The 42821-nt window shown below is 57.0% G+C and carries 43 protein-coding genes, 1 tRNA gene and 2 pseudogenes; 20 read left to right on the top strand and 26 right to left on the bottom strand.

The annotated features are described in order from the left end of the window. The 9 genes and pseudogenes from PMI29_RS28460 to PMI29_RS28495 all read left to right on the top strand — a co-directional run. Positions 1–339 (top strand): annotated as a pseudogene (locus PMI29_RS28460) (citrate-proton symporter); the annotation flags it as partial. Between the two features lie 444 nt (positions 340–783). Further along, on the top strand, positions 784–2199 hold the full coding sequence (locus PMI29_RS28465; RefSeq protein WP_007993414.1) for a tyrosine-type recombinase/integrase: 1416 nt from the start codon (positions 784–786) through the stop codon (positions 2197–2199). Between the two features lie 98 nt (positions 2200–2297). After that, positions 2298–3329 (top strand): hypothetical protein, encoded by a 1032-nt coding sequence (locus PMI29_RS28470; protein WP_007993413.1) that lies wholly within the window; start codon positions 2298–2300, stop codon positions 3327–3329. Positions 3330–3446: 117 nt separating this feature from the next. Beyond that, positions 3447–3653 carry an AlpA family transcriptional regulator gene (locus tag PMI29_RS28475; protein WP_007993412.1) on the top strand — a complete coding sequence of 69 codons (207 nt, stop codon included), beginning with the start codon at positions 3447–3449 and terminating at the stop codon, positions 3651–3653. Continuing rightward, positions 3653–3946: a hypothetical protein gene (locus PMI29_RS28480; protein WP_007993411.1), complete on the top strand. Its 294-nt coding sequence runs from the start codon at positions 3653–3655 to the stop codon at positions 3944–3946. Before PMI29_RS28475 ends, PMI29_RS28480 begins: the two co-directional genes overlap by 1 nt. After that, positions 3934–4806 carry a toprim domain-containing protein gene (locus PMI29_RS28485; protein WP_007993410.1) on the top strand — a complete coding sequence of 291 codons (873 nt, stop codon included), beginning with the start codon at positions 3934–3936 and terminating at the stop codon, positions 4804–4806. The genes PMI29_RS28480 and PMI29_RS28485 overlap by 13 nt, the downstream gene beginning before the upstream one ends. Next, positions 4803–6635 (top strand): DUF927 domain-containing protein, encoded by a 1833-nt coding sequence (locus PMI29_RS28490; RefSeq protein ID WP_007993409.1) that lies wholly within the window; start codon positions 4803–4805, stop codon positions 6633–6635. The genes PMI29_RS28485 and PMI29_RS28490 overlap by 4 nt, the downstream gene beginning before the upstream one ends. A 268-nt stretch (positions 6636–6903) precedes the next feature. Then, positions 6904–7233, top strand: a complete 330-nt coding sequence (locus tag PMI29_RS30690; protein ID WP_238541625.1) for a hypothetical protein — start codon at positions 6904–6906, stop codon at positions 7231–7233. 622 nt (positions 7234–7855) lie between these two features. Next, positions 7856–9535 carry an arylsulfatase gene (locus tag PMI29_RS28495; protein WP_007993406.1) on the top strand — a complete coding sequence of 560 codons (1680 nt, stop codon included), beginning with the start codon at positions 7856–7858 and terminating at the stop codon, positions 9533–9535. Positions 9536–9788: 253 nt separating this feature from the next. On the opposite strand, the gene PMI29_RS28500 is transcribed toward PMI29_RS28495, so the two are convergent. After that, entirely contained in the window at positions 9789–10652 is an 864-nt protein-coding gene (locus PMI29_RS28500; protein ID WP_007993405.1) for a hypothetical protein, read from the bottom strand. A 400-nt stretch (positions 10653–11052) separates the two neighbouring features. Here PMI29_RS28500 and PMI29_RS0129760 point away from each other — a divergent pair, with 400 nt between their 5' ends. After that, a complete protein-coding gene (locus PMI29_RS0129760) occupies positions 11053–11508 on the top strand; it encodes a hypothetical protein (protein ID WP_007993404.1) in 456 nt (151 codons plus the stop codon). A 178-nt stretch (positions 11509–11686) separates the two neighbouring features. Here PMI29_RS0129760 and PMI29_RS28505 read toward each other — a convergent pair whose 3' ends face one another. The 12 genes from PMI29_RS28505 to thrS form a co-directional block, all read right to left on the bottom strand. Beyond that, entirely contained in the window at positions 11687–14887 is a 3201-nt protein-coding gene (locus tag PMI29_RS28505) for a type I restriction endonuclease subunit R (protein WP_007993403.1), read from the bottom strand. Then, positions 14887–16308: a restriction endonuclease subunit S gene (locus PMI29_RS28510; RefSeq protein WP_007993402.1), complete on the bottom strand. Its 1422-nt coding sequence runs from the start codon at positions 16306–16308 to the stop codon at positions 14887–14889. The genes PMI29_RS28505 and PMI29_RS28510 overlap by 1 nt, the downstream gene beginning before the upstream one ends. Beyond that, entirely contained in the window at positions 16305–18284 is a 1980-nt protein-coding gene (locus tag PMI29_RS28515) for a type I restriction-modification system subunit M (protein ID WP_007993401.1), read from the bottom strand. The genes PMI29_RS28510 and PMI29_RS28515 overlap by 4 nt, the downstream gene beginning before the upstream one ends. A gap of 493 nt (positions 18285–18777) precedes the next feature. After that, positions 18778–18854 (bottom strand) — tRNA-Pro (locus tag PMI29_RS28520). An 89-nt stretch (positions 18855–18943) separates the two neighbouring features. Then, positions 18944–19300, bottom strand: coding sequence for a MerR family transcriptional regulator (locus tag PMI29_RS28525; RefSeq protein ID WP_003179985.1), 357 nt, complete (start codon positions 19298–19300; stop codon positions 18944–18946). Then, the gene (gene ihfA / locus PMI29_RS28530) at positions 19281–19583 is read right to left on the bottom strand and encodes an integration host factor subunit alpha (RefSeq protein ID WP_002553164.1); all 303 of its coding nucleotides are present in this window, start codon (positions 19581–19583) and stop codon (positions 19281–19283) included. The genes PMI29_RS28525 and ihfA overlap by 20 nt, the downstream gene beginning before the upstream one ends. A gap of 3 nt (positions 19584–19586) precedes the next feature. Next, a complete protein-coding gene (gene pheT, locus PMI29_RS28535; protein WP_007993398.1) occupies positions 19587–21965 on the bottom strand; it encodes a phenylalanine--tRNA ligase subunit beta in 2379 nt (792 codons plus the stop codon). Positions 21966–21991: 26 nt separating this feature from the next. After that, on the bottom strand, positions 21992–23008 hold the full coding sequence (gene pheS / locus PMI29_RS28540; RefSeq protein ID WP_007975711.1) for a phenylalanine--tRNA ligase subunit alpha: 1017 nt from the start codon (positions 23006–23008) through the stop codon (positions 21992–21994). Positions 23009–23117: 109 nt separating this feature from the next. Next, complete coding sequence (gene rplT / locus PMI29_RS28545) at positions 23118–23474, bottom strand: 50S ribosomal protein L20 (RefSeq protein WP_007905879.1); 357 nt, start codon at positions 23472–23474, stop codon at positions 23118–23120. 28 nt (positions 23475–23502) lie between these two features. Then, complete coding sequence (gene rpmI / locus PMI29_RS0129750) at positions 23503–23697, bottom strand: 50S ribosomal protein L35 (protein ID WP_002553160.1); 195 nt, start codon at positions 23695–23697, stop codon at positions 23503–23505. Positions 23698–23757: 60 nt separating this feature from the next. Continuing rightward, positions 23758–24309 (bottom strand): translation initiation factor IF-3, encoded by a 552-nt coding sequence (gene infC / locus PMI29_RS0129745; RefSeq protein WP_172435703.1) that lies wholly within the window; start codon positions 24307–24309, stop codon positions 23758–23760. Further along, entirely contained in the window at positions 24309–26231 is a 1923-nt protein-coding gene (thrS, locus tag PMI29_RS28550) for a threonine--tRNA ligase (RefSeq protein ID WP_007993396.1), read from the bottom strand. Before thrS ends, infC begins: the two co-directional genes overlap by 1 nt. A 383-nt stretch (positions 26232–26614) precedes the next feature. On the opposite strand from thrS, the gene PMI29_RS28555 reads away from it, so the two are divergent. Together PMI29_RS28555 and PMI29_RS28560 are read left to right on the top strand one after the other, a co-directional pair. Then, positions 26615–26914, top strand: coding sequence for a hypothetical protein (locus PMI29_RS28555; protein WP_007993394.1), 300 nt, complete (start codon positions 26615–26617; stop codon positions 26912–26914). Positions 26915–27206: 292 nt separating this feature from the next. Beyond that, positions 27207–27419, top strand: coding sequence for a cold-shock protein (locus PMI29_RS28560; protein ID WP_003179963.1), 213 nt, complete (start codon positions 27207–27209; stop codon positions 27417–27419). A gap of 70 nt (positions 27420–27489) precedes the next feature. On the opposite strand, the gene PMI29_RS28565 is transcribed toward PMI29_RS28560, so the two are convergent. Both PMI29_RS28565 and PMI29_RS28570 read right to left on the bottom strand, forming a co-directional pair. Further along, complete coding sequence (locus PMI29_RS28565; protein ID WP_007993392.1) at positions 27490–27810, bottom strand: I78 family peptidase inhibitor; 321 nt, start codon at positions 27808–27810, stop codon at positions 27490–27492. A 170-nt stretch (positions 27811–27980) separates the two neighbouring features. Then, on the bottom strand, positions 27981–28286 hold the full coding sequence (locus tag PMI29_RS28570; RefSeq protein WP_007993389.1) for a hypothetical protein: 306 nt from the start codon (positions 28284–28286) through the stop codon (positions 27981–27983). Between the two features lie 132 nt (positions 28287–28418). On the opposite strand from PMI29_RS28570, the gene PMI29_RS28575 reads away from it, so the two are divergent. Further along, complete coding sequence (locus PMI29_RS28575) at positions 28419–28631, top strand: hypothetical protein (RefSeq protein WP_007993387.1); 213 nt, start codon at positions 28419–28421, stop codon at positions 28629–28631. 33 nt (positions 28632–28664) lie between these two features. Here the strand turns inward: PMI29_RS28575 and PMI29_RS28580 are convergent, their stop codons facing one another. From PMI29_RS28580 to PMI29_RS28615, 8 genes are all read right to left on the bottom strand, one after another. Continuing rightward, complete coding sequence (locus PMI29_RS28580) at positions 28665–29642, bottom strand: nucleoside hydrolase (RefSeq protein ID WP_007993386.1); 978 nt, start codon at positions 29640–29642, stop codon at positions 28665–28667. Between the two features lie 94 nt (positions 29643–29736). Then, positions 29737–30141 (bottom strand): D-ribose pyranase, encoded by a 405-nt coding sequence (gene rbsD, locus PMI29_RS28585; protein ID WP_007993385.1) that lies wholly within the window; start codon positions 30139–30141, stop codon positions 29737–29739. Further along, positions 30138–31055 (bottom strand): ribokinase, encoded by a 918-nt coding sequence (gene rbsK, locus PMI29_RS28590; RefSeq protein WP_007993383.1) that lies wholly within the window; start codon positions 31053–31055, stop codon positions 30138–30140. Before rbsK ends, rbsD begins: the two co-directional genes overlap by 4 nt. 74 nt (positions 31056–31129) lie before the next feature. Next, positions 31130–32149 (bottom strand): LacI family DNA-binding transcriptional regulator, encoded by a 1020-nt coding sequence (locus PMI29_RS28595; RefSeq protein ID WP_007993381.1) that lies wholly within the window; start codon positions 32147–32149, stop codon positions 31130–31132. Positions 32150–32152: 3 nt separating this feature from the next. Beyond that, on the bottom strand, positions 32153–33130 hold the full coding sequence (locus tag PMI29_RS28600) for an ABC transporter permease (protein WP_007993379.1): 978 nt from the start codon (positions 33128–33130) through the stop codon (positions 32153–32155). Further along, entirely contained in the window at positions 33127–34680 is a 1554-nt protein-coding gene (locus PMI29_RS28605; protein WP_007993377.1) for a sugar ABC transporter ATP-binding protein, read from the bottom strand. Before PMI29_RS28605 ends, PMI29_RS28600 begins: the two co-directional genes overlap by 4 nt. A 55-nt stretch (positions 34681–34735) precedes the next feature. Continuing rightward, complete coding sequence (locus PMI29_RS28610; protein WP_007993376.1) at positions 34736–35692, bottom strand: sugar ABC transporter substrate-binding protein; 957 nt, start codon at positions 35690–35692, stop codon at positions 34736–34738. Positions 35693–35882: 190 nt separating this feature from the next. Continuing rightward, positions 35883–36344 carry a hypothetical protein gene (locus PMI29_RS28615; protein WP_007993374.1) on the bottom strand — a complete coding sequence of 154 codons (462 nt, stop codon included), beginning with the start codon at positions 36342–36344 and terminating at the stop codon, positions 35883–35885. A gap of 351 nt (positions 36345–36695) precedes the next feature. On the opposite strand from PMI29_RS28615, the gene PMI29_RS28620 reads away from it, so the two are divergent. The 3 genes from PMI29_RS28620 to PMI29_RS28630 all read left to right on the top strand — a co-directional run bounded on the left by PMI29_RS28620 (position 36696) and on the right by PMI29_RS28630 (position 38928). Beyond that, complete coding sequence (locus PMI29_RS28620; protein WP_007993372.1) at positions 36696–37784, top strand: asparaginase; 1089 nt, start codon at positions 36696–36698, stop codon at positions 37782–37784. Between the two features lie 180 nt (positions 37785–37964). Then, positions 37965–38234, top strand: coding sequence for a DUF1654 domain-containing protein (locus PMI29_RS28625; protein WP_050548055.1), 270 nt, complete (start codon positions 37965–37967; stop codon positions 38232–38234). Positions 38235–38238: 4 nt separating this feature from the next. Further along, a complete protein-coding gene (locus tag PMI29_RS28630; protein ID WP_007993369.1) occupies positions 38239–38928 on the top strand; it encodes an endonuclease in 690 nt (229 codons plus the stop codon). Positions 38929–39009: 81 nt separating this feature from the next. Here PMI29_RS28630 and PMI29_RS28635 read toward each other — a convergent pair whose 3' ends face one another. Further along, positions 39010–39375: a hypothetical protein gene (locus PMI29_RS28635; RefSeq protein WP_007993368.1), complete on the bottom strand. Its 366-nt coding sequence runs from the start codon at positions 39373–39375 to the stop codon at positions 39010–39012. A gap of 250 nt (positions 39376–39625) precedes the next feature. Here PMI29_RS28635 and csrA point away from each other — a divergent pair, with 250 nt between their 5' ends. Beyond that, on the top strand, positions 39626–39817 hold the full coding sequence (csrA, locus tag PMI29_RS28640; RefSeq protein WP_007975691.1) for a carbon storage regulator CsrA: 192 nt from the start codon (positions 39626–39628) through the stop codon (positions 39815–39817). Between the two features lie 185 nt (positions 39818–40002). Here the strand turns inward: csrA and PMI29_RS28645 are convergent, their stop codons facing one another. Beyond that, the gene (locus PMI29_RS28645) at positions 40003–40458 is read right to left on the bottom strand and encodes a DUF2214 family protein (protein WP_007993366.1); all 456 of its coding nucleotides are present in this window, start codon (positions 40456–40458) and stop codon (positions 40003–40005) included. Positions 40459–40661: 203 nt separating this feature from the next. Here PMI29_RS28645 and PMI29_RS28650 point away from each other — a divergent pair, with 203 nt between their 5' ends. Next, on the top strand, positions 40662–41414 hold the full coding sequence (locus tag PMI29_RS28650) for a carbonic anhydrase (protein ID WP_033051890.1): 753 nt from the start codon (positions 40662–40664) through the stop codon (positions 41412–41414). Positions 41415–41489: 75 nt separating this feature from the next. Here the strand turns inward: PMI29_RS28650 and PMI29_RS28655 are convergent, their stop codons facing one another. Then, positions 41490–41684: a hypothetical protein gene (locus tag PMI29_RS28655; protein ID WP_007993363.1), complete on the bottom strand. Its 195-nt coding sequence runs from the start codon at positions 41682–41684 to the stop codon at positions 41490–41492. Positions 41685–41935: 251 nt separating this feature from the next. On the opposite strand from PMI29_RS28655, the gene PMI29_RS28660 reads away from it, so the two are divergent. Both PMI29_RS28660 and PMI29_RS30685 read left to right on the top strand, forming a co-directional pair. Continuing rightward, a complete protein-coding gene (locus tag PMI29_RS28660; RefSeq protein WP_007993362.1) occupies positions 41936–42142 on the top strand; it encodes a hypothetical protein in 207 nt (68 codons plus the stop codon). A 534-nt stretch (positions 42143–42676) separates the two neighbouring features. Beyond that, positions 42677–42821 (top strand): annotated as a pseudogene (locus tag PMI29_RS30685) (DUF1254 domain-containing protein); the annotation flags it as partial.

The following is a 42821-nucleotide window of genomic DNA, read 5'->3' as shown; positions in this document are numbered from 1 at the left end:
CCCGCCATGCACTGGCTGGCAGAGGCGGCGAGTTTCGAACGACTGCTCGCCGTTTTGCTGTACTTCTCATTCTTCTTTGGCATTTACAACGGTGCCATGGTCGCGGCACTGACCGAAGTCATGCCACAGAACGTGCGGGTAGTCGGGTTTTCACTGGCCTTCAGTTTGGCCACCGCGGTGTTTGGCGGTTTTACCCCGGCAATCTCGACGCTGCTTGTACAGGCTACGGGCGACAAGGCATCACCTGCCTACTGGCTGATGTTCGCAGCGTTGTGCGGGTTCACGGCGACGACGATTCTGTATCGTCGGCAAAAAGCTTTGGCAGTCAGAACCGTTTAGTTCCTCGATCGCCGACGCTTACCACGCGTCGATCCACGGCGGGACCGAATTAGAGTGGCATGAGGTCGATTACTGTCTTTCGTCAAGATAATACTCGGCCTAAAGACCAATCTCCTCCGAAAGAGGTGAGGATTCCACCGAGAGCCAGTGGTTTTGTAGGGGTAAAAACGCCACAAAATAAAAAGGGGTCGCGAGATAAAATCTCGCAACCCCTTGAATTATATGGTCGGGACGGAGTGATTCGAACACTCGACCCCTAGCACCCCATGCCATTATAGATCGGATTCCACTGGACGTTAATAAAACCAAATAAATCCAGAGCACCCTAGTAAATACAACGCCTTCAGGCTAATCTACCGTCCAGTATCGCCCAGAACGCAGCAATACAAGCCGGCGTTTTCGGTGGGGTAAAAGTGGGGTAAAAAATACAAAGGCAGAAGGGGCATGGCAAAAATCCAAGTCAAACAACTGGAAGCGCTTACCGCTGATGATGGCGGCCTGACTCTGCGAGAAGATGGCGGAATTGTCGGGCGCGTTCGCGCCGGGCAACGGGGCATTACTGTTCTGTTTCGTTTTGAGTTCAAGTTGAATGGCGTCAAGCGCGACCAAGCATTAGGCTCTTGGCCCAAGAAAAGCCTTGCCAGCATCCGTGCCGAGCGCGACCGCCTGCGCGTTACAGTAGGCGAAGGAATCAACCCCACCGCCGCGAAGAAAGCCGCCAAGATCGAAAAACAGGCCGCTATCGAGGCGACCATTGCCGAAGCCAAGCGCCTGACTGCCGAGAACCTGACTGTGGCCGACTTGTTCGTCGAGTGGCTAAAAGATGGCGTGGCCCGCCAAGATGACAATGCAGAACTAACCCGCAGCTTCACCAAGGACGTGCTACCCAGCATCGGCCAAAAGTCTCTGCGCGCTCTTACCGAGAAAGATATTCTCGCCATGCTGCGTGCCGTACGCGAACGTGGCGTCAATCGGTATGTAGTCAGTCTGTTTGCCGATCTGAATCAGATGCTCGCATGGGGCGAGAAGCGCAAGCCTTGGCGCGGCTTGATGATCGACGGCAACCCTGCCGACCTGGTGAAAGTCAAGAAACTTCTAGACCACGACTATCAAGAAGAACGCGACCGCATTCTGACTGTCGATGAAATCAGGGAGCTGCGCGACATATTTGAGAGCATGGAGCGTGATTATGCCGCCCTGCCCCCAGGCCAGAAATATTCCGGAGTCCGTCCGCTGGAAAGGAAAGCACAGCTTGCACTGTGGATATGCTTGGGCACCCTCTGCCGTATCGGCGAACTACTCAAGGCTGAATGGCGCCACGTCGATCTAAGCAAGGGAACGTGGTTTTTGCCTGCCATGAACACCAAGGGGCACCGAGGAGCGCGCCAGGATCACCATGTTTTTCTGTCTACCTTCGCCCTGCGCCAACTCAAAGAACTACACACCCTGACGGGCAACACGCCATACCTGTTCCCCGCCACCAACCATACCGGCCACGTAGACCTAAAGAGCATCTCCAAGCGCGTAGGCGACCGGCAAGAACAGTTCAAGAAACGCAGTAAACCTCTATCCGGCCGGCGCCATGACAATACATTGGTGCTGAGCAAGGGCACCAATGGCGACTGGACACCGCATGACCTGCGCCGCACTGGCGCGACGATGATGCAGGAGCTAGGCGTTACGTTGGATATTATCGACCGCTGCCAGAATCACCTGTTGGGTGGCTCCAAGGTTCGCCGACACTATCTGCACCATGACTACGCCAAGGAAAAAACCGAAGCATGGCGACTGCTGGGCGAACGCATCGACGCAATATTGGCCGCTGACAACGTCGTGCCAATCAACCAAAAGCACGGATAAGATTTACCGGCTGGCCTAGGGGGAGCTTCCGACAAGCAGCCCCCACCTGCGAGACCAGCCACTTTATTCAGGATGGCGACGCCCGGGGAGGCGAAGATATGAGCAAGCTGATCAAGCTTAAGGAATGGTTGACGATCGAGGATACCGCCAAGCGGCTGTCCATTAGCGCAGGGGAGACTGTGAGCGAGGCCGATGTTTTGCGCCTTGTGCTAGAAGGCCATTTAACCGTTTCTGTGTATTTTGTGAACCGTACTGTTGCTCGTCGCGGAGAAATCGTTGCGTTCGACGACACAAATTGGACACTGGTTCCACCACTATTCAACACTCCAGGAGTGCGCGTGAGCGTAGACGACCACCCTCCCACGACTACTATGCCTTGGAAATTGCAAAAGCTTTTGCGCGAGAACCCCGAATTCGAAGAGCAGGGGCTTATGCCGCTCATGACCAGCCTCGCAGCCCGCACCGGCGAAGAGCAGTACATAAATCTTGAGGAAGATATCTTTCACATAGCGAGCGGGGTTTGGGACTTACCCTTAATGGGTAACGAATACCTGAGCGTTGAGGACGCTTATCAGCAGAAAACAAAGGGGCCATCTATAACCATTCAGGGGATTAATGGTGCCTTTATATGTGACGGTGCGCATGTATACCAGCTTCAGGAACGCGATGAGGAAAATCCCGATATGGCCGGTTCGCACGCCAGCTTCAAGTGGATATCCCAGCTCATTCACGGGAACAAAAAGAGCCGCGAAGAGGCCAAAAATCTCATTCAGAAGCATAACGAAGACCGAGAGCCCGTCGTGGATGAGAGTACACAGTATTACCCAGCCGGAGGGCTGCCCGACGATAGCGTGCTGGTTGTGCGAACCGGAGCACTTCGAGAGCTTGAGGAAAAACTGCTTGCTGATGATTTTCAACCAGATAAACCACTTCACTCGAGTGAACGAAAAAGCGCTGGCCAAATAATCGCCGCACTTTCCGCAATGGCCAAGCTCGATCTGTCTACCCCCTATGCCGCAGACGAAACCCTGAGAGCAGCCGCCGCGTCCAATGGCCTTGAATTACCCAGCAGCCCTGGAACAGTGGTGAAGTTCCTTAAAGATGCCGCCGCACGAGCGGGCAAAGCCTAACCCCTATTTACCCCAATGGGGTTTTGCCAACCCCCATTAGGGCACAAGCCACGTCACAACCTGTTGAATACCGCCATAAATCCACTGAGCGCCAGCTGGCGCGAAGGAGTTATGGCAATGGCCGCAATAGCAACCACCCCACCCCGCCGCATCATGCGCCTACCGGAAGTCGTCACCATGACCGGCTACGGGCGCAGCTCCATTTACAACTTTATGGATGCTGGAACCTTCCCCAAGTGCCGCCGCATTGGCCCACGCGCTGTCGGCTGGGACAGTCTGGAGGTTGAACAGTGGATCACTGATCGCCTGGAGGTCCGCGCATAATGGACAAAAAGATGCCCACCACTAAGGGCAAGCTCGGGAATGAATCGCGCACAAATAACCCCCGCAGCCACACCCAGCTCACCCGTTTGATCACTCGGATCAAGCTGGGGCCGATAGACACCATGCGCGAGCTGAATATCTGCCGCCCAAGCGCCCGTACTTCCAAGCTGCGCGCCATTGCCCCCCCAATCAAGCCCCCAAACCTGGCCAGCCTCTACCTGCTCACCCTATCACCGACCGGTGCTGACCTAGCGTTGCTGATCTGCTTGGAGGCGGCTTTATGGATTTCGTGATCCTGTTTCGTGACGCCATGCAATCCGTGCTCGGGCCACTTGATTGGCTACCGATACCAGACGGCGCCATCCACCGATTTCACGTGCCAGGCGACAATCCAGGTACCCGGAACGGCTGGTATGTGCTGTTTCTGGATGACATCGCCTGCGGCGTGTTCGGGAGTTGGAAAGCGGGAGGCTCGCAGACCTGGAGTAGCCGCAAGCCAGCCGATCATTTGGAGGCTCAGTTAGTCGCCCTGCGCATCGAGCAGGCCCGACGTCAGCGGGAAGCTGATCAGCACCAGCGCCAGCAGGTTGCCGCCGAATATGCCAACCGACTGTGGAGCAACGCCCGCAGCGCCGATCCCGAGCACCCCTATCTAGTGGCAAAAGGGGTGCGTTCTTATGCCCTGCATCAGGCCGGTGACGTGTTGCTGGTGCCGCTGAATCGTGACGACCGGCTGGTGAACCTGCAACGCATCTACCCGAACGGCGCCAAGCGCTTCTTGCGTGGAGGCATGGTCAAGGGTTGCTGCTCACTTATCGGCACGATTCAGCCTGGACAGCCGCTCTACATCTGCGAAGGCTGGGCAACCGGCGCAACGCTCCACGCCGAAACCGGCGCCACCGTGGCCTGCGCCATGAATGCCGGCAACCTGCTGGAAGTCGGCCAGCGCCTCCAGCGCCAGCACACAGACGCCGTGTTGATCGTAGCCGGCGACGACGACCGCATGACCGAAGGCAACCCCGGGCGCACTGCTGCCAACAAGGCGGCCGCCACCTTGGGCTGCGGATTGATCTTTCCGCCCTGGTGCGGCAGTGAGCCGCTGACCCTTTCTGACTTCAACGACCTGCGCCAATGGCAGGAGGCCAATCAATGACCCTGACAGATGAAAGTAATCTGGCCTTCGATTTTTCCGAGGGAACCGGGGGAACTGAAGGACCCGCCAGAAATGACGGGGCTTCCAGCGGTTCCCTCAGCGAAAAGGCAGAGGGGGCCAAGGGAACCGCGCTGGTGCCGGAGGCCATGCACCCGGAGATCGAGCGCCCCGCCTTTCGCGTCTATGACCATCCAGTCAAGACCCTATGCGGCACCTACTCGGCAGGCGTGTGGTGGCATGGCGCCAAGGAGGAAAAGGGCAAGCCGGTAAACTATGACAAGCGCGTCTGTTCGCCGCTGCACGTCGAGGCTGTCACCTCATGCGACGGGGGCGACTTCGGGCGCCTGCTGCGTTTTCGCAATACCTTGGGCGACTGGGGCGAATGGGCCATGCCCATGCAATTGCTCAAGGGCAGTGGGGAGGATATGCGCGGCGAGTTGCTGAACATGGGGGTGGAAATCGACCCCGACGCTTTCAAGCTGCTGAACCATTACATCCAGGGCCAGCACCCCAAGCGCCAAGTCATTGCGGCCACTGCCACCGGCTGGCATTCGCCTACCCTGTTCATTATGCCTCGGCAGAACATTGGTAAGGGCGAGGCCATCTATCAGAGCGAAGCGGCGAACTTTGATGACTTCCGCCAAGCCGGCACCCTAGAGGGCTGGCAAGCCGAGATCGGCACACGCTGCGCCGGCAATCCCTTGCTGATGTTGGCTGTCTGCGCGGCCTTGGCCGGAACGTTGCTGTATCACTTACAACGCCAAGGTGGTGGCTTCCATATCGTCGGGGACAGCTCCACCGGCAAGAGCAGCGCCATTCAGGCCGCCGCCTCGGTCTGGGGCCATGGCGAACAGTTTAAGCGTACCTGGCGCGCCACCGGCAACGGCCTGGAGGGGATCGCCGCCCAGCGCAATGACACACTGCTGGCCTTGGACGAGATAGGCGAGGCCGACCCGCGTGAAATTGGCGCAGTGGTTTACTCCCTGGCCAACGGCACCGGCAAGGCCAGAGCCGGGCGTACCGGAGCCGCACGGGCGACCCGGCGTTGGCGGGTAATGGTGTTTTCGTCCGGCGAGTTGGGACTGTCCGCGCACATGGCCGAGGGCGGAAAGCGCAGCCGGGCCGGACAGGAAATCCGCCTGCTGGACATACCGGCTCGCCGCACTTTTGGTGCCTGGGATGAGTTGCACGGGCTGCCGGGTGGCCGGGAATTTTCCGACGCCATTCAGCGCGCCAGCGTGACCCATTACGGGCACATCGGCCCGGCCTTTATCCACAAGCTGCTGGAGTGCGGTGAGGCCGACGATCTGCCCGCAGTGCTCGCCAAGCTGTGCGAGTCATACCCCAGCGACAGTGGTCAGGAAAGCCGCGCGGCTGAGCGGTTTGCCATTGTCGCTATGGCGGGAGAGCTGGCCATTGAGTGGGGATTGCTGCCAGCCCCGGCTGGCGCTGCCCGTGACGCCATGCTGGTGCTGTTTGATGCTTGGCGAAACAGCCGGGGGCAAGGCCAAGGCGAGGACGCGACAATCCGAGCCAGCTTGTGCGACTTCATCTCTCGCCACGGCGATGCGCTGTTCTCTGAGCTGGGCGGGGACACCATAGTCAGAGATCGCGCCGGCTGGTGGAAAAATGAGGGGGAGCGCCGCGTCTGGCTGTTTACCCCCGAAGGGCTGCGCCGAGCGGTGCCGGGCTTCGACGTGACGCGCATCCTGGACGCCGTGGACGCTGCCGGGTGGATCACCGAGCACAACACCGGCAAGCGTGCCAAACGGGTGAAGGTGGATGGGCGCAATCCATCGCTGTATCACCTCGCCCCACTGGAGGTGTGACATGGGTCGGCTCTTGGACTTAGCCAACCGCTTGGCCGGGGTAGCAGTTCCCCCGGTTCCCTCACTGAAATTTCAGAGGGAACGGCTACAACCCGCGCCTGTACTGGAGGTTCCCCGGGTTCCCTCGGCTCCCCCAGAAAAACACAAAGTCGAGAAGCCAGCGCAACCCGGCGCGAACGACCACCCAGCTCAGGGGCCATCCAAAGTAGAGGCAAGTCGATGGCTTGTTCATGTTGCTCGCCTGCTGGAATGCTCGCCGGGATATCTGTTGGAGCGGGGTTTTCTGACTGCTGATGACCTGGCCGAGCAGTGCGGCATCCACCCATGCTTTGCCGCCCGCCTGATCCGTAGCCATCCGGCATGGTCGCCACCAGTGCCATTGGCTAATCCAACAATTGAGCAGCACGACGCAGGGGAGCCGAAGCACATCTACCACAGCGCCGCCACGGCATCGTCTGAATGGCGCGAGGCCCGTGACCAGTACCACTGCCACCTGTTCGCCTGCCACGTCTGCTTTGCGCCGGCAGACCGTTACTGTGTAACGGGTGCCGAGTTACGCCAGCGGTATAACCAGACGCCAATGGAGCCAAGACCATGACCCAGAACATCGTAATCACCCCGGCCGCTATCGCATCAAGCCAGGCACCTGCTACCCGATTTGTTCATAAAGTGTTCGGGCCGAAGCTGCCGCCACAACTGTGCGCAAAGTGAGGGGAGATGTTAGCGCAGTCGACTGGCACCGGGCAGGCCTTGGGGAAATGCAAAAGGTACTCCCAAGACCCCACCCCCATTGCGGGTAAAACGTGGCCTAATGCTGGACTACATACGACTCGGCCTGGAGTGGTGGTGGCTGTTTAGTTGTCCGGCACCAAGGCGCGCCCATCGGGCGCTTGGGCGGATCGCTGGGCCACCTTGGGCAGGGGGCGTTGATTTGCTCTTGATGTCGAAAGCATCAAGAATGTGCCTTCCCCTCTAATCGCGTTGAGTACGTTTTGACGGGCAGAGAACGGCCATAAGCGGTCATCCGCTATCTCGTCCCGCAACCCAATCAAGACCAGCAGTTCCAAAGCGTTTTAGCCTGCTGTCTGCCCCTTGACGATGGCAATCCGCTGCTATGCTTATCCACCGTTACTGATACGAAGATAGCAATCCGCCTTGAGTCAAACTTCAATCGGCAGGGTGGGCAGCTTTCAATCAGCACTAGCGGGAGGATAGCGGTCATGACTATAAAAAGCGTGCAATGCTTCACCCTGGCTGTTGCATTGTCATCCGGCGTATTCGTTGTTCCGGGGCAAGCTCAGGACAAGAAACCTAATATTCTCGTCATCATGGGAGACGACGTCGGCTGGTTCAATATCGGCGCCTATCACCGAGGCATTATGTCCGGAAAGACGCCGAGCCTCGACAAGCTGGCGTCTGAGGGCATGATGTTCACCGACTATTATGCAGAGGCGAGTTGCACTGCGGGCCGGGCAAGTTTCATCACGGGTGAAATCCCATTGCGCACAGGCCTGACGACTGTTGGCCAGGCCGGCGCTGATGTAGGTATGCCGGACAAAGCGGCTACGATCGCCGCAGCCCTCAAAACCGAGGGCTACGCCACTGGTCAGTTCGGCAAGAATCATCTCGGCGATCTGAACAAATACCTACCTACCCTGCATGGCTTCGACGAGTTTTTCGGCTACTTGTATCACCTCGACGCTATGTCTGATCCCTATTGGTATTCGTTCCCGAATGACCAGGCATACCGCGACAAAGTCGGACCGCGCAATGTGCTGCATACCTATGCGACCGATACGGACGACCCGACCGAGCAGCCGCGCTGGGGTAAGATCGGCAAGCAGAAGATCGTGGACGAGGGGCCTCTGGCGCCATACCCAGACATGTCCAATGTGCCGAACATGCACGACACAACCCCAAAGGCCAAGTACGACATGGGGACGTTCGACGAAGTGCTGGTCAAGGCTTCGTGTGACTTCATGGGCAAAGCCAAGACAGACGGCAAACCGTTCTTCGTTTGGCACAACACGACGCGTATGCACGTCTGGACATTTCTGTCGCCCAAATACCAAGCCCTCATGAATAGCAAGACCAACTATGGGCTCGAAGAAGCCGGCATGGCGCAATTGGATGACAGCGTTGGTGCCATCCTGAAATGCGTGGAGGATGCAGGCGAGGCCGACAATACCATCGTCGTTTTCACCACCGACAATGGTGCGGAAGTGTTTACCTGGCCCGATGGTGGTATGACGCCGTTCAAGGGTACCAAAGGAACAGTGATGGAGGGTGGCTTCCGTGCACCGGCGATTATCCGTTGGCCCGGCAAGATCAAGCCCGGTACGGTCGAGAACGGCATCTATTCTGCTCTGGATTGGTTCCCCACGCTCGTGGCCGCAGCCGGTAATCCCAACATCACCGACCAGTTGCTCAAAGGCGTGAAACTGGGCCAGAACACCTACAAAAACCACCTCGACGGCTACAACCAGTTGGACTTGCTGCAAGGCAAAGGCCCGTCCGCACGCCATGAATTTTTCTACTTCGGCGGTCCTCAGTTAGGTGCAATCCGCATTGATGACTTTAAGTTCCAATTCTTCCAACAACCGCAGGGTTGGCCCGGTGCAAAGGTCACAACGGACATGCCGACCATGGTCAATCTTCGGCAGGACCCCTTCGAGCGGACACCATCAATCGGCGAGCAAAGCCTTAACGACCTAGGTGGGGGATACATGAATGACTTCTTTGCCCGCGAGTTCTGGAGGTTCGTCAGTGTTCAGCAAGAAGTCGGGAAACTGGCCCTCACGGCAGTCGACTACCCCCCGATGCAGGACCCGGCTTCCTTCAACCTTGAGGCCGTGAAAAAGCAGGTTGAAGCAATGATCAAGAACAAACCGGGCAACTAGGACACAGGATCAATGCGACGGGCGGCTTTGTCAGGCCGCCCGTTTGGGCAATGGGTTAATCCAATGCAATGCTGTACATTGATTTTTGAGCTGTCTCATCAGTGCCTTCTGTTTCGATTTCTCCCGACTGCCGTAGCGGGCTGACAGCCAGCGCCGACAGGCTGCTTTGGGTCGATTTCGGTCGGTCGTGACAGGCTGAAAGCGGCCAAGAGTGGCCAGTCGATCATGCCTGTCCAACCACTATTATTTAGATCTAGCAGATATGCCGGATGACATCCTGAAGCTTTGTGTATAGACCGGAGAGCGCATCATCATTGCTGAATTGCACAAAGCTAATCCACCGTACGGTATTGAGGTCACCGTTGGGACCAAATTGCGTCAGCAATCTGAAATGCAGCAATACGCCAACAGTCTTACCGTTCCTACCCTTGTGCCAGTACTGCGCAAGCGCATTTATCTGGAGCTGAGTTTCGCCATTCATTAGCTGATCGAGATGATGGGTATCCCAGACTGGCATCACCTTATCGCGCGGATTGATTATTTTGGAAAGGTCTAGCGCGATTAGCCCTCTAGCCATGGTGCTTTGGGCGCCTTCCAGCCTCCGTGTAAGCTGCTTGTTGGCATCTTTGATCGCTGCGTTTATGGAGTGAGAGAACATCGGTCTTTTGGCTTCGACGAAGAAGGTGTGATCGTTGTGCTTAAAGCACAGATCGGCATCCGTTCCATAGATAGGCATCATCTTCGCGTAGGCGAAAAGGGCGGTGAGATAAAGCTCGAAACCGATGTTCCTTGGCCGGTTAGATGAATTGGTTACAGACTCATCGGTGGGACTGAAGGGGCCTTTCAGAAAATGACGCATTGCATGCAAGTCGGTAGGATCGCTAATTTCTGATAGACCACGATGGATCGACACCAACTCTCGTATCTCCAGCAGCACCGTGCAAACCTGCTTTGCATACTCCTGGTCTTCAAGGTCATCCCAGCGATGGACTTCGAAACGATCGGCCACTTTGGTCAGTATCTTCCGGTACTCAGCGATTCTACCGCGCTCGATGGGAAATCCTACTGACGCAACCCAGTCCACTGCAGCGTTAAAGTCAAGGGCTAACTCTTTCATTGCGTGGAGCGTTACTTGACTTTGCATATCTGACCCGGCTGGCATCCGAAAGTATGACGCAATGATAACAGTGACCGACCGATTGCCGTCTAACGTAACAGACGACCACACTAGCGGCCCTTCTCCTCCTTCAGCTTTCGGCCAAAAGCCGATGGTCGCACCCCGCTAACGTCTGCTGACTCTTCCACCTGTTAAAACTCAGACTCCGCTTCGACGACCTTAGCGGTGGCGCAGCCGACAGTGTGTGACCGGCTGGTGTCTGTGCTGGATGGAGATCAATGGCCAGATGAAAGAGGGCAATACTTGCCGGTAGTGCCCCCCCACCCCAATTGGGGGGATAAGGCGGGAGAGTGGAGGCGCCGCCGCGTATGGCCGCGGCCTGGCCAGCGGGGGTAACTCCTTGGCGTTCGAGCTGATAGAGGCAAGCGGCCTAGGCCAGGTAACCGGGCCAGAGCACATCGGCCAGAACGTCGATAAATGGCAGATGAGCTTTATGAAGAAGATCGAGGCCGAGGCTGCGCGCTTGGGCGTGACCGATTTCTCCTTCGGCCGTGCCCAGAAGCTAGTCAACATCTACTTGAAAACGGTGCTGGTCTGCGGTGGCCACCACCAACACCCGAGCGTTGCCTTGCTCCATCCTCCACTGGACTTGGAACTGTTCAAAGGGTTACGCAGTTTCCTGTCGAAGAACCGCTCCGCGATGGGTAAGGCGCGTTCAGCATTCATCGCCGCGCAAAAGCGTAATCCGCGATGGACTAAGTTCTCTGAGGCTGACTACGTGGCGCACATAGATGCCATCAAGTTGCTGATGGCCGGCAAGCCGCTCTACCAGGTCGAGGAACACTGGGAGCTCTGAGCAGGTCAGAGGCTGGGGCGAGTTATAGCCAACTTGGAGCACTCCCGAGAGGCAGCTATGGGTCGATTGCTGCCCTTTGCGACGGGCAGCAAGCGACCCGTTGCAGCCGGTGACAACGGGCAGAAATCGACAAAAAACAGATGTCGGCGCGTATTTCGTAGATGCGATTTATATGGTTTCAGACATTGCGTAAGCCGGATTCATCGAGGGCGGCTACCGATTTCAGCATCTTCAAAATCACCAAGGCAAAAGCACGGCTCTTGGTCTCGTTATCCAGCACCTCCAGCGACAGCTTCTCGTGGTCGGTCATGGCATCCAGTACGGTGTCCAGAACGCGTTTGGGGAACAAGCCATGCATCACTTGATCCACCGAGTGGTTGTTCACCTGGGCCATCACATCTTCCTGGCGGCTGATGCGCTGGGCGATGCCGGTGAGGAACTGTAGCTGGTCGTCATCGCTCACCTCGGCACCGAAGATATCGTTTAGCGCCTCGATGATTTCCGACAAGCGCTTCTTCTCCGGGTCATGGGGCATGCCGCTGCCCACATCACTGCCGGGTTTAAGGGTATATTCGCCGTGTTCCTCGTTCAGGCGTAGCTGGTGTTCGGCGCGCTTGCTCAGGCGGTAATGGCTCAGTTGCAGCTCGCCCACGTCCACGTCATCTTGTTGCAGGCGATCTACGCGCAGCAGCGGGTGCAGATGCTTGGCGTATACGCAGAGTTGCTCCAGTTCACGGTCCTCGTAAGGCACAATCTGGGAGAGGAACTCGTACAGGCGCACGAAACTCTGCAGATTCTTGCGGAACAGGTCGAGTTGATCAATCTGCTCGCCTGCCTCTTTCAGCGCGTGCTCGGCTTTTTTCAGGCCGCTAGTGTCGCCGTTAGCTTCGGCTGTGCGCTTGAAGTTCAGCGCCTGTTGGCGCGACTCCACCGAGAAGGCGTAGCGCTTGGCAAAGCGCTCCTTTGCTGGAGTGCAGTAGTAGCTGAGCTTGCTAGCAGCCGCCTTGGGGTCGAAGAAGGCCATGGCGAACGCCTCGACCTCCTGCCAGTGATAGATTCCCTCTGTATCCAACTTCTTTTGCAGGTCATAAATGATCTGCGGGTCGGTTACATCGGTCAGCTCGGCTTTGGTGTAGTACGGCAGGAAGGCGTCAAGAATGTCCTGCGGCTCATTGAAGAAGTCGAGAATGAAGGTTTCCTTGCTGTCACCGAAAGTGCGGTTCAGCCTCGACAGGGTTTGCACGCAGTCCACGCCTTGCAGCTTCTTGTCCACGTACATGGCACACAGCTTGGGCTGATCGAAACCAGTCTGATACTTGTTGGCCGCGATCATCACGTTGAAGTCTTGGGTGTCGAATGCCACTGCTAGGTCGCGGCCACTCAAGCCGGGGTTGAGCAGGCTGCTGCTTTCCGTTACTTCTTCGGGGATCACCTCATCCGGTAGCACGCTGCCGGAGAACGCTACCAGCGGGTGCACATCGTTGTAACCCATCTGCTGTACATAGGCTCTCACCGCCAACTGGTAACGCACCGCTTCTTGGCGGCTGCTGGTGACCACCATGGCCTTGGCCTGGCCATTGAGCATATTGCGAATATTGGCGCGGAAGTGCTCGACGATCACCTCAACCTTTTGACTGATGTTGTATGGATGCAAACGCACCCAGCGCGCTAGCTTGATGCGCGCCTTCTTGCTGTCCACCTCGTCGTCTTCGCCATCCGGGTGGGCGATCTTCCAGGCGGTGTTGTAGGTGGTGTAGTTGCGCAGCACGTCAAGAATAAAACCCTCCTCGATAGCCTGGCGCATGGAATACAGATGAAACGCCTCCGGCTTGTTGCTGGAACTGGCCGGCAGCGTGCGGTCGGCCGGGCGACCGAACAGCTCCAGGGTCTTGGCTTTGGGCGTGGCGGTGAAGGCGTAGTAACTGATGCGCTCATTCGGTTGACGCGCCTGTACGGCTGCGTCCAAAAACTCTTCGGCGCTGACTTCCTCGGCGTCCAACGCATCGCTGCCTAGAATCTGTTTCAGCTTGCTGGCCGACGAGCCAGTTTGCGAGGAATGCGCCTCGTCAGCGATTACCGCATAACGCCCTGTAGCCAGCTTGGGGTACTTGTCTAGAGCATCGAACAACGCAGGAAATGTCTGGATGGTGACGATGATGATGCGCGTCTGTTCAGCCAGCGCCTCAGCCAATTGTTCGGACTTGCTCTGGTTGCCAACATCACGACTGATCGGTTTGACCACACCCTGGGCGTGCTCGAACTGGTAGATGGTGTTCTGCAACTGGCTATCCAGCACCGTGCGGTCCGTGACCACTATCACCGAGTTGAACAGGCGCTGGCCGGCGGCGTCGTACAGCGAGGCCAGTTGATGCGCAGTCCAGGCAATGGAGTTGGACTTGCCCGAGCCGGCGCTGTGCTGAATCAAGTAGCGCTTACCCGGCCCTTCGGCGCGGGTGGTGCTGATCAGCGTGTTGACCACTTCCCACTGGTGGTAACGCGGGAAGATCATCGTCTCCTTGGTAACCGGTGTGCCGTCGAAGTCTTCGCTGGTTTTTTTGTCCAAATGTAGAAAGCGCCCTAGTACCTTGAGCCAGGCATCGGGCTGCATCAGGCGTTGCCACAGGTAGCTGGTGACGTATTGGCTGTCGTCGGCAGGCATTGGGTTGCCAGCGCCGCCTTCCTCGCTGCCGAGGTTGAACGGCAGGAAAAAGGTGTCCTTGCCGGCCAGCTTAGTGCTCATTGCCACCTCGTTCTGGCCCACGGCAAAGTGCACCAGTGCGCCGCGTTTGAAGGTCAGCAGTGGCTCGGGCTTGCGTGTAAGTGGGTCTTTCACGGGGCGGTCGTAGCGGTACTGGCGCTTGGCGTTTTCCACCGACTGCTTGAATTCGCTTTTCAGTTCCAGGGTGGCGGTGGGTATGCCATTGACGAACAGCACCAGGTCCAGCCGTGGGTTGTAACTTTGCCCGTTGCTACCAGCCTCACGCGCATGCGGCGAGTAAGACACCTCTGGCACCACGCGCAGGCGGTTGCAATGGTAGCGCTTCAAGGTATCCGGGTTCATGCCGTGGTCGGGCTGGAAGCTGCACAGCTCGACTTTCACCGCCGGCAGCTTGAAACCATGGCGCAGCACATCCAACGTGCCGCTCTGTTCCAGCTCCCGCACTAGCTTCTGTATCAGCACCTCTTCAGGCGCAGTCGGGTTGGCCTTGGCGAACTTGTCCCAGCGCTCCGACCAGGCATCTTTGAAGTAGCCCAGCACATCTTCGGTATACAGCGCCGTGTGGCGATCGTAGCCGCTGGTCGTGCCGACGAGCCAGCCTTGGGCGGCCAAGGCATCGATAATGTCCTGCTGAAACTGAGCTTCCTTGCTGTCTGCCATTACAGGGCCTCTAGTGCGAATTCAGGGGATGGCGCGTTTGCCGGAGGCTGCCAACTGCGCACGTCAATTTTGCCGGTGACAGCGGCGGAGATTAGGGCGGAGCGGCGTTCTTGGAGAATATTGATCAGAATATCTGCTTCATTTCTCAGAGCGTCTGATTCACTAATTAATGAATCAATGCGTAGCATAATTTGCTGTCTTTCCCGCTCTGGCGGGACAGCAATATAAATATTTTTGAACTGATCCCAATAAAGCCGCAATCGGAAATCCGTAATGCCATATGAGTTTTTACGCATCTCTTCTATAGCGCAGCCAGTTCTTAGTAGTTGCTCTACATATCTGGATATATTCATTGATATTGGGCGAGCAACAACATAGGCGGGGCTGACAAGACCGTCGACCAAAACAGCACCGAACCCACCCTGCCAGGCTCTCATCATGTTGTATACAAGATCGCCATGACGAACTCGCTTGTATTTTTCACGGTCATCAATCCGAGTAATTTTTCTATCGGACTCCTCCTCCGTGAGTTCTCTATCAGAAACGCCGTAATGGATTGAAACACGTAAAACAGGGAGCTCAGCCAATCCTTTCTCTACGGCTTCAGAGTAAACAGCTCCGATTCTAAGAACACCCCAGTGTTCCGGCACCTCGCCTAGCCACTCCACGCCGGAATCTTTCATCTGCACTGTGGGGTCGAGACCTTTGGTGACGGCGTGGGAGATCACGGCCTGGCGCTTTTCCTTAAGCAGTTCGATCAGGCGCTGCTGCTCTTCGATCAACGCGTCGATGCGGGCGGTTTCGTGGTCGAGGAAACGGGCGATTTGGGTTAGCTCGAATCGAGGGGGCCAAGCAAGTGCGCATGAGCGAACTTGCTCCATTGATATATTCAAAATCGTCGTTTCTGGAACTGCCGACTCAATTTGACAGATAAACGACTGAGAGAGGATAAAGTACTTGGTGACAGCGGCTGCGATTGGGTTTCCCGACCTGATGATTCCTACTCGCTGATTTACAGCCAACGGTAAATCAGTAGCTATAATCTGTGCGAAATTCGAGATACTGCCAGAAAGCCCAATTAGCAAGTCGTCAACCTTGGCCATGGCTTTTATTGGAACGTTATTTTCAGCTACTTTTTTTATTGAATCAAAGCTGACTCGTCCTTCTTTCAGATCTGACATCCTTGTTACAGGTATTCCATCGTCAACAAACTGTTCTGCTGGAAATGGATACCCCGACTCAATATCTGAGACTCTACCGAGACGCGTAACGGACCAGTGCGCTGGCACCTCCCCTAGCCACTCAGTCCCGGAATCTTTGTAGGCAGGGTACGTCGGAAACGTACTCGGGCTTTCCATGCCCTTGCTCTGCGGACCAACGGCTGCGCCGTTGTTCAAATTTGCCCCCGACAATTTTGTCATGCCGACAGCCCCTCGATCATCTGCTTGATGCGGTCGGTGCAGGCTTTCAGGTCGCGATCGATCTCGACCAGCGCGCGCGGCGGCTGGAACACATAGAAGTGGCGGTTAAAGGGGATCTCGAAGCCGACGATACCAATCTCGCCGTCTTGGGCGTCGGTCTTGCTTTCGTCGATCCAGGCATCTGGTACATGGGGGATAACTTCGCGCTGGAAGTAATCATACACCGCCTCGCTCATCGGCACGTTTTCGTAATCGCGCAGGCCGGAATCTGCTTCCGGCTTGCCCTTGGTCATACAGATGTCTGCCTCGGGGTCCCGCTCGCTCAGGGCATTGAGCAAGGCTTTCAGTTCCGGCGCGCTGAGGCTGACGCTGTTGGCGGTTAGGTTTTTTTTCAGCAGTTTGGTGAACTGCTCGCGGTTGCGGTGCTGCTGGCTTGCGTCCATGGCTTGCAGGGCCGCCATTAGTTGCTGCTGAGCGGCGCTGTCGAGCTTTTGCAGGGCTTTTTCTTCCAGCACCTTGCCGAGACGTTCGGCGCTGGTTTGGAAGTTCAGGCGCAGCGGGCGCTCGACGGTGATGCGCCGGTAGCCAAAGGCGTCTATGGGGAAGATTTTGCTCTGCGCGGTGTGCTCGAAGCTGCCATACAGGCGCACCAGCTCGCTGATTTGATCTTCGGTGATGTACTGGCGTTTGCTGCCCAGCGACTTGCGCATTTTGGCGTAGTACTGGCTGCCGTCGATCAACTGCACTTTACCTTGGCGTACAGCTGCCTTGTGGTTGCTGAGTATCCACACATAGGTGGCAATACCGGTGTTATAGAACATGTCCGTCGGCAACGCGACAATGGCTTCTACCAGATCGTTCTGCAGCAAGTAGCGGCGAATCTCCGACTCGCCCGAGCCCGCGCCGCCGGTAAACAACGGAGAGCCGTTGAGGATGATGCCAATGCGCGACCCGCCGTCGCGCGGGTCGCGCATCTTGCTGACCAGATGCAGAAGGAACAGTAGCGAGCCGTCGGACACCCGTGGCAAGCCTGGGCCGAAGCGACCGTCGAAACCCTTGTGGCTGTGCTCGTCGGTGATTTGCTTCTGCACCTTCTTCCATTCCACGCCGAACGGCGGGTTGCTGAGCATAAAGTCGAAGTGCTTGTTGGCCAGTTGGTCGTTGGACAGCGTATTGCCGAGCTTGATGCTAGCCACGTCCTGGCCCTTGATCAGCATGTCTGCTTTGCAGATGGCATATGACTCGGGATTCAGCTCCTGGCCGTGCAGGGAGACGCTGACCTTTTCGCTGATGGACTGGATGTACTCATCACCTTCGGACAGAAAGCCACCCGTACCCGCCGTTGGGTCATAGATGGTAACGATGCTGTTGGGTGCGAGCTTGTGGTCCTGATCGGTGATCACCAGCGAGGTGGTGAGGTGCACGATGTCGCGCGGGGTGAAGTGCTCCCCTGCAGTTTCATTGGAGCTTTCCGCGAACTTGCGGATCAGCTCTTCGAAAATGATGCCCATGCCGAAGTTACTGATGCGTTCGGGGCTCAGGTCGGTGGCAGCAAACCGTTGCACAACCTGATAGAGCAGGTTAGCGCTGGCCAGCTGCTGAACAAAATCTTCAAAGTGGAAGTGCTCGAATATCTCGCGGGCGTCTTTGCTGAAGGCCTGCACATAGCTCATCAGGTCGGCCGGGGTCTGGGTATCTGACAGAGTGCCGAGTGTCAGCGACGAGGCGTTGAAGAACTGCAGGCCACCAGCTGCACGCAGCATATACATTTCACGTACGGTGTCTGGGCGGCCTTCCTGTGCGTAGAACTCGCGAATCACGGCATCCTTGGTCGGCGCCAGCACACACTCCATGCGCCGCAGCAGAGTGAATGGCAAGATGATGCGACCGTACTGAGACTGCTTGAAGTCACCGCGTAGCAGATCGGCAATCGACCAGAGAAAAGCGGCCGTCTGGGAATGATTTTCCGTATTCACGCAACAACTCCTTGGAGTAGGGGCAAAAGCGCAAGTCTAACACCCGAGGGTCGATCAGGAGCAGCCGCTGAGTGGGGGCCGCTATTGGCGGATTTATGCACAGGCAAGGGGCAGGTCGATTTGTGCCGGTCACGATCGATACTGAGCAGCCCGAGCTGACGATCAAGGTCGCCTACGAAACTAGGGGCGATTCACTGGTGCTGCTTGACAGAGGCCCTAGGGAGGGGGCGGGGCAAAAGTCTGGAGCCTTCGCTTCAAAGACCGTTCCGGAAAACTTTCTCGCATTAATTCGTAGAATTTTTGTCCATACAAGATATTTTGCCTACGCAGCAAGTCGGCGGTCTCGCTGGCTGAACTAGCAAGGAATCAATTAGACACCCACCCGCTGTACGTTCTGCTGGCGGGGCAATTTTTCAGTGGGGTAAAAGGTGGGGTAAATTCATAAATGAAAAAGGCCTGCGCTTTCGCTACAGACCTAAGTCATTGAAAAATATGGTCGGGACGGAGTGATTCGAACACTCGACCCCTAGCACCCCATGCTAGTGCGCTACCGGACTGCGCTACGCCCCGACTAGGCGTGAAACCTGTTCCTCATCTCGAGGAACGATCAAGAATATATCGCAAGCTTTTGAAAACTGGAAGTATTTAAAAGCAGGAATTTATTTCTTGAGTACCACCAGAACATCTTCGAGCTCGGCGATCATCTGGCGGATCATTTGCTTGTATTGGGTGGTGTCGTCTTTGGCTTCATCGCCGGACAAGCGCAGGCGCGCTCCGCCGATGGTGAACCCCTGATCGTAAAGAAGTGCGCGGATCTGCCGGATCATCAGCACGTCTTGGCGCTGATAATACCGGCGGTTTCCGCGGCGTTTGACAGGGTTGAGTTGAGGAAACTCCTGCTCCCAGTAGCGCAGCACGTGTGGTTTTACCGCACACAGCTCGCTGACTTCACCAATGGTGAAGTAGCGTTTGCCCGGGATGACGGGGAGCTCGTCGTTATGACTTGGTTCCAGCATAAGCCTCAACTCGGGCCTTCAACTTCTGCCCTGGACGAAAGGTGACCACACGGCGAGCCGTGATCGGGATTTCTTCCCCCGTTTTCGGATTGCGGCCAGGCCGCTGGCGTTTGTCCCGAAGGTCGAAATTGCCGAAACCGGACAATTTGACTTGTTCGTTGTCTTCAAGAGCGTGCCTGATTTCTTCAAAAAACAGTTCGACCAATTCCTTGGCCTCCCGTTTGTTCAGGCCCAGCTCTTCATACAGACGTTCCGCCATCTCAGCTTTCGTCAGAGCCCCCATACGTCACTTCCTTAACGTGGCGTTCAACCTTTGTTCGAGCGAGGTGAGGATGTTTTGCGTTGCGGTATTCACCTCATCGTCATTAAGAGTGCGCGATGGATGCTGCCAGGTCAAGCCGACTGCGAGGCTTTTTCTATCAGGATCAATGCCTTTACCCTGATACACGTCAAATAGCCTGAGGTCTGTCAGCCATTCGCCTGCATTTTCACGGATTACATCCAGTACAGCCGTGGCTGCAACGTCTTTGTGTGCAATCAGTGCAAGGTCACGACGCACTTCAGGAAAGCGCGATAACTCGTGGAATTTTGGCATTTTGCCCGACGCGACTTCCGCCAGAACCAGTTCGAAGACGAAGACCGGACGGTCGAGACCGAGGGTTTTCGACAATTCAGGATGGATAGCGCCGATGAAACCGACCAGACGACCGTCACGCTCGATGCGCGCAGTTTGACCCGGGTGCAACGCTGGGTGCTTGCCCGGCACGAAAGTGAACGCATCCAGGGCACCGGCAAAACCCAGCACCGCTTCGACGTCGGCTTTGACGTCGAAGAAGTCGACGGTATCGCGACCCTGCGCCCAGCCTTCCGGCAAACGACTACCGCAAACGACACCCGCCAACATCGGCTCTTGCTTCAACCCCTCAAGCTGGCCAACGAAACGCAGGCCGCTTTCGAACAGGCGCACGCGATCTTGCTGACGGTTCAGGTTGTGCTGAAGCGCCTTGACCAGACCCGGCCACAAGGACGAACGCATGGCGGCCATGTCATTGGAGATCGGATTGGCGAGCAGCAACGGCTCTGCACCCGGATTAAACAGTTCGAACTGTTTCGGATCGATGAAGCTGTAGGTAATTGCTTCCTGATATCCACGGGCAACCAGCAGGCGGCGCAGCTCAGGCAGATCGCTACGGGCTTCTGCCTTGGCTTGCGGCGCCAGACGCGCTTGCGGATAACGAACCGGCAAACGGTTGTAGCCGTACAGGCGAGCAAGCTCTTCGATCAGGTCGACTTCCAGGCTGATATCGAAGCGATGGCTTGGCACTTCTACACGCCACTGCCCTGCCCCGTCGGCAGTAATGGTCAGGCCCAAGGCATTGAGCAGGCGCTCCACTTCAGCCGAATCCATTTCCATACCCAGCATCTGGGTAATGCGCTGGGCACGCAGGGTGATCGGAGCAATTTTCGGCAGGTGCTGTTCGCTGACGGTCTCGATGATCGGACCCGCTTCACCACCGGTGATTTCCAGCAGCAAGCCAGTCGCGCGCTCCATGGCTTCACGGGCCAGCTGCCAATCCACACCACGTTCATAGCGATGGGATGCATCGGTGTGCAGGCCATAGGAACGGGCCTTGCCCGCTACGGCGATCTGGTCGAAGAAGGCGCTTTCAAGGAACACATCACGTGTGGTCGCGGAAACACCGCTGTGCTCGCCACCCATGACACCGGCAATTGCCAGCGCGCGGGAATGGTCGGCAATCACCAGCGTATCGCTACGCAGGCTGACTTCCTGACCGTCGAGCAGCACCAGCTTCTCGCCGTCTTCGGCCATGCGCACACGGATGCCGCCGTTGATTTCGGCGAGATCGAAGGCGTGCAACGGCTGACCCAGCTCCAGCATCACGTAGTTGGTGATGTCGACGGCAGCGTCGATGCTGCGCACTTCTGCACGACGCAGACGCTCCACCATCCACAGCGGAGTAGGCCTGGACAGGTCGACGTTACGAATCACACGACCCAGATAACGTGGGCACGCGGCCGGCGCCAGTACTTCTACCGAACGCACTTCGTCGTGGGCGGCAGGAACCGAAGCCACTACCGGACGGGTGACCGGAGCGGCATACAGCGCGCCGACTTCACGAGCCAGACCGGCCAGGGACAGGCAGTCACCACGGTTCGGGGTCAGGTCGACCTCGATGCTGGCGTCTTCCAGATCCAGATAAACGCGGAAATCTTCGCCCACTGGCGCATCGGCCGGCAGCTCCATCAGACCGTCATTACCTTCACCGATCTGCAATTCGGATTGCGAGCACAGCATGCCGTTGGACTCAACGCCACGCAGTTTGGCCTTCTTGATCTTGAAGTCACCCGGCAGCTCGGCGCCGATCATGGCGAAAGGAATCTTCAGGCCCGGGCGCACGTTTGGCGCACCGCAAACAACCTGGAAGGTTTCCGAACCGTTGCTGACCTGGCACACGCGCAGCTTGTCGGCGTCCGGGTGCTGCTCGGTGCTCAGCACCTCGCCAACCACCACGCCACTGAAAACACCGGCGGCCGGCGTAACGCTATCGACCTCAAGACCGGCCATCGACAGACGAGCAACCAGCTCGTCGCGACTTACCTGCGGGCTAACCCAGCCACGCAGCCATTGTTCACTGAATTTCATCCTGCTCTCCTAAGAATTCGTTACGACTAGCGAAATTGCGCGAGGAACCGCAAGTCGTTGTCGAAGAACAGACGCAAGTCGTTCACGCCGTAACGCAGCATGGCCAGACGCTCAACGCCCATGCCGAAGGCAAAGCCCGAGAACTCTTCCGGGTCGATACCGGACATGCGCAGCACGTTCGGGTGAACCATGCCGCAGCCCATCACTTCCAGCCAGCCGGTCTGCTTGCAGACGCGGCAGCCTTTACCGCTGCACATCACGCATTCCATGTCGACTTCAGCGGATGGCTCGGTGAACGGGAAGTACGAAGGACGGAAACGCACCGCCAGTTCCTTTTCGAAGAACACCCGCAGGAATTCTTCGATGGTGCCTTTGAGGTCGGCGAAATTGATGTCGCGATCGATCAGCAGGCCTTCGACCTGATGGAACATCGGCGAGTGGGTGATATCGGAGTCGCTGCGGTAGACGCGGCCTGGGCAAACGATGCGGATCGGCGGCTGCTTGGACTCCATGGTGCGGACCTGTACCGGCGAGGTATGGGTGCGCAACAGCATGTTCGCATTGAAATAGAAGGTGTCATGCATCGACCGGGCCGGGTGATGGCCTGGGATGTTGAGCGCTTCGAAGTTGTGATAATCGTCTTCGACCTCAGGGCCTTCGGCGATGCCGTAGCCGATACGGGTGAAGAACTGTTCGACGCGTTCCAGAGTGCGGGTAACCGGATGCAGACCACCGGAGGTCTGACCACGGCCAGGCAGGGTCACGTCAATGGACTCGGCGGAGAGTTTGGCAGCCAGATCGGCTTCTTCAAACAATGCCTTGCGCGCATTAAGGACCTCTGTGACACGCTCCTTGGCAACGTTGATCAGCGCACCGACCTGCGGACGCTCCTCTGCCGGCAAATTCCCCAGGGTCTTCATCACCTGAGTCAATTCACCCTTCTTGCCAAGGTAGTGAACCCGGATTTGCTCCAGGGCATTGATATCTTCAGCGCTTTGCACAGCCTCTAGAGCTTGAGAGACGAGCGCATCCAGGTTTTCCATGTACAGACTCCAGATACAAAATAGGGGAAGAGCTTGAAGGCTCTTCCCCTATTTATGACGTTTAACACCTGACCCCACAGATGCGAGGCCGGGTGACTGTCGGGGGTACTTAAGCCAAGGTGGCTTTAGCTTTCTCGACAATCGCAGCAAACGCCGCTTTTTCGTTCACTGCCAGATCAGCCAGAACCTTACGGTCGATCTCGATGGACGCTTTTTTCAGGCCGGCGATGAAACGGCTGTAGGACAGACCGTTGATACGAGCACCAGCGTTGATACGAGCGATCCACAGAGCGCGGAACTGACGTTTTTTCTGACGACGGTCACGGTAGGCGTATTGGCCTGCCTTGATTACCGCTTGCTTGGCAACACGGAATACGCGGGAGCGTGCGCCGTAGTAGCCTTTAGCAAGTTTCAGAATTTTTTTGTGACGCTTACGGGCAATGACGCCACGCTTTACACGAGCCATGAGTTACTTCCTCTATTCTTGACTAAAATTAACGAAGGCGCAGCATGCGCTCGACTTTTGCCACGTCAGACGGATGCAGCAAGCTGCTACCGCGCAGTTGACGCTTACGCTTGGTCGACATTTTGGTCAGGATGTGGCTCTTGAAAGCGTGCTTGTGCTTGATACCGTTAGCAGTTTTCAGAAACCGCTTAGCAGCACCACTTTTGGTCTTCATTTTTGGCATGTTCGGATACTCCGCATTCAGTTGATAAACATAATCAGAAGGCCTGCCGTGCCCTGTTGATTACTTCTTCTTTTTCGGGGCGATGACCATGATCAGCTGGCGTCCTTCCATCTTAGGATGCTGTTCGACCGAACCGTACTCGAGCAAGTCACCTTCAACTCGCTTGAGGAGTTCCATCCCCAGCTCCTGGTGGGCCATCTCACGGCCGCGGAATCGCAAGGATACCTTGGCCCTGTCCCCGTCACTCAGGAAACGTACCAGGTTGCGCAGTTTTACCTGGTAATCCCCTTCCTCCGTCCCTGGACGAAACTTGATTTCTTTAACCTGAATCTGCTTCTGGTTTTTCTTGGCCGCAGCAATCTGCTTCTTCTTTTCGAAGATCGATTTGCCGTAGTCCATCAGTTTGCAAACAGGTGGTACTGCATCGGCGGAAATCTCCACCAGATCCAGCTTGGCCTCTTCAGCCTTAAGAAGCGCGTCTTCGATTGACACAATCCCGAGCTGTTCACCTTCAGCCCCAATTAACCGAACCTCGCGTGCCGAGATATTCTCGTTGATCGGGGCTTTCGGTGCAGTTCGTTTATCTTGTCTCATTTCACGCTTAATAATAATTACTCCGAATCTTGGCGACCACGCCGGGAAACCGCTTGGGCGAGGAACTCAGCGAACTGGGCGACGGGCATCGAGCCCAGGTCAGCACCTTCACGAGTACGCACAGCGACAGTCTGCATCTCGACTTCCCGATCTCCGATAACCAAGAGATAAGGAACCTTGAGCAAAGTATGCTCGCGGATTTTAAAGCCGATCTTTTCATTTCTCAAGTCAGACTTGGCACGAAACCCGCTTTCGTTGAGAGTTTTTTCCACTTCGGCGGCAAAATCAGCCTGTTTATCAGTGATATTCATCACCACTGCCTGGGTCGGAGCCAGCCACGCAGGGAACGCACCTTCGTAGTGCTCGATCAGGATTCCGACGAACCGCTCGAAGGACCCCAGGATCGCCCGGTGCAACATCACCGGGTGCTTGCGGCTGTTGTCTTCAGAGACGTATTCGGCTCCCAGACGCACAGGCAGGTTAAAATCGAGCTGCAGGGTACCACATTGCCAGACGCGACCGAGGCAATCTTTCAGCGAGAACTCGATCTTCGGACCGTAGAAAGCACCCTCGCCCGGCTGCAGATCGTACGGCAGGCCCGCGCTATCAAGGGCTGCGGCCAGTGCAGCTTCGGCGCGATCCCAAAGCTCGTCGGAACCGACGCGTTTTTCCGGACGAGTGGACAGCTTCATTTCGACATCTTTAAAGCCGAAATCGGCGTAGACGTCCATGGTCAGCTTGATAAACGCAGCGGACTCGGCCTGCATCTGCTCTTCGGTGCAGAAGATGTGGGCGTCGTCCTGGGTGAATGCGCGCACGCGCATGATGCCGTGCAAGGCACCCGATGGCTCGTTACGGTGGCATGCACCGAACTCGGCCAGGCGCATCGGCAGCTCGCGGTAGCTTTTCAGGCCCTGGTTGAACACCTGCACGTGGCAAGGGCAGTTCATTGGCTTGATTGCGTAGTCGCGGTTTTCCGACTGCGTGGTGAACATGTTGTCGGCGTAGTTGGCCCAGTGCCCGGATTTCTCCCACAGGCTGCGGTCAACGACTTGCGGCGTCTTGATTTCGAGGTAGCCGTTGTCGAGCTGAACCTTGCGCATGTACTGCTCGAGCACCTGGTACAAAGTCCAGCCGTTCGGGTGCCAGAACACCATGCCCGGCGACTCTTCCTGGGTGTGGAACAGGCCCAGGCGCTTGCCGATCTTGCGGTGGTCGCGTTTTTCGGCTTCTTCAATGCGCTGGATGTAAGCCGACAGTTGCTTCTTGTCCGCCCATGCGGTGCCGTAGACGCGCTGCAGTTGCTCGTTCTTGGCATCGCCGCGCCAGTAGGCGCCGGACAGCTTGGTCAGCTTGAAGGATTTCAGGAAGCGGGTGTTCGGCACGTGCGGACCGCGGCACATGTCGACGTATTCTTCGTGATAGTACAGGCCCATGGCCTGCTCGTTCGGCATGTCTTCGACCAGGCGCAACTTGTAGTCTTCGCCACGGGCCTTGAACACTTCGATCACTTCGGCGCGCGGAGTGACTTTCTTGATCACGTCGTAATCTTTCTCGATCAGCTGCTGCATGCGCTGTTCGATGGCCGCCAGGTCGTCCGGGGTGAAAGGACGCTCGAAGGCGATGTCGTAATAGAAACCTTCGTCGATGACCGGACCGATGACCATCCTGGCAGTCGGATACAGCTGCTTGACCGCGTGGCCAACCAGGTGGGCGCAAGAGTGGCGAATGATCTCCAGCCCCTCTTCATCCTTTGGCGTGATGATTTGCAGCGACGCGTCGCTGTCGATGATATCGCTGGCGTCGACCAGCTTGCCATCGACCTTGCCGGCAACGGTGGCCTTGGCCAGGCCAGCACCGATGGATGCGGCGACCTCGGCTACGGAAACCGGGTGATCGAATGAACGTTGACTGCCGTCGGGAAGAGTAATAGTTGGCATGGCGCCTCCTCTCCTAGTGGTGACCCCTACCAAAGGTCACGTGGGTTGGGATGAGCCAGTACAAGATCCGGTCCAGGCCATTCAATGACGAACGCCTGCCTTACAGCGGCAGGAGCCTTGCGGCCAACCGGGAAACCGAACCAGAGTGACTGGGATTCAAATCAGGGTTAATCGTGCCTCTGCCGCTACCGGGACTGAAGGTCCATCGGAGCCTGCAAACGCCCGAGCGGGGCATGCTAGCACAGATGAACGGTTATCGGCCTGCACGCAATCAGACGGTGAAAATCTCCTCACTTTTATGGCGCAAAGTGAACTTGAGATATACGAGCCGCCTCAAATTGACTGAGAATCGCCCCAGATATCGACCCCAAGGAGTTCCTGTCATGCGCCTTATCCGTCTTTTTGCCATCGCTGCTCCGCTAGCCTTGCTGCTGCCCCTGAGCGCCCACGCTGCCTGGCCAGCGGGCGTGAAAGCGCAGTACATGGGCGACTGCACAAAAGCTGCCAGCCAAAGTATTAACCCGGCCGAAGCGAAAAAACACTGTGCATGTGGCGCCGACGTTCTGGAAAAGAAATTCACCACTCAAGAAATCGCGCAGTTGATGGACAAAAACAATCCAGTTGGCCCTGAATTGAGCCAGCGCGCCCTGAAAGAAATCTCGGTGTGCAGAGTCCAGAAATAGAGCCGCGCAGGACTATCTTTGAGTGATCCGGGGGCCTAAAACAGCCAAATATCGGCTGATTCACATAATTTACGCAGCTTTTACGGGTTTTTTTAACCCCCTATTTTGCAGCGCAAACCCCCTGAAACCGGGGCTCACAGCCATTCATGGCAGTGAAAGACGTGCAATATGAAAGCAAACAACGCGTCTGGGGGGCTCCCAAACCGAACATTTCGACTATGATACTCGGGTGTGCCCAGTTGGCCTGAGCAGCACAGTACTACTGAAAATATATGTTTCTTGGAGATACACCATGTCTAATCGCCAAACCGGCACCGTTAAATGGTTCAACGATGAAAAAGGCTTCGGCTTCATCACTCCTCAAGGTGGCGGTGACGACCTGTTCGTACACTTCAAAGCTATCGAAAGCGACGGTTTCAAAAGCCTGAAAGAAGGCCAGACTGTTTCCTTCGTGGCTGAGAAAGGCCAAAAGGGTATGCAAGCTGCTCAAGTTCGCCCAGAGTAATTTCCAGGCGCACTAGAAAAACCCCGTCCATGTGACGGGGTTTTTTATGGGTGAAACAAAAACCTGAGGATCAGCCGCAGTTGACCCGGGTGACCACCCTGCTGGCATCGGTGTTCAGGTTCAGGCGATCGGAACGGTACTCCAGCGTCACCATATCGGTTGGCAGCAGGAACCGCGCGCTTTGCGCTCCAGCGCGGGTACGCGCCTGCTCAAGCAGTTGCGGCGATGCCTGTTTGCCGATGGTGAACTCGGCAGCCTTCGCTTCACAGCGGCTGTGACCCGTGTCAGTCGTCGCAACATCAACTGTTGCCGACTCCGTAGAGGTAGTGCTGCAACCGGCCAGCGTGGCAACGGCCAGCAAAGTACCCAATGACGCGAGCTTCCAAGGCATGAAGCCTCCTTATTTCAAAGATTGAGCTGAGATCGTGCGACAACCAGACTGGCGTTTGGTTTCACAGGCAGGCAGTGCTAGCACCCTGCCCGCAATCCGGACGAGCCGCGATTTTGCCTGAGCATCGCCCTCCCCTTAACCACTCAATCGTGACTGAATATGAACGACGCTCAATAGACGTCGATATAGTCGTAAGGCGGATTGGGCCAGTTCTCTCTCAAGGCATTGAAGATTTGCATGACCCAGACCTCATCGCTGGCCGCGACCCGCCCGACATAACCGGAGCCCTTGGCCCAGGTTTCAAGTCGAAACAGCAAGCCGTCGATATCGGTACCGCCCACGACACCGGAGGAGATATAGGCAATGCCTCCTTTAGTGACCCGCAACTGGGTGTGCTCATCGTCACTGGCGCTGGCCAGCAACTGACGCACCGCCTCAAGGGTCAGGCCATCCGGGGAGTTCAAATCGATCTGCACTGCGCACTCCTTGAATATTCGTCAGAGACCAAGTGTCGCACAGCACTCCTTTCACGCCTAAGTCGACGTGTCAAAAGCCCCGCAAAATGGTTAACTCGGCACTCAGACTTCCCCGATTTGACGAGTGCCATCATGACCACCGTAAGCATCGACGCTGACATCAAGGCCAAGTGGCAAGACGGCCACAGCTCCTACAGTCCAGGCAGCACGGAAGAGCTCGCCATTATCGGTATCGACCTTCTGGTCAGGGACCTTGGAACCGAAGCCGCCCAATCGTTCATCGAGCAGATTTTCGAGAAACATCTGTCGGACCAAAAGGCCGAAGCGGTCAGCGGGCGGGAGTGAAACCGGCTGGCAAACATCTATGGGAGATGATGCTTACTTCAAGCGAGCCAGGCGCTCGGTCAGCAGATCGAAGAAGCCCTGGGCATCGCCGCTTTCGACCCAGAAGGCATTCTTTGGCGCTTTCAAGGCGTCATACCAGTCGACAATGGTCTGCCCAAAGGTCGGGCCTTCACGGCTGTCGACAACCACATTGACCGAACGACCGCTGAACAATTGCGGCTTGAGCAGGTAAGCGACAACCGTGGCGTCATGCACCGGGCCGCCCGGAATGCCGTAGTGTTCCATGTCGCCTTTGATGTATTCATTGAGAATATCGCCCACCAATCGGCTGGCGTTGTTGTTCATCGCGGCAATCTGTTTCAGGCGCGCTTCGCTGGTAAGGATCTTGTGGGTCACATCCAGCGGCAGGTAGGTAAGCTTCACGCCACTGTTGAGTACCACTTCGGCCGCCTGCGGGTCGGCGAACAGGTTGAACTCGGCCACCGGCGTGATGTTGCCGCCATTGAAGTGCGCACCGCCCATGACCACCACTTCCCTGATGCCCTGAACGATCTCCGGCTCCTGGATCAGCGCCAGGGCCAGGTTGGTCTGCGGGCCAAGCATGGCGATGGTGATGCTGTGGGGTTTAGCAGATTTCAGGGTTTCGATCAGATAAGTGATGGCGCTGCCCTTGGCCAGGCCTTGCCTGGGCTCATGCACGGCAATGCCCGACAACCCTTCCTTGCCATGAATGTCCTCAGCGTAGATGGGTGTACGCATCAGAGGCCTCGGCGCCCCCGCATAGACCGGAACCTCTTCGCGCCCCGCCCATTCCCGGGCCAATCGTGCATTGCGCGATGTCTTGTCCAGGCGAACGTTGCCCGCAACGGTGGTCAATGCCCGGACATTCAGTTCGTCGGGCGATGCCAGTGCGAACAACAAGGCAACGACATCGTCAGCCCCTGGATCGGTGTCGATGATCAAGTCGATTTTATCCGCCGCCTGGGCGTTCGTTGCGGTAATCAGGGACAAAAGCAGCAGACTCCGGAGCAGTGGGTGCAGTTTCTGAGCATAGCGATATGTAGCGCACTCCTTGCACCGGGGAGATCAAAACGTGGACAGCCAGTCAAAACGTTACACCGGCGACCAGCACAATGTTGCAGTACGGCTGGCACTCGCCTGTACGAACAATCGCTCTCGCTTGTCGGCTCAGGGCCTTGAATTGTTCATGGCTGAGAACCTCACGCCGACCCAACGCGTCTGCGCCGTCCAGCTCATCCAGCGCGACCAGGGCCGACGGCTTTTTATCGAAGATTTCCTGAGCCAGCACATGGCTTTCGACCTGCATCTCACTGAGCACCACCTTCAAGGTGCTGACAAAATCCGGAATGCCATGGGTCAGGGCCAGGTCGATCAATTCAACACCCGGCGGAACCGGCAAACCGGCGTCCCCGATGACAACCATGTCGCCATGCCCCAATGAGGCAATCAGCCGCGACAGTGCAATATTGAGCAGTGGTGTCTTTTTCATTGTGTGTTAAACGCCTGTACATCGCTCAAGACAGGAATTGAAGGTTGCGCACCCGCACGGGTAACCGACAGCGCCGCAGCCACCTGCCCGAAGCGGATCGCCTGCACCTCATCTTGACCCGCGGCCAGCGCCGCAGCGAAACCGCCCACAAACGTATCGCCGGCCGCCGTGGTATCGACAGCCTTTACGACGGGTGCGGGGAAATGTTCGAAACGTTGGCCATCGGCAAACAGCGAGCCTTGCGCGCCGAGCGTGATGATCACTTTGCCGGCGCCCATGGCAACCAGACGGGTCGCCGCGGCTTGTGCGGTTTCCAGAGAGTCCACCGACAGACCGCTCAGGGCCGATGCTTCACTCTCGTTGGGAATCAGGTAATCGATAGACGCATACCAGTCCGATGGCAGCGGACGGCTGACCGGTGCCGGGTTGAGGATGACCGTCTTGCCCAGTTCACGGCCGCGCTTGAGCGCATGACCAACAGAGGCATCGGGCACTTCCAGCTGACAGATGAGCACGTCCGCCGCTTGTATCACCGAATCAAAACGGTCAATGGCTTCAGCGCTCAATGCACCATTGGCACCAGGGACGATCACGATCGTGTTCTGACTGTTGTCGTCGACCACAATCAACGCCACGCCGCTGGAACCGTCAACGGTGCTGACTGCCTGACAATCGATCTGCTCGGCCAGCAGCGCCCCGCGCAGTGCCTCACCATAAGCGTCATTGCCCACGCACCCGATCATCGACACCTGTGCTCCCAGCCGCGCCGCAGCCACGGCCTGATTGGCGCCCTTGCCACCGGAGACGGTGGCAAACGATTCGCCAATCAACGTTTCACCGCCCTTGGGCAAGCGCGGCGCCCGGGTCACCAGGTCCATATTCAAACTGCCTATCACCACTACTTTTGCTGGCATACATTGCTACTCATCGATTCTGTTTCGGCGGCGCTGTTGGTTTAGCGGCTTTCTGTTTTCAACGGCTCTCTGTTTCAACGGAAGTGGGCAAACACGCCGGCCAGCGGCGCCGTCGATTCACGTATGACGATACTCGGCGTCACGATTCGCTGATCGGTCATCAGGTCTGGCGTGGCGATCCGTCGTAAAAGCACTTCGGCGGCCATTTCGCCGAGTTGCAGGATCGATTGCCCGACCGTGGTCAACGACGGATAGACATACCGACTCATCTGGATATCGTCGAAGCCGATCACCGACAACTCGCTCGGTACGCGAATATTGCGCTCGGCGGCGGCCCGTAGCACGCCGATGCCGATCATGTCGTTGGCCGCAAAAATGGCGCTAGGCGGATTGCTTTTCAGCAAAATCGCGGCGGCGCTGTAACCGCCGGTGCTGGTGAAATCGCTTTCCAGCATGCGCTCGGGAGAGACTTCGACACCCGCCTCTTTCAAGGCCCTGCGATATCCCGCCAAACGCATCTGCGCCACACTGGTGTTTTCCGGTCCGCTGATCGTGGCGATATCCCGGTGCCCCAACTCCAACAGGTGCCGGGTCGCCAGATACGCGCCGTATTCATGGTCGATGCGCACCAGATCCGCATCGACACCTTCCAGTCCACGGTCGACGATGACCATGGGGGTGCGGACGCCTTTCAGGCCTTGTACCAGGCCACTGTCGCCGCCGGCCGAAGCGACAATCAGGCCGTCGATGCGTTTTTCCAGCAGCACACGCAGGTAGCTGCGCTGCTTGTCCGGATTGTCGTCGGAGTTGCACAGGATGACGCAGTAACCGTTTCGCTCGCAGTAATCCTCGATACCCCGGGCCAGTTCGGCGAAATACGGGTTGAGGCTGTTGGGCACCAACAGGCCGATGGTCGCCGTGGTCTTGGCCTTGAGCGAACGGGCCACGGCGCTGGGGACGTAGTCGAGGGTCTGGATTGCAGCCTCGACCTTGATCCGGACTTCTTCACTGACCGGGCGGGTCCTGTTCACCACATGGGAAACCGTGGTGTAGGAAATGCCGGCAAGGGCTGCCACATCTTTGATAGTCGCCATGACTCAGGTCCGCCGGCTTGCGCGTTGACTGCGATAGGTGTCCAGCACCACCGCCACCACGATCACCGCGCCGGTAATGATGCGTTTGGTTGGCTCGGTTGCGCCGATCTGCGCCAGTCCCGCGGCCAGTACGGAAATGATCAGGACGCCAAAAAACGTGCTGATCACCGAGCCGCGCCCGCCCATCAGGCTGGTCCCGCCGATCACGACAGCTGCGATCACCTGCAACTCAAGACCGGAACCGGCATTCGGGTCCGCAGCTTCCAGGCGAGAAATCTGGAACAACGCGGCAATACCGGCGAGCAATCCCATCAGGCTGAAGACCAGGATTTTGTAAGGCTTCGGATTGATCCCCGCCAGCCGCACAGCCTCTTCGTTGGTGCCGATACCGATCAGGTAGCGCCCGAACACCGTGCGGGTCAACACGGCCTGGGCGATGAAAATGATCAGCAACGCAATGATGAACGACGGTGAAATGCCGAAGGCAATCGGGTTGGATAACCAGGCGAACGCATCGCCGATATAGGCCGTGCGCGAACCGGTCATCTGGTACGCCACCCCGCGAGCCATTTCCAGCACACCCAGGGACACGATGAACGACGGTATCCGCCACGCCACCGTGATCGAGCCGGTGATGGTACCTGCAAGCGCCGCGATGGCCATACCCAGCAGCGCCGCCGGCAGCACGCCCCAGCCCCAGCCAAGAATCGCCACGCTCACGGTCGAGGCCGCCAGCGCCAGCACCGAGCCTACCGACAGGTCGATGCCACCAATGATCAACACAAAGGTCATGCCGACCGCCAGCACCATCAGGTCCGGAATCTGGTTGGCCAGGGTGCTGAAAGTATCGTAGGACAGGAAATGACTGCTCAGCATCGAGAACAGCACGATCATCGCCGACAAGGCGCCTGCCAGGCCCAGATAGGTACCCAGGCCGTAGAAGTTGCCACTGCGAGTGCCGGCGAAAGAAGCGGTTTTCATGGAAGATCCCTAGGCGCGGCTTCAAAGAGCTGCGCATCACGTTTTTGGTAGCCGGCGAAAGCCGCGGCGAGCAACTCATCCTGGGTCCAGCTGTCGCGATCGAATGTATCGATCAGGCTTCCTGCCGACAGCACACCGATCCGGTCACAGATCAGCATCAGCTCGCGCAAGTCGCTGGAAACCACCACCAGCGCCTTGCCTTTGCGGGTCAACTCACCGAGCAGGTTGTAGATATCGAACTTGGCGCCGACGTCGATGCCGCGGGTCGGCTCGTCGAACAGCAGTACCGAGCAATCGCGCTCCAGCCAGCGACCGATGACGACTTTCTGCTGATTGCCGCCGGACAGCTCAGACACCAACTGTGCCGGGCCGGAACTGCGGATTCGCATGGCGTCGATCTGACGCTGGGCCAGGGCGTTCTCGTCATCATTGTCGACAAGGCCAGCGCTGGAGATGCCGGACATGTTGCCCAAGGCGATATTGGCGCCGATCGACTGTGTCAACAAAAGGCCTTCGCCCTTGCGATCCTCAGTGATCAACGCGATGCCATGACCCACCGCATCCACCGGCGAACGGATGCTGACGACCCGCGCCGGCGCCCCCAGGGCAATCGTGCCGCTGTCGGCGATATCAGCTCCGAAAATCAGACGCAGCAACTCGGTGCGCCCCGCCCCGATCAAACCGGAAATCCCGAAAATCTCGCCGGCACGGACTTCGAACGACACGTCGCGCACCTTGTCGGAACGGGTCAGGCCTTCGACCGTCAACATCGGAGCGCCGATCTTGCGCGCCCCCATATCGATGTGTTCGCCGAGCTCGCGCCCGACCATCAAGGTGACCAGTTGCTCGCTGTTGTAGTTGGCCATCGGCGCGACACAGACCAGGTTGCCGTCGCGCAGCACGGCAATGCGCTGCGCGACCCGCGCCAGCTCTTCGAGGCGATGAGAGATATAGATGATCGCTACGCCGCGAGCCCGCAGACGGACGATCTGCTCGAACAGCATTTCGACTTCGCGTGCAGTGAGCATCGCGGTCGGCTCATCGAGAATCAGCACATGACAATCGCCGATAAGGTTGCGGGCGATCTCCACCATTTGCTGATGACCGATGCCCAGTTCGCCGACCAGGGTATCCGGGTCAATGGCGTCGAGCCCGACCTGAGCCATGGCCTCGATGGCGGCCTTGCGCAACTGCTTGCGATTGATCCAGCCGCCGTTGTTGGGCAACTTGTGAAGAAACAGGTTTTCCGCCACCGACAAGGTCGGCAACAGATTAAGTTCCTGCATGACCATGCGGATACCCAGCGCTTCAGCCTGAGCCCGGCTTCCGGGGCGATAGTCCCGCCCCTGAAACTGCATCTGACCGGTGGTTGGCGTCACCAGTCCGCCAATGATTTTGGAAAGCGTGCTTTTGCCTGCCCCGTTCTCGCCGGTCAGCGCCAGCACTTCACCGCGCATGAGCGTCAGGTCGATGCCGGTCAACACCGGTTGGGCGTAGGTCTTGCCGATACCACCGACCGAGAGGACAGCGTTCGGGACGGAAACTGACATAAAAACTCTCCATGCGCCCGTCCGGCTGGACGAGCGCCGCTGTGTCGCCAGAGGGCTACTTGGTGACCAGTTCTACCGGTGTTTCGATCACGCCATTGGCGCCGCCGTCGACCTTCTCGCCCTTGAGAATTTTCAGTGCAGTCTCGATGCCGAACACCGCCTGCCTGGCCGCGAACTGGTCCGCCGTGGCCAGCACGCGACCATCCTTGAGCATTGGCTGGATGGCATTGATGTTGTCGTAGCCAACCACTTGTACCTTGCCGGCCTTGCCCGCGGCGCGCACGGCAGATACCGCGCCGACCGCCATGCTGTCGTTGCCGGCCAACAGGGCCTTGGTTTGCGGGTATTCACTGAGAATCGACGCGGCTACCTTGTTGCCTTTATCGATCTCCCAGTCACCGGATTGCAGGGACACGACCTTGATCTGCGCCGCCTCCATCGCATCCTTGAAACCCGCAGTCCGCTGCTGCGCATTGGTGGTGGTGGACACACCTTCGATGATGCCGACTTCGTCACCAGCCTTCAGCTGCCTGGCCAGGTAGTCACCCACCAGCCGTGCGCCCTTGCGGTTGTCCGGGCCTACGAACGGAACATCGATGTTTTTGCTTTTGACGACGGCGGGGTCCAGCTGGTTATCGATGTTGATCACGGTGATACCGGCATCGATGGCTTTCTTGATCACCGGAACCATCGCTTTGGAGTCCGCCGGCGCAATCACCAGTGCATTGACCTTGGCCAGAATCATCTGCTCGACGATGCGCGTCTGGCCCGCGGTGTCGGTTTCATCCTTGATGCCGTTAGAGATGAGGTCGAATTCGCCGGAGTGATCTTTCTGGTAGGCCTTGGCGCCGTCTTCCATTGTCAGGAAGAACTCGTTGGCCAGGGATTTCATGACCAGTGCGACTTTGGGTTTTTCCGTGGATTCAGCAAAGGCCGAAGAGACAGGCAGTGCAGCGGATGCGGCAGCCAGCATAGCGACAGCGAGAAGGCGTCCAGCGAATGGCAGCTTCATGGGTTCACTCCGATCTTATGATTATTGTGAGCAACGCTTGCGCTGACGTAAGCTTCACGGCCCTGCGATGAAGAGTCATCACTGGAGCCGCGCAAACGTTTGCGAGAGCCAAACTATGCGAATCCTGCCGATATTTGTCAACGACAGGAAAAGTGCTTTCACGGATGATCAGCGAAAAACGGCATTCAGCTCATGCCGTGGTGTTGACCACCGATCCCGTGCCAGAACCCTTGGTCAGCTCTTTGATCAGACTCGCGCTCACTTGCAGGATGGCGGCGTTGGTTTCGGCAACCTGCCCCTGAATGGCCCCTACCGCGGTGGTCTTGGCTTCCGGAGTCGGATAGGACGCCGCCTGGGCCTGCGCCAGTTGCTGCTGTTGCTCGCGCAATTGCTGCTGCAGCTCCTTCAGACGCTTGAGCAAGACCTTCACCGTTACGCTGGTGTTATCGCCGGTTTCCGATTCGGCCTTTGCGCCGGCACTTTCTCCCAGCCCTACCGGGCCCGTTTTGACCCGGGTACCGTCGCTTTCCTTTGCACCCGGCGCTTGAGTGGCCGCATCAGTTGTCTCGTCACCTAAAGCACGAAGGGTAGTAGCCGATTTGCCACCGATGGTGATGCCAGCTGCATTTGGAATACCAACGGATAACGACATGTGAACTCCTGAAGAAACAGATCCCTTGAAGGAGCATCGACCGACGCGCGCGTTTCTTTAGTCATTACTGATGATTTGACCCGTTGAAATCTTAAACATGACTGCAATCCGTTTCGGAGAGCCGAACGCGAAAGTTAAACATGTTCGGCAATCCGGACGCCCGGACCTGAAACCATTCCGGACACAAACAGCAATACCGTTACAAATCATTAAGTTAAGCGTGTTTTTCGATTCAAAGTATTACTGGTACGGATCCTGCTCTTCCCCTTGCACCCCCAGCGTTCAGATTCGCCTGGGGCGTATCTAGATGAACTTGCATCAGCACCGTCTCACAACTAGAAGAGAAAAATAATGACATCTGCACTCAAGACCTTTGTTCCGGGCGCCTTGGCCCTCCTGCTGCTTCTGCCCACCGCCCTTCAGGCCAAAGAAACCGAAACCCAACAGAAACTGGCCAACGTGGTGATTTTGGCCACCGGCGGCACCATCGCCGGCGCGGGCGCCAGCGCCGCCAACAGCGCGACCTATCAAGCGGCGAAAGTCGGCATTGAACAGTTGATCGCCGGCGTTCCTGAACTGAGCCAATTGGCTAACGTTCGCGGCGAACAGGTCATGCAAATCGCTTCCGAAAGCATCACCAACGAAAACCTGCTGCAACTGGGTCGCCGCGTAGCTGAGCTGGCCGACAGCAAAGACGTTGATGGCATCGTGATCACCCACGGCACCGACACCCTGGAAGAAACGGCGTACTTCCTGAACCTGGTGGAAAAAACCGAGAAGCCGATCATCGTCGTGGGCTCCATGCGCCCAGGCACCGCGATGTCTGCCGATGGCATGCTGAACCTGTACAACGCGGTGGCCGTGGCCAGCAGCAAAGATGCGCGGGGCAAAGGTGTGCTGGTGACCATGAACGATGAAATCCAGTCGGGTCGCGACGTCAGTAAAATGATCAACATCAAGACCGAAGCGTTTAAAAGTGCCTGGGGTCCGCTGGGCATGGTAGTAGAAGGCAAATCCTACTGGTTCCGCTTGCCGGCCAAGCGCCACACCATGGATTCCGAATTCGACATCAAAACCATCAAGAGCCTGCCTGACGTCGAGATCGCCTATTCCTACGGCAACGTCAGCGATACCGCCTACAAGGCCCTGGTTCAGTCAGGCGCGAAAGCCATCATCCACGCAGGCACTGGCAATGGCTCGGTATCGTCGCGGGTAGTGCCAACCCTGCAAACCTTGCGCAAGGATGGCGTGCAGATCATTCGCTCTTCCCATGTCAATGCCGGCGGCTTTGTATTGCGCAATGCCGAACAGCCTGACGATAAATACGACTGGGTCGTGGCCCACGATCTGAACCCGCAAAAGGCCCGGATCCTGGCGATGGTCGCGCTGACCAAAACCAACGACAGCAAAGAGCTGCAACGGATGTTCTGGGAATACTGATTCGCCATCGCCCGACCGGATCCGGTCGGGCACCCCGGCGCCATTCGCCAGCCTTGGCGATTGGCTGCCGCTGGATCTGACAAAAAACTCCCTTCGCCTTACGCCAAATGGAACAAACCGCTGTCAGAGGATTTTCTTGATTTTTAAGCAGTTGCGAAATGGCCTACAGTTAAATACTGTATGCACGTACAGCTTAATAAGGATAATTCCGTGGACACCACCTCTGCCTCTCCTGACACCTATGTACGCATGGGCCTGCGCGTTCAGAAAATCATCAACTCTCCCACCGCACAAAAGGCTAGGGCAGCGCTGATCTTCCGCCTGCCTGACGAGCCGGTGGATGAATGGGAACGCTTGCTGGAAGAAATCGACGAGAACGACAACGTCACCCTCGCCTATCGCGACGATGGCGGCGTGCAGATTTTCTGGGTTTTGCCGAAGGAAGATTGAGTCGATGAGCGTCCGCTGGTTTGCTTTGTTGTTCCTGTTTTTTGTCGTGGGCGCGCAAGCCGACGCTCCGCGCACCTTCACCGAAGCGAAAAAGGTGGCGTGGAAACTCTACGCCCCCCAATCCACCGAGTTTTACTGTGGCTGCAAGTACACCGGCAACCGGGTGAACCTTGCCGCTTGCGGTTATGTGCCACGCAAGAATGCCAAACGCGCAGCCCGCATCGAGTGGGAGCATATTGTTCCGGCCTGGCAAATCGGTCATCAACGCCAGTGCTGGCAAGAGGGCGGCCGCAAGAACTGCACCCGCCACGATCCGGTTTACCAGAAGGCCGAAGCTGATTTGCACAACCTGGTGCCCAGCATTGGCGAGGTCAACGGCGATCGCAGCAACTTCAGCTTTGGATGGCTGCCCGAGCAGTCGGGGCAATATGGTTCGTGCCTGACCCAGATCGACTTCAAGGCCAGGAAAGTCATGCCCCGCCCTTCCATTCGCGGCATGATCGCACGGACCTACTTCTACATGAGCAAGCAGTATGGTTTGCGCCTGTCGAAACAGGATCGGCAACTGTACGAAGCCTGGGACAAAACCTATCCGGTACAGGCCTGGGAGCGGCAACGCAACCAGAGCGTGGGGTGCGTCATGGGGCGTGGCAACGAGTTCGTCGGCCCGGTAGACATGAAGGCCTGCGGCTGAACCCAGGCAACACCTGAAACAAAAAAAGGCTTCGGAGCTAAACAACCGAGGCCTTTTTTGTTTGTCTGTCGCTACAGAAAGTTATTGAGCGGCCGGACGCTCAAGCACCAGCAATTCGATGTTCTGTTTTTTCGCGCGAGTGAGCGCCGCACGGACTTCATCCTGCTTGGCTTCGGCCTCGGCTTTGGAATTGAACGGCCCCATCAGGATTCGCGTATTGCCATTTTCCTTGACGACGCTGGACATGAAACTGTGCTCGATCAGCCAGCCACTCAAATCGCTGACTGCCTGAGGGGTTTCACCTCGCACTTCAAGATCCCATTGCGGGCCAGACACTGGCGCGGGCATGGCGGCCATAGCCGGTTTAGGCTTCGGTGCATCCACACTGCTACCCTCACCACATCCCGCCAGTGCCAATATCGCGATTACCAGAACCATTTTGCGCACGGCGCTTCCCTCTAAATGCATAAAGCAGCGATTTTAACATCCATGAATACTTCACGAGTGCCGTAAAATGGGCTCAAAACAAGGAGAATGATGGTTGCGGCCTCTGTATAGTTACGCCTTGGGAATTAATGCCACATCTGCGCGTCAGAAAGAGGCACCCAAACCGTCAGACTTCGCACTAATCTATACATACCACCGACCTCTGCACTGTCCGAATCAGGTGCCCCACATAGCAATCAAGGAGAAGACCATGCTGATACTCACCCGCAAAGTCGGTGAAAGCATAAACATTGGTGATGACATTACGATCACCATCCTGGGCGTAAGCGGCCAGCAAGTCAGGATCGGCATCAACGCTCCGAAGGACGTTGCAGTGCATCGTGAAGAAATTTATCAGCGCATTCAGGCCGGCCTGACCGCCCCGGAAAAGCCGCAATCCTGAATTCTGTTGCAGTCAGTAGCCAGCCCGTTCAGTCCGGAATCACGGCTGGCTAAAGATTCAGCATCGCATCGCTTCCGCCTGCTTTCCCACACCAGCCCCCAGGGGTCGATACTAGCGACAAGCTCAACGCTCTGGCTGTCGGACTTTTCTGGTTTACCCCAAGGAAGGTCGCGCTCACTTCGTAGTTAACCAATCATCACCCCACGCGCCATGCCAGTCGCCGCTACCACCATCAGCAGCACCAGCAGCGCTTCGATATGACTGATCCGTGCAAACAGCTTCGCACGGCCTGTATCGATCGCATCTTTACGGGCAAGCGCTATCCGCCATTTGATCAGCGTCACCATTGGCGCAATCTCCAGCAGCAAGATCAGGACGAACAGCGTCATCTTCAGATGAAACAGCGGCTGATGCAGGTAATAGTCCGTGCCTTTCTCGTACCCGCCAAAGGCTCGCATCCCCCCGCTGATCAGTAAAACGACAGCTGAAATACCCCAGATATTGTCCGCCATCAGAACACTGCGCACTTCTCCTGCCCCGTCGGCCAGACGCCGAAAAGCCGTGCCTCGAACAAGTACCGCCCAGAATCCCAAGGCAACTGCCAGAAGATGAACCGCCGCTAGTAACCAGTGAGTCAGCATCGAGAAACTCCTGCCAGGTCGAAGTTGTATGAGCCTGACAGTAGTAGCCCATGAAATGGCTGCTTGCACGGCATCTGCTGACAATGCCCGGTACACAATATGACAGACCGACTAGACTCCACTGCGCTGGTATTGAGCGTCCGTGACAATACCAGCCACAACAGCAATTCACTCTCACCGCATTGAACTGAGTAAACAAAATCATGTGTGAATCATGTGATTCAAGCTCTGCTTCAAACACAACAGGCCGTCGTCGTTTTCTTCAATTTGCCGGATTGAGCGCAGGCGCCTTGCTGCTGACCGGCACACTGCCCGGCCAGATCATCCAGGCAGCCGAAAAAGCGTCAGCCCCACCAAAACCTCAAAACGTAATCAGTCCCGATATGGCGTTGAAAAGACTGATGGAGGGCAATAAACGATATGTAAGCGGTACTTCCACGACACACGACTTCAAAGCTGAGCGAGAGGCCCTGGTATCCGGTCAAAATCCGTTCGTGGCAGTACTGAGCTGCTCTGACTCGCGGATCGCCCCGGAATATGCGTTTGATACCGCGCGAGGCGATCTTTTCTCCATCCGTGTCGCGGGCAACTTCGTGACCCCGGAAGGCTTGGCCAGCCTTGAATACGGGGTTGCCGTACTGGGCGCACCGCTGATTCTCGTACTCGGTCATGAGAGCTGTGGCGCCATCGAGGCAGGCATCAAGGCAGTCAAGGATCAGACGATTTTCCCTGGCCATATCCCGAAACTGACTGATGCACTCAAGTCGGCTATCGAGACAGTGCTGAAGCAACCCGGGAGCTTGATGGAAAACGCCACCGTGCAGAACGTCAAAAATTCTGTCAACAGCCTGAAACAGGCCTCGCCATTGCTGACCGATGCGCAGAGCAAGGGCATGTTGAAGATCGTGGGAGGCATTTATCGCCTGGCAAGCGGCAAGGTAGAGCTGATCGCCTGAACCGCAATACGCACATCGCCCGCATCGGAGCACAACCCTGCATGCAAAGAGCCCAGCGCGGTGGCTGGGCTCTGTTTATCTTCGGTTTTCCATCATTTTGTCGGCAAGGGTTTTGGCCCTCTCGATCAACAGGTTTTGCCTGTCTTCGTGGGTAGCCCCGCCAACAACCGGGGCAGTCAAATTGCTTTCGGCAATCAATGCAGCGCAGAAGTATTGATCCCAAACAGTCTTGTCCACAGATGCCTGCTTGATGATTTGATCGGCGTTCATAGGCGGCTCCTTTCAATGAGGCAGCACTACTAGTTTACGCCGTAATGACAAAGAAACCGGGCTATCACCCACAGCGGCCCGCCATTCGTCGCCTGCGAAAATCCAACGAAAAAATCACTCGCATCCGTGGCTTGAGGATTGCAAAGTACGCGCGTAGCAGCGCCGGAACGACATAACTCTGACGCCGCAGCCATTCAATCAATGCTTAAGGACTCCAGCGATACGCTTGGTCAGTCACCGGGAGATGTAACGTGTCAACGCTCAACGAAATCGCAATGAACCACGCGAGAATGGCTAAGGAAAAAGCAGCAGAGTCGACCGAACTGAGCGAGCGACACCTTCAGATTGTAGGAAGCTTCGAGGTACCGTCCATTGATGCGCACCAGAACATTCCACTGCACCTGATCGCTGGAGCGCAGGATGGCCACCATGGCCTTGCGGCGACCTTTGCCCTCTGACGTCTATTGAGGCAGGCGACGATCTGAGCGATTTACTCGGCACCCCCTGGTTGCCCGGCATTCGTTCAGCAATCGTCGCGCCTTGATGGCCCGAGCAACCTCGAACTCCACCCTTTGAGCGCCATACAACGTCTCAGAACCATCCCCCCGAATACTCCCACCATGCGCATACAGGTCTTGCCCTCGATCATTGGCATCGCCACCCCGAAGCGTGAATCACACCATAGACTCAACAAACAACACGCAGTTACTTGTGGATTGAAATTCCATAGACAAAACATAACTCCACAGTCAGCCCCCCTACTACAGCAGGCGCTGTCTGTAGCAGTGAGCATCTTCAGATAAATCAAAGTGCGTTATGCGAACTCATGCTTTGAGCAAATGCTAACGCCTGATTAGTAGCTAGTTGACCAACTCACTCATCCGACTTGACGATTGGAGATGCATGTTGATGAAAACCCTACTAACGAGAGCCACTGGCTGCACGATGATATTTGAACTACGCGATCATGTACGACTACGCCGCAGACAAAAACTCCGAACAGTGATACGCCGTATTCCATGTTATTTATGGACTTGCGTGCGGAGCCAATCGTGTTATCGGTACCGGCGGTACAGAAACCGCGCTACTACTCGGTGCAACTCATCGACGGTAACGTTACATCGGCAGCCCCCCCCC

The organism is Pseudomonas sp. GM49 (assembly GCF_000282355.1).
In the GTDB taxonomy this organism is placed as follows: Bacteria; Pseudomonadota; Gammaproteobacteria; order Pseudomonadales; family Pseudomonadaceae; genus Aquipseudomonas.
The sequence above is the reverse complement of the archived record's forward strand: the minus strand, read 5'-3'. Positions and strand labels throughout refer to the sequence as shown.

Excerpts from the sequence above, each read along its gene's own strand:
- PMI29_RS28650 (WP_033051890.1), top strand. The coding sequence starts at position 40,662 with ATGTGTGAATCATGTGATTCAAGCTCTGCTTCAAACACAACAGGCCGT.
- PMI29_RS28490 (WP_007993409.1), top strand. The coding sequence starts at position 4,803 with ATGACCCTGACAGATGAAAGTAATCTGGCCTTCGATTTTTCCGAGGGA.
- rpmI (WP_002553160.1), bottom strand. The coding sequence starts at position 23,697 with ATGCCAAAAATGAAGACCAAAAGTGGTGCTGCTAAGCGGTTTCTGAAA.
- PMI29_RS28610 (WP_007993376.1), bottom strand. The coding sequence starts at position 35,692 with ATGAAGCTGCCATTCGCTGGACGCCTTCTCGCTGTCGCTATGCTGGCT.
- pheT (WP_007993398.1), bottom strand. The coding sequence starts at position 21,965 with ATGAAATTCAGTGAACAATGGCTGCGTGGCTGGGTTAGCCCGCAGGTA.
- PMI29_RS28560 (WP_003179963.1), top strand. The coding sequence starts at position 27,207 with ATGTCTAATCGCCAAACCGGCACCGTTAAATGGTTCAACGATGAAAAA.
- PMI29_RS28595 (WP_007993381.1), bottom strand. The coding sequence starts at position 32,149 with ATGGCGACTATCAAAGATGTGGCAGCCCTTGCCGGCATTTCCTACACC.
- PMI29_RS28500 (WP_007993405.1), bottom strand. The coding sequence starts at position 10,652 with ATGAAAGAGTTAGCCCTTGACTTTAACGCTGCAGTGGACTGGGTTGCG.
- PMI29_RS28485 (WP_007993410.1), top strand. The coding sequence starts at position 3,934 with ATGGATTTCGTGATCCTGTTTCGTGACGCCATGCAATCCGTGCTCGGG.
- rplT (WP_007905879.1), bottom strand. The coding sequence starts at position 23,474 with ATGGCTCGTGTAAAGCGTGGCGTCATTGCCCGTAAGCGTCACAAAAAA.
- PMI29_RS28605 (WP_007993377.1), bottom strand. The coding sequence starts at position 34,680 with ATGTCAGTTTCCGTCCCGAACGCTGTCCTCTCGGTCGGTGGTATCGGC.
- thrS (WP_007993396.1), bottom strand. The coding sequence starts at position 26,231 with ATGCCAACTATTACTCTTCCCGACGGCAGTCAACGTTCATTCGATCAC.
- rbsK (WP_007993383.1), bottom strand. The coding sequence starts at position 31,055 with ATGCCAGCAAAAGTAGTGGTGATAGGCAGTTTGAATATGGACCTGGTG.
- ihfA (WP_002553164.1), bottom strand. The coding sequence starts at position 19,583 with ATGGGGGCTCTGACGAAAGCTGAGATGGCGGAACGTCTGTATGAAGAG.
- PMI29_RS28630 (WP_007993369.1), top strand. The coding sequence starts at position 38,239 with ATGAGCGTCCGCTGGTTTGCTTTGTTGTTCCTGTTTTTTGTCGTGGGC.
- PMI29_RS28495 (WP_007993406.1), top strand. The coding sequence starts at position 7,856 with ATGACTATAAAAAGCGTGCAATGCTTCACCCTGGCTGTTGCATTGTCA.
- PMI29_RS28480 (WP_007993411.1), top strand. The coding sequence starts at position 3,653 with ATGGACAAAAAGATGCCCACCACTAAGGGCAAGCTCGGGAATGAATCG.
- pheS (WP_007975711.1), bottom strand. The coding sequence starts at position 23,008 with ATGGAAAACCTGGATGCGCTCGTCTCTCAAGCTCTAGAGGCTGTGCAA.
- PMI29_RS28555 (WP_007993394.1), top strand. The coding sequence starts at position 26,615 with ATGCGCCTTATCCGTCTTTTTGCCATCGCTGCTCCGCTAGCCTTGCTG.
- PMI29_RS28655 (WP_007993363.1), bottom strand. The coding sequence starts at position 41,684 with ATGAACGCCGATCAAATCATCAAGCAGGCATCTGTGGACAAGACTGTT.
- PMI29_RS28625 (WP_050548055.1), top strand. The coding sequence starts at position 37,965 with ATGCACGTACAGCTTAATAAGGATAATTCCGTGGACACCACCTCTGCC.
- PMI29_RS28510 (WP_007993402.1), bottom strand. The coding sequence starts at position 16,308 with ATGACAAAATTGTCGGGGGCAAATTTGAACAACGGCGCAGCCGTTGGT.
- PMI29_RS28620 (WP_007993372.1), top strand. The coding sequence starts at position 36,696 with ATGACATCTGCACTCAAGACCTTTGTTCCGGGCGCCTTGGCCCTCCTG.
- PMI29_RS28475 (WP_007993412.1), top strand. The coding sequence starts at position 3,447 with ATGGCCGCAATAGCAACCACCCCACCCCGCCGCATCATGCGCCTACCG.
- PMI29_RS28465 (WP_007993414.1), top strand. The coding sequence starts at position 784 with ATGGCAAAAATCCAAGTCAAACAACTGGAAGCGCTTACCGCTGATGAT.
- PMI29_RS28565 (WP_007993392.1), bottom strand. The coding sequence starts at position 27,810 with ATGCCTTGGAAGCTCGCGTCATTGGGTACTTTGCTGGCCGTTGCCACG.
- PMI29_RS28505 (WP_007993403.1), bottom strand. The coding sequence starts at position 14,887 with ATGGCAGACAGCAAGGAAGCTCAGTTTCAGCAGGACATTATCGATGCC.
- csrA (WP_007975691.1), top strand. The coding sequence starts at position 39,626 with ATGCTGATACTCACCCGCAAAGTCGGTGAAAGCATAAACATTGGTGAT.
- PMI29_RS28575 (WP_007993387.1), top strand. The coding sequence starts at position 28,419 with ATGACCACCGTAAGCATCGACGCTGACATCAAGGCCAAGTGGCAAGAC.
- PMI29_RS28600 (WP_007993379.1), bottom strand. The coding sequence starts at position 33,130 with ATGAAAACCGCTTCTTTCGCCGGCACTCGCAGTGGCAACTTCTACGGC.
- PMI29_RS28470 (WP_007993413.1), top strand. The coding sequence starts at position 2,298 with ATGAGCAAGCTGATCAAGCTTAAGGAATGGTTGACGATCGAGGATACC.
- rbsD (WP_007993385.1), bottom strand. The coding sequence starts at position 30,141 with ATGAAAAAGACACCACTGCTCAATATTGCACTGTCGCGGCTGATTGCC.
- PMI29_RS28525 (WP_003179985.1), bottom strand. The coding sequence starts at position 19,300 with ATGCTGGAACCAAGTCATAACGACGAGCTCCCCGTCATCCCGGGCAAA.
- PMI29_RS28615 (WP_007993374.1), bottom strand. The coding sequence starts at position 36,344 with ATGTCGTTATCCGTTGGTATTCCAAATGCAGCTGGCATCACCATCGGT.
- PMI29_RS28645 (WP_007993366.1), bottom strand. The coding sequence starts at position 40,458 with ATGCTGACTCACTGGTTACTAGCGGCGGTTCATCTTCTGGCAGTTGCC.